Annotated in this window: 56 protein-coding genes and 1 other RNA gene (2 of these 57 cut by a window edge); 33 read left to right on the top strand and 24 right to left on the bottom strand. The window is 57.7% G+C overall.

Translation table 11 applies throughout. The features are described from left to right. Positions 1-425, bottom strand: the beginning of a protein-coding gene (locus RMR21_RS11900; RefSeq protein WP_498668212.1) for an alpha/beta fold hydrolase. Its footprint begins 517 nt before the window's first position; 425 of the gene's 942 nt are visible here — the first part of the coding sequence; its start codon is at positions 423-425; the stop codon falls past the left edge of the window. 390 nt (positions 426-815) lie between these two features. On the opposite strand from RMR21_RS11900, the gene RMR21_RS11895 reads away from it, so the two are divergent. Beyond that, on the top strand, positions 816-1298 hold the full coding sequence (locus tag RMR21_RS11895) for an Hsp20 family protein (protein ID WP_174153902.1): 483 nt from the start codon (positions 816-818) through the stop codon (positions 1296-1298). 31 nt (positions 1299-1329) lie between these two features. Here the strand turns inward: RMR21_RS11895 and RMR21_RS11890 are convergent, their stop codons facing one another. After that, complete coding sequence (locus tag RMR21_RS11890; RefSeq protein WP_498668211.1) at positions 1330-2358, bottom strand: bile acid:sodium symporter family protein; 1029 nt, start codon at positions 2356-2358, stop codon at positions 1330-1332. 105 nt (positions 2359-2463) lie between these two features. Between RMR21_RS11890 and RMR21_RS11885 the strand changes: the two genes are divergently transcribed. Then, the gene (locus RMR21_RS11885) at positions 2464-3324 is read left to right on the top strand and encodes a LysR substrate-binding domain-containing protein (RefSeq protein WP_498668210.1); all 861 of its coding nucleotides are present in this window, start codon (positions 2464-2466) and stop codon (positions 3322-3324) included. Positions 3325-3513: 189 nt separating this feature from the next. Here the strand turns inward: RMR21_RS11885 and RMR21_RS11880 are convergent, their stop codons facing one another. Next, positions 3514-4569 carry a threonine aldolase family protein gene (locus RMR21_RS11880; protein ID WP_498668209.1) on the bottom strand — a complete coding sequence of 352 codons (1056 nt, stop codon included), beginning with the start codon at positions 4567-4569 and terminating at the stop codon, positions 3514-3516. Positions 4570-4933: 364 nt separating this feature from the next. On the opposite strand from RMR21_RS11880, the gene gltB reads away from it, so the two are divergent. Genes gltB through RMR21_RS11865 form a run of 3 tightly spaced genes read left to right on the top strand, consistent with a single transcriptional unit; the run spans position 4934 to position 11312 of the window. Further along, a complete protein-coding gene (gene gltB / locus RMR21_RS11875) occupies positions 4934-9673 on the top strand; it encodes a glutamate synthase large subunit (protein WP_498668208.1) in 4740 nt (1579 codons plus the stop codon). Between the two features lie 8 nt (positions 9674-9681). Next, positions 9682-9807 (top strand): hypothetical protein, encoded by a 126-nt coding sequence (locus tag RMR21_RS11870; protein WP_498668207.1) that lies wholly within the window; start codon positions 9682-9684, stop codon positions 9805-9807. A 47-nt stretch (positions 9808-9854) separates the two neighbouring features. Then, entirely contained in the window at positions 9855-11312 is a 1458-nt protein-coding gene (locus RMR21_RS11865) for a glutamate synthase subunit beta (RefSeq protein WP_498668206.1), read from the top strand. Positions 11313-11381: 69 nt separating this feature from the next. Here RMR21_RS11865 and RMR21_RS11860 read toward each other — a convergent pair whose 3' ends face one another. Continuing rightward, entirely contained in the window at positions 11382-12335 is a 954-nt protein-coding gene (locus tag RMR21_RS11860) for a GlxA family transcriptional regulator (protein WP_498670153.1), read from the bottom strand. An 86-nt stretch (positions 12336-12421) separates the two neighbouring features. Between RMR21_RS11860 and RMR21_RS11855 the strand changes: the two genes are divergently transcribed. Then, the gene (locus tag RMR21_RS11855; protein WP_498668205.1) at positions 12422-13114 is read left to right on the top strand and encodes a DJ-1/PfpI family protein; all 693 of its coding nucleotides are present in this window, start codon (positions 12422-12424) and stop codon (positions 13112-13114) included. A gap of 29 nt (positions 13115-13143) precedes the next feature. On the opposite strand, the gene RMR21_RS11850 is transcribed toward RMR21_RS11855, so the two are convergent. Both RMR21_RS11850 and RMR21_RS11845 read right to left on the bottom strand, forming a co-directional pair. Next, positions 13144-14340: an SGNH/GDSL hydrolase family protein gene (locus RMR21_RS11850; RefSeq protein WP_498670152.1), complete on the bottom strand. Its 1197-nt coding sequence runs from the start codon at positions 14338-14340 to the stop codon at positions 13144-13146. Positions 14341-14434: 94 nt separating this feature from the next. After that, complete coding sequence (locus tag RMR21_RS11845; protein WP_498668204.1) at positions 14435-15670, bottom strand: lytic murein transglycosylase; 1236 nt, start codon at positions 15668-15670, stop codon at positions 14435-14437. 198 nt (positions 15671-15868) lie between these two features. Here RMR21_RS11845 and galU point away from each other — a divergent pair, with 198 nt between their 5' ends. Then, a complete protein-coding gene (gene galU, locus RMR21_RS11840) occupies positions 15869-16756 on the top strand; it encodes a UTP--glucose-1-phosphate uridylyltransferase GalU (RefSeq protein WP_174153895.1) in 888 nt (295 codons plus the stop codon). 55 nt (positions 16757-16811) lie between these two features. On the opposite strand, the gene RMR21_RS11835 is transcribed toward galU, so the two are convergent. Further along, the gene (locus tag RMR21_RS11835; RefSeq protein ID WP_498668203.1) at positions 16812-18323 is read right to left on the bottom strand and encodes a surface lipoprotein assembly modifier; all 1512 of its coding nucleotides are present in this window, start codon (positions 18321-18323) and stop codon (positions 16812-16814) included. A gap of 263 nt (positions 18324-18586) precedes the next feature. Here RMR21_RS11835 and RMR21_RS11830 point away from each other — a divergent pair, with 263 nt between their 5' ends. Next, on the top strand, positions 18587-19582 hold the full coding sequence (locus tag RMR21_RS11830) for a KpsF/GutQ family sugar-phosphate isomerase (RefSeq protein WP_498668202.1): 996 nt from the start codon (positions 18587-18589) through the stop codon (positions 19580-19582). Between the two features lie 24 nt (positions 19583-19606). On the opposite strand, the gene RMR21_RS11825 is transcribed toward RMR21_RS11830, so the two are convergent. The 5 genes from RMR21_RS11825 to RMR21_RS11805 form a co-directional block, all read right to left on the bottom strand. Then, a complete protein-coding gene (locus RMR21_RS11825) occupies positions 19607-20242 on the bottom strand; it encodes a tetratricopeptide repeat protein (RefSeq protein ID WP_498668201.1) in 636 nt (211 codons plus the stop codon). Between the two features lie 101 nt (positions 20243-20343). Beyond that, on the bottom strand, positions 20344-20469 hold the full coding sequence (gene ykgO / locus RMR21_RS11820) for a type B 50S ribosomal protein L36 (RefSeq protein WP_007607121.1): 126 nt from the start codon (positions 20467-20469) through the stop codon (positions 20344-20346). A gap of 127 nt (positions 20470-20596) precedes the next feature. Next, complete coding sequence (locus RMR21_RS11815; RefSeq protein ID WP_498668200.1) at positions 20597-21706, bottom strand: 5-(carboxyamino)imidazole ribonucleotide synthase; 1110 nt, start codon at positions 21704-21706, stop codon at positions 20597-20599. Then, the gene (gene purE, locus RMR21_RS11810; RefSeq protein ID WP_498670151.1) at positions 21703-22170 is read right to left on the bottom strand and encodes a 5-(carboxyamino)imidazole ribonucleotide mutase; all 468 of its coding nucleotides are present in this window, start codon (positions 22168-22170) and stop codon (positions 21703-21705) included. The genes RMR21_RS11815 and purE overlap by 4 nt, the downstream gene beginning before the upstream one ends. 46 nt (positions 22171-22216) lie before the next feature. Then, positions 22217-22420 carry a YdcH family protein gene (locus RMR21_RS11805; RefSeq protein WP_498670150.1) on the bottom strand — a complete coding sequence of 68 codons (204 nt, stop codon included), beginning with the start codon at positions 22418-22420 and terminating at the stop codon, positions 22217-22219. Positions 22421-22656: 236 nt separating this feature from the next. Between RMR21_RS11805 and RMR21_RS11800 the strand changes: the two genes are divergently transcribed. After that, the gene (locus RMR21_RS11800) at positions 22657-22833 is read left to right on the top strand and encodes a YdcH family protein (protein WP_111837586.1); all 177 of its coding nucleotides are present in this window, start codon (positions 22657-22659) and stop codon (positions 22831-22833) included. Between the two features lie 111 nt (positions 22834-22944). On the opposite strand, the gene RMR21_RS11795 is transcribed toward RMR21_RS11800, so the two are convergent. Then, positions 22945-23712: a sulfite exporter TauE/SafE family protein gene (locus tag RMR21_RS11795; protein ID WP_498668199.1), complete on the bottom strand. Its 768-nt coding sequence runs from the start codon at positions 23710-23712 to the stop codon at positions 22945-22947. A gap of 106 nt (positions 23713-23818) precedes the next feature. On the opposite strand from RMR21_RS11795, the gene RMR21_RS11790 reads away from it, so the two are divergent. The 6 genes from RMR21_RS11790 to RMR21_RS11765 all read left to right on the top strand — a co-directional run bounded on the left by RMR21_RS11790 (position 23819) and on the right by RMR21_RS11765 (position 30845). Then, positions 23819-24472: a thiamine phosphate synthase gene (locus tag RMR21_RS11790; RefSeq protein WP_498668198.1), complete on the top strand. Its 654-nt coding sequence runs from the start codon at positions 23819-23821 to the stop codon at positions 24470-24472. A gap of 8 nt (positions 24473-24480) precedes the next feature. After that, a complete protein-coding gene (locus tag RMR21_RS11785; protein ID WP_498668197.1) occupies positions 24481-25683 on the top strand; it encodes a tetratricopeptide repeat protein in 1203 nt (400 codons plus the stop codon). 142 nt (positions 25684-25825) lie between these two features. Beyond that, a complete protein-coding gene (locus RMR21_RS11780) occupies positions 25826-26626 on the top strand; it encodes an inositol monophosphatase family protein (RefSeq protein ID WP_498668196.1) in 801 nt (266 codons plus the stop codon). A 308-nt stretch (positions 26627-26934) separates the two neighbouring features. Beyond that, positions 26935-27954 (top strand): flagellar motor protein MotA, encoded by a 1020-nt coding sequence (locus RMR21_RS11775; protein WP_498668195.1) that lies wholly within the window; start codon positions 26935-26937, stop codon positions 27952-27954. Positions 27955-27956: 2 nt separating this feature from the next. Continuing rightward, positions 27957-28988 (top strand): peptidoglycan -binding protein, encoded by a 1032-nt coding sequence (locus tag RMR21_RS11770; protein ID WP_498668194.1) that lies wholly within the window; start codon positions 27957-27959, stop codon positions 28986-28988. Between the two features lie 210 nt (positions 28989-29198). Continuing rightward, entirely contained in the window at positions 29199-30845 is a 1647-nt protein-coding gene (locus tag RMR21_RS11765; protein ID WP_498668193.1) for an FAD-binding dehydrogenase, read from the top strand. Here the strand turns inward: RMR21_RS11765 and RMR21_RS11760 are convergent. Further along, positions 30842-32653 carry an ABC transporter transmembrane domain-containing protein gene (locus tag RMR21_RS11760; protein WP_498668192.1) on the bottom strand — a complete coding sequence of 604 codons (1812 nt, stop codon included), beginning with the start codon at positions 32651-32653 and terminating at the stop codon, positions 30842-30844. The two genes, RMR21_RS11765 and RMR21_RS11760, sit on opposite strands and share 4 nt — an antisense overlap. A gap of 252 nt (positions 32654-32905) precedes the next feature. Between RMR21_RS11760 and rpmE the strand changes: the two genes are divergently transcribed. Then, positions 32906-33127 carry a 50S ribosomal protein L31 gene (rpmE, locus tag RMR21_RS11755; RefSeq protein WP_045228450.1) on the top strand — a complete coding sequence of 74 codons (222 nt, stop codon included), beginning with the start codon at positions 32906-32908 and terminating at the stop codon, positions 33125-33127. Positions 33128-33351: 224 nt separating this feature from the next. Here rpmE and rcdA read toward each other — a convergent pair whose 3' ends face one another. The 3 genes from rcdA to RMR21_RS11740 form a co-directional block, all read right to left on the bottom strand. Then, positions 33352-33867, bottom strand: coding sequence for a protease adaptor protein RcdA (rcdA, locus tag RMR21_RS11750; RefSeq protein WP_174153882.1), 516 nt, complete (start codon positions 33865-33867; stop codon positions 33352-33354). A 354-nt stretch (positions 33868-34221) separates the two neighbouring features. After that, positions 34222-34416 carry a DUF1192 domain-containing protein gene (locus tag RMR21_RS11745; protein ID WP_498668191.1) on the bottom strand — a complete coding sequence of 65 codons (195 nt, stop codon included), beginning with the start codon at positions 34414-34416 and terminating at the stop codon, positions 34222-34224. After that, positions 34413-35687, bottom strand: coding sequence for an MFS transporter (locus tag RMR21_RS11740; RefSeq protein WP_498668190.1), 1275 nt, complete (start codon positions 35685-35687; stop codon positions 34413-34415). The genes RMR21_RS11745 and RMR21_RS11740 overlap by 4 nt, the downstream gene beginning before the upstream one ends. Before the next feature lie 132 nt (positions 35688-35819). On the opposite strand from RMR21_RS11740, the gene RMR21_RS11735 reads away from it, so the two are divergent. Next, positions 35820-35975, top strand: coding sequence for a hypothetical protein (locus tag RMR21_RS11735; protein ID WP_498668189.1), 156 nt, complete (start codon positions 35820-35822; stop codon positions 35973-35975). A gap of 101 nt (positions 35976-36076) precedes the next feature. On the opposite strand, the gene RMR21_RS11730 is transcribed toward RMR21_RS11735, so the two are convergent. The 3 genes from RMR21_RS11730 to RMR21_RS11720 form a co-directional block, all read right to left on the bottom strand. After that, a complete protein-coding gene (locus RMR21_RS11730; RefSeq protein ID WP_498668188.1) occupies positions 36077-37102 on the bottom strand; it encodes a class I fructose-bisphosphate aldolase in 1026 nt (341 codons plus the stop codon). Positions 37103-37319: 217 nt separating this feature from the next. Beyond that, positions 37320-38522, bottom strand: a complete 1203-nt coding sequence (locus RMR21_RS11725; RefSeq protein ID WP_498668187.1) for a phosphoglycerate kinase — start codon at positions 38520-38522, stop codon at positions 37320-37322. A gap of 75 nt (positions 38523-38597) precedes the next feature. Next, positions 38598-40472 (bottom strand): potassium/proton antiporter, encoded by a 1875-nt coding sequence (locus RMR21_RS11720; protein WP_498668186.1) that lies wholly within the window; start codon positions 40470-40472, stop codon positions 38598-38600. A 324-nt stretch (positions 40473-40796) separates the two neighbouring features. Here RMR21_RS11720 and RMR21_RS11715 point away from each other — a divergent pair, with 324 nt between their 5' ends. Both RMR21_RS11715 and RMR21_RS11710 read left to right on the top strand, forming a co-directional pair. Further along, positions 40797-41078, top strand: coding sequence for a ribbon-helix-helix domain-containing protein (locus RMR21_RS11715; RefSeq protein ID WP_498668185.1), 282 nt, complete (start codon positions 40797-40799; stop codon positions 41076-41078). Beyond that, entirely contained in the window at positions 41075-41383 is a 309-nt protein-coding gene (locus tag RMR21_RS11710) for a type II toxin-antitoxin system RelE/ParE family toxin (protein ID WP_498668184.1), read from the top strand. The genes RMR21_RS11715 and RMR21_RS11710 overlap by 4 nt, the downstream gene beginning before the upstream one ends. A 74-nt stretch (positions 41384-41457) precedes the next feature. Here the strand turns inward: RMR21_RS11710 and gap are convergent, their stop codons facing one another. Together gap and tkt are read right to left on the bottom strand one after the other, a co-directional pair. Beyond that, on the bottom strand, positions 41458-42468 hold the full coding sequence (gap, locus tag RMR21_RS11705; RefSeq protein WP_498668183.1) for a type I glyceraldehyde-3-phosphate dehydrogenase: 1011 nt from the start codon (positions 42466-42468) through the stop codon (positions 41458-41460). A 93-nt stretch (positions 42469-42561) separates the two neighbouring features. Then, positions 42562-44544, bottom strand: coding sequence for a transketolase (gene tkt / locus RMR21_RS11700; RefSeq protein WP_498668182.1), 1983 nt, complete (start codon positions 44542-44544; stop codon positions 42562-42564). 324 nt (positions 44545-44868) lie between these two features. Here tkt and RMR21_RS11695 point away from each other — a divergent pair, with 324 nt between their 5' ends. The 7 genes from RMR21_RS11695 (at position 44869) to RMR21_RS11665 (ending at position 49764) form a co-directional block, all read left to right on the top strand. Next, on the top strand, positions 44869-45141 hold the full coding sequence (locus tag RMR21_RS11695) for a DUF4164 domain-containing protein (protein WP_498668181.1): 273 nt from the start codon (positions 44869-44871) through the stop codon (positions 45139-45141). A 14-nt stretch (positions 45142-45155) separates the two neighbouring features. Beyond that, positions 45156-45533 carry a cell division protein ZapA gene (locus tag RMR21_RS11690; protein ID WP_498668180.1) on the top strand — a complete coding sequence of 126 codons (378 nt, stop codon included), beginning with the start codon at positions 45156-45158 and terminating at the stop codon, positions 45531-45533. A gap of 112 nt (positions 45534-45645) precedes the next feature. Next, positions 45646-45804, top strand: a non-coding RNA gene (gene ssrS / locus RMR21_RS11685) — 6S RNA. A gap of 268 nt (positions 45805-46072) precedes the next feature. Continuing rightward, positions 46073-47335 carry a hemolysin family protein gene (locus RMR21_RS11680; protein WP_498670149.1) on the top strand — a complete coding sequence of 421 codons (1263 nt, stop codon included), beginning with the start codon at positions 46073-46075 and terminating at the stop codon, positions 47333-47335. Then, positions 47335-47928, top strand: coding sequence for a 5-formyltetrahydrofolate cyclo-ligase (locus RMR21_RS11675; RefSeq protein ID WP_498668179.1), 594 nt, complete (start codon positions 47335-47337; stop codon positions 47926-47928). Before RMR21_RS11680 ends, RMR21_RS11675 begins: the two co-directional genes overlap by 1 nt. Next, a complete protein-coding gene (locus RMR21_RS11670; protein ID WP_498668178.1) occupies positions 47925-48749 on the top strand; it encodes a TIGR00282 family metallophosphoesterase in 825 nt (274 codons plus the stop codon). Before RMR21_RS11675 ends, RMR21_RS11670 begins: the two co-directional genes overlap by 4 nt. A 163-nt stretch (positions 48750-48912) precedes the next feature. Then, positions 48913-49764, top strand: a complete 852-nt coding sequence (locus RMR21_RS11665) for an MBL fold metallo-hydrolase (protein WP_498668177.1) — start codon at positions 48913-48915, stop codon at positions 49762-49764. A 22-nt stretch (positions 49765-49786) separates the two neighbouring features. Here RMR21_RS11665 and RMR21_RS11660 read toward each other — a convergent pair whose 3' ends face one another. Then, positions 49787-50290 (bottom strand): pyridoxamine 5'-phosphate oxidase family protein, encoded by a 504-nt coding sequence (locus tag RMR21_RS11660; protein ID WP_498668176.1) that lies wholly within the window; start codon positions 50288-50290, stop codon positions 49787-49789. A 245-nt stretch (positions 50291-50535) separates the two neighbouring features. Between RMR21_RS11660 and RMR21_RS11655 the strand changes: the two genes are divergently transcribed. Continuing rightward, entirely contained in the window at positions 50536-51282 is a 747-nt protein-coding gene (locus RMR21_RS11655; RefSeq protein WP_498668175.1) for a YebC/PmpR family DNA-binding transcriptional regulator, read from the top strand. A 155-nt stretch (positions 51283-51437) separates the two neighbouring features. Continuing rightward, on the top strand, positions 51438-52133 hold the full coding sequence (locus RMR21_RS11650; protein WP_498668174.1) for a DUF3592 domain-containing protein: 696 nt from the start codon (positions 51438-51440) through the stop codon (positions 52131-52133). A 27-nt stretch (positions 52134-52160) separates the two neighbouring features. Here RMR21_RS11650 and RMR21_RS11645 read toward each other — a convergent pair whose 3' ends face one another. After that, positions 52161-53162 (bottom strand): LLM class flavin-dependent oxidoreductase, encoded by a 1002-nt coding sequence (locus tag RMR21_RS11645; RefSeq protein ID WP_498668173.1) that lies wholly within the window; start codon positions 53160-53162, stop codon positions 52161-52163. 233 nt (positions 53163-53395) lie between these two features. Here RMR21_RS11645 and ruvC point away from each other — a divergent pair, with 233 nt between their 5' ends. From ruvC to ruvB, 5 genes are all read left to right on the top strand, one after another. Continuing rightward, entirely contained in the window at positions 53396-53908 is a 513-nt protein-coding gene (ruvC, locus tag RMR21_RS11640; RefSeq protein ID WP_498668172.1) for a crossover junction endodeoxyribonuclease RuvC, read from the top strand. 24 nt (positions 53909-53932) lie between these two features. Next, positions 53933-54550: a Holliday junction branch migration protein RuvA gene (ruvA, locus tag RMR21_RS11635; protein WP_498668171.1), complete on the top strand. Its 618-nt coding sequence runs from the start codon at positions 53933-53935 to the stop codon at positions 54548-54550. Between the two features lie 108 nt (positions 54551-54658). Beyond that, a complete protein-coding gene (locus tag RMR21_RS11630; protein ID WP_498668170.1) occupies positions 54659-54904 on the top strand; it encodes an AbrB/MazE/SpoVT family DNA-binding domain-containing protein in 246 nt (81 codons plus the stop codon). Continuing rightward, complete coding sequence (locus tag RMR21_RS11625; protein ID WP_498668169.1) at positions 54901-55305, top strand: type II toxin-antitoxin system VapC family toxin; 405 nt, start codon at positions 54901-54903, stop codon at positions 55303-55305. Before RMR21_RS11630 ends, RMR21_RS11625 begins: the two co-directional genes overlap by 4 nt. Next, on the top strand, positions 55302-55334 hold the 5' portion of the coding sequence (gene ruvB, locus RMR21_RS11620; RefSeq protein ID WP_498668168.1) for a Holliday junction branch migration DNA helicase RuvB. The gene runs 1008 nt beyond the window's last position; 33 of the gene's 1041 nt are visible here — the first part of the coding sequence; the start codon lies at positions 55302-55304; its stop codon lies beyond the right edge, outside the window. The genes RMR21_RS11625 and ruvB overlap by 4 nt, the downstream gene beginning before the upstream one ends.

Genomic DNA, 55334 nt, shown 5'->3' with positions numbered 1-55334 from the left:
AGCGATGGCGCGATGGACAGGGCTGCAAGTCCGCCGGTGGAATGCGCCAGCATGAAGAAGGGCAGGCGTGTATCGGGCAGGACGACATGCTCCAGAAACAGCGCGATATCCTTGCCGTAATCTGAAAAGCGCCGGACATATCCGGCATGGACCTTCTTCAGCATTCGATCCGAGCCACCCTGTCCGCGGGTGTCGAAGGTTGCGACCCAAAAGCCTTTTGCGGTCAGGTCGTTGATCGTCTCGAAATATTTCTCGATACACTCATTGCGACCATGCACAAGCACGATGGTGCCGCGCGCCACGGACTGGCTGGAGCGAAAGATCGCATAGCGCAGCTTCTTGTTTTTATGACCGGTAAAATAGCCTGCGATGTGGTTTTCGGGCACAGGGTTGCCCGTGGTCGCGTGCAATATGGCTTCGGTCATGATGGTGGTTCCGACTTGGCACTGAGGTGTTTCAGAACGGGATAAGAGGCGCGCTCTTGCGCGTCAAAGGAAAAGGTGCGCGTCAAACGAAAAATGCCGGAACCGTCGGTCTTAGCAGTCGCGGTTCCGGCTGAGATGACAGAAGAAGAAGGGACGTTATCCTTCTGCCGCCGGAGATTGCCTCCGATATGTCCATTAGTAGCGCCGTAAAAATGAATGATTTCGGAACTGGTCGTTCAGTTGTCGTTCAGGCGCATAAAACTCTTGAACTCGAGCAAACCCCTTCCCATCTCTTTGTCACGGTCGCCAGAACGGGGCCGTATCCGGTTCCTCATCGCCCAATCGGGGTGGGGGCCATAACCGCAAACAGTCGCTTCCTAGGAGGACACCATGCGTCACGTTGATTTTTCCCCTCTCTACCGCTCAACAGTCGGCTTCGACCGCCTTTTCTCCATGCTCGATGGCCTTGGACAGCCGGAACAGGCGCAAGCCTACCCGCCCTACAACATAGAGCGCACCGGCGAGAACACATACCGCATCACCATGGCGGTTGCCGGGTTCGATGAAAACGAACTCAGCATCGAATCGCGTGCCAATGTGCTGACCGTCAAGGCTGAAAAGGCTGATGAGACCAAGGACAGCGAAGGCGAATTCCTCTATCGCGGCATCGCCAAACGCGCCTTCGAGCGTCGCTTCCAGCTCGCCGATCACGTTGAGGTCCAGAACGCTTCCATGAAGAACGGTTTGTTGCATATCGATCTGTTCCGCAACATTCCCGAGGCCATGAAACCACGTCGCATCGCGATTGTTTCAGACGTTACGGACGAGCCAAGGCAGATCGAAGCGCAGGTCACGCCTGCCCAGGTCAACTAAGCCTGTTGCACAAACCTTGATGAAACGGCCCTCATTGCAGGGCCGTTTTTGTTTTTTCGGGCGCTAGCATCACCTCGGCGGTTTTTTGCTGTTCGATTTGTTGCGCCTTGCGGGCATAGCGTTGAGCGATCACCGAGCAGGCCATCAACTGGATCTGGTGAAACAGCATCAAGGGCAAAACGATTGCACCGATGCTCTGGCCTGCGAAGATGGCCCCTGCCATGGGCACGCCGCTCGCCAGGCTCTTCTTGGAGCCGCAGAAGGTAATGGTGATCTCGTCTTCCTTCTTGAAGCCGAGCAGGCGACTGCCGAACATGGTGATGCAGAGGACGAGGGCCAGCAAAGCCATGTCGATGCCGATGACGACGCCGATGTCGCGCAGGGTGAACTGGTGCCAGATGCCTTCGATGACGGCTTCGCTGAAGGCGAGATACACGACCATCAGGATCGACCCACGATCGACAGGTGCCAGCAGAGTCTTGCGGGCTCTGATCCAGCCGCCGATCCAAGGCTGGAGGATTTGGCCCAAAATAAAGGGTGCCAGCAATTGCAGGAAAATCTGGCCGAAAGCCTCGAGCGAAAAGCCGCCGCCATGGCCGCCCACCGTAAACAGAAAGCCGACGAGCAGCGGCGTCAGGAACATGCCGAATATATTCGATGCGGACGCGGCACAGATCGCTGCGGGAACGTTTCCGCCCGCCATGGAGGTGAAGGCGATGGACGACTGCACGGTTGACGGCAGCACGCACAGAAACAGGACGCCCATATATAGCGGAGCGGGCAGAATACTCTGCGGAATGTAGCCCAAGCCGACGCCGATCAATGGAAACAGGCCGAAGGTCACGAGCAAAATTACAATGTGCAGACGCCAGTGCAGGACACCGGCAATCACCACATCGCGCGACAATCTCGCGCCGTGAAGAAAGAAGAGCAGAGCGATTGCGCATTTGGTGGCGATGCCGAAATACTCTGCGGCTTGCCCGCTGACGGGAAGTAAGGAAGCGATGATGACCGTGGCCACCAGCATCATGGTGAAGCGGTCGGGCAGGAAGCGGCTCATGATAGCGTGCTCTCGTGTTTCCGGTTTTTCGTTGAATTGATCAGTACTATCGCTCATCATGAAAGTAGATGCAAAAACTAACAGTTATCGTGATATGAGATAACAATGCTCAATCTTCAGCACCTCGCCAGCTTCGTGACGCTGGAACAGACCATGAGTTTCACCCATGCCGCCGAACGGTTAGGCATCGGTCAATCGACGCTCAGTCAGCATATTCAGCGGTTGGAAGCATTTCTCGGCCAACGTCTGATCGCGCGCGACACCCACCGCGTCCGTCTGACGCCGGAGGGCGAGGCGCTACTCGGTTACGCACGCAACATGCTGGATATCAACAACAAGGTCGCTGCGCTTTTTGGGGAAAGCAGGCTGCGCGGCCGCTTGCGCCTCGGCGTATCAGAAGATTTTGTCGCCAGCCGTCTAACGGTTATTCTGGAGGAGTTCACGCGGCTTTATCCGCTGGTCGATCTGGAATTGACGGTGGCGTTGAGCGGCGCTCTCTACGAAATGCAGGATAATGGCGAGCTGGATGTGGTGCTCGCCAAGCGGCGGCTGGGTGATCAGCTCGGCCACTTTCTGTACCGGGAACCTCTGGTGTGGTTGGCAAAAGACCCCGATGCCCTGTTGTCGCGGGAAAATGCCCTGCCGCTCATTGCGTTTCCGCCGCCCAGCATTACCCGAAAGGCAGCCCAGGAAGCGCTCGACCGCGCTGGTGTCGCCTGGCGTATCGTCTGCACCTGCGCCAGCCTCAGCGGCCTGACGGCGGCAGCGCGCGCCGGAATGGGTGTTCTCGTCCAGCCCCGCAGCATGGCCCCATCAGGGTTGCGGGAACTGCCAAAGGGCGCGCTGCCCGCACTGGAAGACGTGGAATTCGTGCTTCAGCCGCGAAAAGGAGCAGATGTTGAACTGGTAGAGGCCTTATCCAAGCTGGTGATGGCGAAAGGCATGGTGCCGGGGAGTTTTGTTTAAGTTTCCCTTCCGTCATTCCGGCCTTGTTTGCTGAAATGACGAACGTTGCCAAGCCCAACGACGTCATCCTCGGGCCTGTCCCGAGGATCCAATCACGTTGTCAAAACCGAGAGGTGGATAGATCCTCGGCTCAAGCCCGAGGATGACGCCTTGGGCTTGGGTTTCCGCACATCGGCGACCAAATCGGCCTCAAGCCGCGCCGCAAATTCGCAGGAAATCGTCCACGTCGTTTTCCAGCGTTGCAAAGCTGGTAACGAGGCGGATGAGTTTTTCGTTGTCGCCAACTGGTTCCGGCATGTCGTGCGGGACGGGCCAGTCGTAGAAGCTGGCCCCAGCCTCTTTGGCGGCCTTTGCCTTATCCTTGTTCAGCACCACGAACAGCTCGTTGGACTGCGTCGGCCAAGCCAATCTCGCGCTGTTGGAGGCAGAGAGGCCATCGCGCAGGCGGGTGGCCATGGCGTTGGCGTGGGCGGCGAGTTCCAGCCACAGATCGTCCTTGAAATAGGCATCGAATTGCGCCGCCATGAAGCGGGTCTTCGAGAAAAGCTGGGCTGAGCGCTTGCGGATGAAGGGCAGGTCTTCTGCCGTTTTCGGGTCCATGTAGACGATGGCTTCCGCGCACCAGCAACCATTTTTTGTGGCACCGAAGGACAGGATATCCACGCCGCGCTTCCAGGTCATTTCGGCAGGCGTCGTGTCCAGCGCGATCAGCGCGTTGCCGAACCGGGCTCCGTCCATATGAAGCGGAACGCCGGCATTTTTGGCGATCTTTGAAATGGCGTCGATTTCATCGAGTTCGTAGACCGTGCCCTGTTCCGTTGCCTGCGTGACCGTCACCAGCATGGGCTGGCCCTGGTGGATGGAGCCGGGCGGAAAGCGGCCAATGGCAGCTTCGAGGTTCTTCGGCAGCATCTTGCCATTGGGGCCAGCGACCGGCATCAGGCGCGAGGCGTTGGAAAAGTAGACCGGCGCGCCGCACTCGTCCTCAATGACGTGTGCTTCGGAATGGCAAAAGGCGATGCCGCCGGGGCGGGCGACACTGGCCATGGCCAGCGAGTTGGCGGCAGTCCCGGTGCCGACGAAGAACACGGCGACTTCGCGCTCGAAAATCTCGTTGAAGCGCTTCTCGATGGCGCGGTCCAGCTCGCTGGTGCCATAGGCGGCGGCGAAACGGGTGGATTCCTTCATCAGCCGCTCATTGATGGCGGGGTGGGCGCCTGCCCAATTGTCGGAAGCAAAAAACATGGGGTCTGCACTTTCGATGAGTTGATGATGGCGGGAGTGGCTGGTCTGCCAAACGATTGTCGTTTTATGGCCTTATCCTTGGGAACGCAAATCGGGCAATGAAAGCAACGATTTCGCTTGGTTGTCGGAAGAAAATTGCGCGAGGAATCCCAAGCGAGACATTTACCGTCATTCTGTGTGCCTATAAAATGTTGGCATGGACTTGCAGAGTGCGAGTGTTTCTGTCAAAATCCGTTGAGAATTGAGACAGCATTGCTGTCCTAAATTGACAAGCGGACGCAAAGCCACCATCGGAAACGGTGAGGTGGTTGAGCATCCGCCTCTCTGCGTGAAGCCATGCAACCTGTTGCAGGAGGGACGAAAAATGACGATCAAGCTGGAAGGCGAAAACGCCACTGCTACCTTGACCAATGACTGTCCGACGAGCGCGCAGCCGAAGGCTGGCGCGCGCGCGACGATTGGTGGTCTGCCTCCCAAGCAGGGTCTTTACGATCCGCGCAACGAGCATGATGCCTGCGGCGTCGGCTTCGTGGCGCATATGAAGGGCCAGAAGTCGCACCAGATCGTCAAGGATGGCCTGTTCATTCTCGAAAATCTGACCCACCGTGGTGCCGTCGGTGCCGATCCGTTGATGGGTGATGGTGCGGGCATCCTGGTACAGATCCCTGACAAGTTTTTCCGCGAGGAAATGGCGCTTCAGGGCGTGACGTTGCCGAAGGCGGGCGAATACGCCGTTGGCCACATCTTCATGTCGCGCGACGCGGATCAGATCGAGCACTACAAGAAGGTCATCATCGATGTCGTCGCCGATGCGGGACAGCAGTTCCTCGGCTTCCGCGATGTGCCGGTCGATAACTCATCGCTGTCGGAAGCGCCCGAGATTGCCGCCACCGAGCCGCATCATGTGCAGGTGTTCATCGGTGCTGGCCGCGATGCGGCTACCAATGCGGATTTCGAGCGTCAGCTGTTTTTGATCCGCAAAGTCATTTCCAACACCATCTACGACGCTGGTGGCGGCAAGGAGGCGCAGGATTTCTACCCGGTTTCGCTGTCCTCCTCGACCATCGTCTACAAGGGCATGTTCCTCGCCTATCAGGTCGGTGCCTATTACAAGGATCTGGCCGATCCGCGGTTCGAAAGCGCGGTGGCACTGGTCCACCAGCGTTTCTCCACCAACACCTTCCCATCTTGGAAGCTGGCCCACCCTTATCGTATGGTTGCCCATAACGGTGAAATCAACACGCTGCGCGGTAACGTCAACTGGATGGCGGCGCGTCAGGCCTCCGTTGCCTCGCCGCTGTTTGGCGACGACATTTCCAAGCTCTGGCCGATTTCCTATGAGGGACAGTCCGATACGGCCTGCTTCGACAACGCGCTCGAATTCCTCGTGCGTGGTGGCTATTCCATGGCGCATGCCGTGATGATGCTGATCCCCGAAGCGTGGGCTGGCAACCAGTCCATGTCGCCGGAACGCAAGGCATTCTACGAATACCATGCAGCGCTGATGGAGCCATGGGATGGTCCTGCTGCCGTTGCCTTTACCGATGGCAAGCAGATTGGTGCGACGCTCGACCGCAACGGTCTGCGTCCCGCCCGCTATCTCGTGACCGATGACGATCGCATCATCATGGCATCCGAAGCCGGCACATTGCCGGTGCCGGAAGAGCGCATTATTAAGAAGTGGCGCTTGCAGCCCGGCAAGATGCTTCTGATCGACATGGAAAAGGGCGCGATCATCTCCGATGAGGATGTGAAGCGCGAACTTGCGACCAAGCACCCTTACCGCACATGGCTGGATCGCACCCAGCTGATCCTCGAAGACCTGAAGCCCGTGGAGCCGCGCGCTTTGCGTCGCGACGTGTCGCTTCTGGATCGTCAGCAGGCATTTGGTTACACCAGCGAAGACACCAAGTTGCTGATGTCGCCCATGGCGACGACCGGTCAGGAAGCCATCGGCTCGATGGGCACGGATACGCCGATTTCGGCCATGTCGTCCAAGTCGAAGTCGCTTTACACCTATTTCAAGCAGAACTTTGCGCAGGTCACCAACCCGCCGATCGACCCGATCCGCGAAGAGCTGGTGATGAGCCTCGTCTCCTTCATCGGTCCGCGCCCGAACATTCTCGACCACGAGGGTGCAGCCCGCGCCAAGCGTCTGGAAGTCCGCCAGCCTATCCTGACCAATGGCGATCTGGAAAAGATCCGCTCCATCGGCCACACGGAAGACCGTTTCGACACAAAGACGCTGGACTTCACTTATGCAGTGGAACGTGGTGCAGAAGGCATGCCCGAGATGCTCGACCGCTTGTGCGAGCGTGCGGAATCCGCTGTTCGCGGCGGGTACAACATCATTGTTCTCTCGGACCGTCAGCTCGGACCGGATCGCATCGCCATTCCTGCGTTGCTGGCAACGGCTGCTGTCCATCACCACCTGATCCGCAAGGGTCTGCGCACCTCTGTCGGTCTCGTTGTCGAAACCGGCGAGCCGCGCGAAGTGCACCATTTCTGCCTGCTGGCCGGTTACGGTGCAGAAGCCATCAACCCTTATCTCGCCTTCGATACGCTGCTGGATATGCACAAGCACAATGCATTTCCGAAGGAAGTGTCTGATGATGAAGTGGTGTACCGCTACATCAAGGCTGTCGGTAAGGGCATCCTGAAGGTCATGTCCAAGATGGGCATCTCCACCTATCAGTCCTATTGCGGCGCGCAAATTTTCGACGCCATTGGCCTGTCATCAGAGTTCATCGAGCAGTATTTCTCCGGCACCGCCACGCAAATTGAAGGCGTTGGCTTGACGGAGATCGCCCAGGAAACCGTCTCGCGTCACACCGACGCCTTCGGCAAGGACCCGATCCTCGCCAGCACGCTCGATATCGGTGGCGAATATGCCTACCGCATGCGCGGCGAAAGCCATGCCTGGAGCCCGGATGCGGTTGCCACGTTGCAGCACGCCGTGCGTGGCAACAGCCAGGAACGTTACCGCGAATTCGCCGAGATGGTGAACGACACCAACCTGCGCATGAACACCATTCGCGGTCTGTTCAAGGTCAAGTCTGCCGAAGCGCTGGGCCGCAAGCCGATCTCCATCGATGAGGTCGAGCCAGCGGTGGATATCGTCAAGCGTTTCTCGACCGGCGCCATGTCGTTCGGTTCCATCAGCCGCGAAGCGCACACCACGCTGGCCATCGCCATGAACCGTATTGGCGGCAAGTCCAACACGGGTGAGGGCGGCGAAGAGTCCGACCGCTACCTGCCATTGCTCAATGGCAATCCGAACCCCGAACGCTCCGCCATCAAGCAGATCGCATCCGGCCGCTTCGGTGTGACGACGGAATATCTTGTCAACGCCGATATGCTTCAGATCAAGGTCGCGCAGGGTGCCAAGCCCGGCGAAGGCGGTCAGTTGCCCGGCCACAAGGTTGATGCGACCGTTGCCAAAACCCGCCACTCCACGCCGGGTGTCGGCCTTATTTCGCCGCCGCCGCACCATGACATCTATTCCATCGAAGATCTGGCGCAGCTGATCTACGATCTGAAGAACGTCAACCCGGAAGCCGATGTTTCCGTCAAGCTCGTGTCCGAAGTCGGTGTCGGTACGGTCGCCGCCGGTGTTGCCAAGGCGCGCGCCGACCACATCACCGTCTCCGGTTTTGATGGCGGGACGGGTGCCTCGCCGCTCACATCGCTCAAGCATGCCGGTTCCCCATGGGAAATCGGCCTCGCTGAAACACAGCAGACGCTGGTTATGAATGGCCTTCGTTCGCGCATCGCCCTTCAGGTCGATGGTGGCTTGAAGACGGGTCGTGACGTCATCATCGGTGCTCTCTTGGGTGCAGATGAATTCGGCTTTGCGACAGCGCCGCTGATTGCTGCCGGTTGCATCATGATGCGCAAGTGCCATCTGAACACCTGCCCCGTCGGCGTTGCCACGCAGGACCCTGTTTTGCGCAAGCGTTTCAAGGGTGCGCCGGAACACGTCATCAACTACTTCTTCTTCGTCGCAGAAGAAGTGCGCGAAATACTGGCATCGCTGGGTGTTTCCCGGCTGGATGAGATCATCGGCGCTTCGGAACTGCTCGAAAAGGATGAGATGCTGGCCCACTGGAAGGCCAAAGGGCTCGATTTCAGCCGTATCTTCCATAAGGTCGAAGCACCCAAGGAAGCGACCTACTGGACGCAGCGCCAGAAGCACCCGATCGACGATATTCTCGACCGCAAGCTGATCGAGAAGTCGATGCCGTCGCTCGAAAACCGCGAGCCGGTTGTCTTTGAAGTGCCGATCAAGAACGTGGACCGCTCTGCCGGTGCGATGCTTTCCGGTGCGCTGGCCAAGCGTTGGGGCCATAAGGGCCTGAAGGACGACACCATTCATGTCACTCTGCGCGGCACGGCGGGTCAATCGTTTGGTGCGTTCCTTGCTCGTGGCATTACGTTCGATCTGGTGGGTGACGGTAACGACTATGTCGGCAAGGGTCTCTCGGGGGGACGCATCATCGTGCGTCCGCCGGAAAATTCCCGCATCGCTGCAGAAAACTCCATCATCGTTGGCAACACCGTTCTCTACGGCGCCATCACGGGCGAGTGCTATTTCCGTGGTGTGGCGGGTGAACGCTTCGCCGTACGCAACTCCGGTGCCATCGCGGTTGTCGAAGGCGTGGGTGACCATGGCTGCGAATATATGACGGGCGGCATCGTGGTCGTTCTGGGTGAGACCGGACGCAACTTCGCGGCTGGCATGTCCGGCGGCGTGGCTTACGTTCTGGACGAGCAGGGTGACTTCGCCAAGCGCTGCAACATGGCCATGGTCGAGCTGGAACCGGTTCCAGAAGAAGACGATATGCTCGAAAAGCTGCACCACCATGGTGGCGATCTCATGCACAAGGGACGTGTGGACGTTTCCGAAGACATGACACGCCACGATGAGGAGCGCCTCTACCAGATGATCTCCAACCACTTCCATTATACCAACTCCAACCGCGCCAAGGATATTCTGGACCGCTGGAGCGAGTTCCGCCCGAAATTCCGCAAGGTCATGCCGGTCGAATACCGCCGTGCGCTTGAGGATATGGAACGGATGAAGCTGGGCGTGGCTGCGGAGTAATCCGACACGTGAAGACACACCACCGACTGGTCTCGCTCATGATCACGATCGCCGTTCCCACGGCGACCTCTTGGACGGGCGGCGAGATCAGACTTGAGTTCATCGTACTGGGAGCAGCCGTGGGCGGCGCTTGACTGTACTGGGGCCCGACGGGTGCCCTGCTTTGATGTGAGGATATACCATGGGCAAGGTTACAGGTTTTCTGGAGATCGACCGTCAGGTTGGCAAGTATCAGCCGGCGTCGGATCGTATTCGCCATTTTCGGGAATTCACCATTCCCATGTCGGACCCGGAAGTGCAGAAGCAGGCCGCGCGTTGCATGGACTGTGGCATTCCCTATTGCCACGGCCCGACCGGCTGCCCTGTTCACAACCAGATCCCAGACTGGAATGATCTGGTCTATAACAACAACTGGGAGGAGGCGATCCGCAACCTCCATTCCACCAACAACTTCCCGGAATTCACAGGCCGTGTCTGTCCTGCGCCGTGCGAGGAAGCCTGCACGCTGAACCTCGAAGATGCACCGGTTGCCATCAAGACTGTCGAGCAGGCGATTGCCGACAAGGCCTATGAGCTTGGCTTCATCGTGCCAAAGCCTGCCACCGTTCACACCGGCAAGAAGGTCGCGATCATCGGTTCCGGTCCTTCAGGTCTCGCTGCTGCTCAGCAGCTTGGTCGCGCTGGTCATGACGTGCATGTCTACGAGCGTGAATCAAAGGCGGGCGGCTTGCTGCGTTACGGTATTCCAGACTTCAAGATGGAGAAGAACTTCATCGACCGCCGCGTTGAGCAGATCAGTGGTGAGGGCGTGACTTTCCATTACGGCGTCAATGTCGGTGTGGATGTGACCGTTGAAACGCTGACGGCGGATCATGATGCCGTGCTGTATTGTGGTGGCTCGGAGACCCCGCGTCCAGCCGGTATCGGTGGCACCGAATTTCACGGCGTTCACGATGCCATGCCGTATCTCGTGCAGCAGAACCGCCGCGTTGGCCGCGAAAACATCGACAGCATCGGCTGGCCTTCCGACCCGATCCTCGCCGGTGGCAAGCATGTCGTGGTTGTCGGTGGTGGTGATACGGCATCGGACTGCGTCGGCACGGCGTTCCGTCAGGGTGCTGTGAAGGTCACCCAGCTCGACATTCGCCCGATGCCGCCTGAAAAGGAAGACAAGCTTGCTGTCTGGCCCTATTGGGCAACCAAGATGCGCACATCGTCTTCACAGGCCGAAGGTGCGGCGCGCGAATTCCAGGTCGCGACGCTTGAATTCGTCGGTGACGAAGATGGCGTGCTGACGGGCGTGAAGTGCTGCCAGGTGGATGATGCCCGCAAGCCGATCGCCGGTACGGAATTCATCATCAAGGCCGATCTCGCCTTCATCGCCATTGGCTTCTCCGGTCCGTTTACCGACAGCGTTCTGAAGGAACTAGACGGAAAACTCACGCTCAACACCGACCGGCGTGGTTCCACCAACGTCGTTGCCAACGACCGCGACTATAAGACCTCGGTTGACAAGCTCTGGGTTGCCGGTGACGTGCGTCGCGGCCAGTCACTGGTCGTCTGGGCGATCCGCGAAGGCCGTCAGGCGGCGCGTGCGATTGACGAGGCTTTGATGGGTGAGACGCTTCTGCCGCGTTGACGTACAGCGATTAAAAGAAAAAAAGCCTCCGATCGTCCTTGGCCGTCGGAGGTTTTTGGGGTTGGAGACTTACGCCAAAAAGCGCTCACGGTAGGCCCGTGGGTTGACGGCGAAACGGCGCTGGAAAGCGCGGCGCATGGTCTCCTCCGTGCCAAAGCCGCAGCGCCTCGCCGTGATGGCCACCTGTGCGCCCTGTTCGAGCAGGCGTCGCGCTGTTTCGAGGCGCAATTCTTCGACAGCTTGGGCGGGTGTCGAGCCTGTGGATAGTCGATAATGTCGCGAAAAACTTCGAACACTCATAGCACACCGGTCTGCCAGATCGGCAAGGGTCAGGGGACTGTTCAGGTTTTCGATGATCCAGGTATGCAGCTGTTCGAAGCGTCCTGTGCGGTCCTGCAGGGTGAGAGCCGCGCTGAATTGCGATTGGCCGCCCGGGCGCTTTAGGAAGACCACCAGCTGGCGGGCAACGGCGAGTGCGGTTTCGTAGCCAAGATCGGCTTCCACGAATGCCAGAGCGAGGTCGATTCCGGCTGTCACGCCTGCCGATGTCCAGATATCGCCATCGCGAATAAAAATGGGATCCGGGTCCAGCTGCACCGAGGGAAATCTCTCCTTGAACTCCCCGCATCGCTGCCAGTGAGTAACAGCCCGCTTCCCATCCAGTAGACCCGCCGTGGCCAGCAGAAATGCACCGCTGCACACTGAGGCCGTGCGCCTCGTTGTTGCTGCACGCTTGTTGATCCACGCCAGCAATCCGTCGTCGTTGCACGCCTCGCTTACGCCCCAACCGCCCGGAACAATCAGGGTGTCGACTGAGGACGGTGAGTCTGTGAATGGCTGCACTTTGATGCTCAGTCCCGATGAGGTCGTGACATCGCCAGCCATGCCCACGACCACGGGATCGTAGGCCGGTGTCGCACCAATGGCCTGAAGCTGATCATTGGCTGAGGCAAACACCTGCAAAGGTCCGGCAACATCAAGAAGTTGAACATGTGGGTAACTCAGGATTTCGATACGACGCAGCATTTTGGCTGAAACCGAGGGTTTGTTGGCAGTAAGGCCAAATGATGATCCGTTATGCTCTGCACAGTCAAGCAGGAGGCTTTACAATGACGGTGCGTTTCGGATTTCTGATCTTTCCAAATGTTCAGCAACTGGACCTGACGGGGCCCTACGAGGTTTTTGCATCAGCCAAAAATACGCAGGTCGATCTTGTCTGGAAAAGTCGCGATCCAGTGATGTCCGTGACCGGTCTCGGATTTACGCCTACAATGACCTTCGACGAAAGTCCGCAATATGATGTGCTATGTGTTCCGGGCGGCGGCGGAGTCAATGCGCTGTTGGAAGATCCGGTCGTGCTGGACTTCATTCGCAATCAGGCCAAAGGCGCGCGTTATGTGACCTCGGTCTGCACCGGATCACTCGTTCTGGGCGCTGCCGGAATTCTGAAAGGCAAGCGAGCCGCTACGCACTGGAATGCGATGGATTTTCTGCCAAGCTTTGGTGCAATACCGGTACATGAGCGGGTGGTCCGGGATGGACATATCATCACGGCGGGTGGCGTGACATCTGGTATCGATTTTGGATTTAGCGTGCTTGCTGAATTGTTTGGTCAGCACGAAGCGGAGGTGGTTCAACTATGTCTCGAATATGCTCCAGCCCCACCCTTTACTGCGGGAACACCGCAGCAAGCATTACCTGGCATCGTGACCGAGGCACGCAGCCGAATCGAGCGGTCTCGCGTGGAACGTGAGAATTTACTGGCGCAGTATGATATTGCGTCCATTGATACCAAGCCATGATTTGAGGACTGCTAACCCGTGAGCACCCCCTACTTCGCAGCCGTTTCTCCAGGCGCTGGCAGGCGATAATCATCCACCCGTCCAAGCGGTGCGTCGCCCATCAAGCCTTGTTTCGTCAGCCGTTCTCTTGGGGAAGGCACCACTGAGAATTTGTTGGCGGGTTTGTCGCCCAGCAGTACGTCACCGCCATCAAGGTCGGGGTCGGTCAGGCTGATGGGCTGGGTGCGGACCTGTTGGGCGTCGATGCCGAGGGCTGGCAGAGAGGTGAGGGCTGGCAGGTTGCTGCCGTCGAGTGTCGTGAGGTCTGGACTTGCGCCATCCAGATGGCGCCGCACGAATTTTTCGACGTAGAAGGCAAGTTTCTGCTTGCCGGCCTGCGTCATGCCGATGCCATCGGCTTCGCGCAGACGCGCCTGCTGGCCGTTGACGTCATAGCCGGTGGTGACGAATTTTCCGCCTTCGTCCACGAAGCCATCCCAGACGTCCACGAACTCTCCACCTGCCTTTTCGATGTGGCTGCGATAAAGGCGGTTGAAGCCGACGAAATCTGCGGTGAGCGACGGGGACTGGAAGGCGGGCAGGCCGACCCAGAGAACCGGGACCTGCTGGCGTTTGGCAAGGGTGATCAGCGCATCGATGCGACGCTCATATTCCTTGAACCAAAGATCGGTGCCGTATTTCTCTTTCGTGCCGTTGATATCCATCTGCTGGCGGTCATTGGAGCCCATCATGATGACGATGGTGGCGGGCTTCGTCTCCGTCAAGAATTGCGGCAGGTTGCCAAACCAGTCGTAATAATCCGTGCGCACGAGGCCGGATGAGCCGTTTGAGCGCACATCAATCGTAATCGCGGGCGAACTCTGGAAGGTGGATACCAGCGCTTCACCCATGTTACCCGCCAGAAAGTCGCCGATGACGAGAACACGTTGGGCATTTTCAAGCTTGGCCACGGGTGCGGGCTTTTCGGTACGCATCTGTACAACGGATGGCGTCTTGCGCGGGGCAGAGGGGCGGGTGACTGCGCGGTTGTCGCGCGGTGGCGCGCGTCGCATCCGTTGCTGGTTGGGGTCGGGCGCATACATGCGGTCGTTGCGCCTGTTGGGGGAACCGAACATCATTTCAAACAGAGTGCGGCGTTCACGCATTTCCTGCGCGTCGGCCTCATGCGATGTGACGGGCAGAGAGATGACAAGCGCGATCAACGCGGCGACACTCCGCCGCGTCATGCCTGCAAAATGGCCCGCTCTCTTTTTCACCACAGATGAACCTCCCGGACGGGTCCTATTGTTTTTCTTATTCTGGTTCCGCCGCAGGCGGGTGTCAATTGCGTAGCGCGCGCAGCAACAGGCGGGACGGTTCGCCGTCGTTTTCCATGCCCATGCGTTTCTGGATCGCGCTGATGGCAGCCTTCGAGCCGGAGCCGAAATTGCCGTCGACCTCGCCATCATAATAGCCGAGTTCTTTCATGCGCGACTGCAATTCGAACTTTTCCTTGACGTCGAGCGTGTTGTCCGGACGCGGCCAGCGCTGCTGCATGCCGCCCGTGCCGGCAATTTCGTCTGCCAGAAGGCCAACGGCGAGTGCGTAGCTGTCGGAGGCATTGTATCTCTTGATGGTGAAGAAGTTTTTCGTCATCAGGAAGCCGGGACCGTTGTCGCCACCTTGCATTTTCAGCATGGCGCGGTCTGCGCCGCGCGGAAAGCCCTTGCCGTTGGGGCGGGCGAAGCCGAGCTTTTGCCATTCCGCCATGCTTTTTGTCTGGCCTTCATAGCGTCCGCCGCCGTTCGGCACGGCCGCCTCATAGCCCCAGGTCCGGCCCGGTTCCCAGCCGTTCTTGGCCAGAAGGTTCGCAGCCGTTGCCAGCGCGTCGGGAATGGAGTGCCAGATATCACGCTTGCCGTTGCCGTCGGCATCGACGGCATACAGCAGATAGCTCGTGGGGATGAACTGCGTATGGCCCATGGCACCGGCCCAGGAGCCGGTCAGTTGCTTTGGCGTCACGTCGCCGTTCTGCAAGATTTTCAGTGCCGCAATCAACTGGTTGCGGGCAAACTTGCCCCGCTTGGGGTCGGAGTAGGCGAGCGTCGCCAAGGCCTGTGTGATGTTGTGTAGCCGTTCGGGCTTTTCCAGAACCGCGCCATAATTGGATTCCATCGACCAGATGGCGAGGATGATGTGCTTGTCCACCTTGAAATTGCGCTCGATCCAGTTGAGCGTCGTAGCATGCTTCATCTTCATTTCGCGGCCGATGCGCACCGTGTAGGGGTTGACGCGGCTATCGACGTAATCCCAGATCTTGGTGGTGAATTCCGGCTGGAAGGTGGCCTTCCGCAGAGCGTCCGGGTCCGGCTCGGTCACGCCCGCGAACGCCTTCTGGTAGGTTGATTTGGTGATGCCTTCCTTGGCAGCTGTAGCATAGAACTGGTTGATCCACTGGCGGAACCCCGCGTCGGCATTGGCGGTTGCAGGCGCAAGCGCTATTGCTATACCGGCAAATGCGATGCAGCCAAGTTTGCGGACATGCGCGCGGATGGGGGAAAGGATCAGCTTTTTCATCGGCAGTCTTTCGTTTCTCTCGAATTTCATATCGATTGCGAGATACGCATCGGGCTTAACGATGTAATACCAACTCAAGGTCAACAAATTCTTTACCATTAACCAAAGGTAACGTCACCTTTACAAAAGTTTGCCACTTTCTTGATAACAAAGTCGTGCGTGCTTAATGACATTGATGAAATCTCTTAGGAGGGATGTGTGGTAGAACAGAAAAAAATTCGGAAAGCAGTTTTTCCCGTGGCCGGTCTTGGAACGCGTTTCCTGCCTGCAACAAAGGCTGTTCCGAAGGAAATGCTGACCGTGGTCGATAAGCCGGTCATCCAGTATGTGGTGGATGAAGCTGCCGAAGCGGGAATCGAGCACTTCGTGTTCGTGACCGGCCGCGGCAAGGGCGTTATCGAGGACTACTTCGACATCCAGTTCGAACTGGAGCAGATGCTCCGCGAACGCAACAAGAATGCCGAGCTGACACTTCTGGCTGACATTCTGCCCAAGGCAGGCACAGCCAGCTTCACCCGTCAGCAGGTGCCGCTGGGTCTGGGCCATGCGGTCTGGTGCGCACGCGATATCGTCGGCGACGAGCCCTTTGCGGTTCTTTTGCCCGACATGATCATGCATTCGCAGAAAAGCTGCCTCAAGGGGATGGTCGATCTGTACGACCAGACCGGCGGCAACGTGATTGCGGTTCAGGAATGCGAACCTGATCAGGCGCACAAATACGGCATCGTCGGCGTTGGCGAAACCGTCGGCGAAGGCTTCAAGATCACCGAAATGGTCGAAAAGCCTGCCAAGGGAACCGCACCGTCGAACTACTACATCAACGGTCGCTACATCCTGCAGCCCGAGATTTTCAATATTCTCGAGAATCAGGAACGCGGTGCTGGCAATGAGATCCAGTTGACGGACGGCATGCTGGCCCTTGCCAAGAGTCAGGAATTTGCCGGTTACCGTTTCAACGGCGAAACCTTCGACTGCGGTGCCAAGGATGGCTTCATTCTCGCGAACCTTGCTTTCGCACTGGAACGCGCCGATATTCGCGCATCCATCGAAGAACCATTGAAGGCAATGGTCAGCAAGCTGAAGTAAGCTCTCTGGCTTGAAGTGAAGAAATCCCGGCCTTCGTGCCGGGATTTTTTATGCCTCAACGCTTCAACGTCAGGCCTGCACCGATGCGCCATGTGCTGTTATCGGTCACCGGCGTCGTCTCGTAGCTGATGTCGGTGGTGAAATCGAGATAGCGATTGATGCTCCAGGTCAGCCCGGCACCGATGAGATATTCGGTCTCGTCTCGCAGAGCCGATGTCAGATAGTTTCGGCGTTCCAAACCTGCGGACAACCTCGCCACGAGATCCCGACGCAATTGCTGTGTCAGTCCGGCGATGAGTTCGCGCGAAACCCAACCGCCTTGTGCGCCGCCTGCAAAGTCCTCGATTGTCGTGCGTAGACCAAGACTGACATCGGTGCCGCGTTGTGGCGACCACACGAGGTTGCCATCCAGTGACATGGCGTTGACCGCCGATAGTCGGCTGTCGTCATATTCCTTGCGCAGATAGCCGATGGCGGCTTCACCGCGTAGCTTTTCACCCAGATCGATCTGCGTGCCGACCTTTGCTCCATAGCTTTGCGAGGAGCGCTCATAGCCTGTGTTGTCGCGGGTCTGGTCGTAATTGGTCAAGCCTGCCGTCGCTTCCAGAAACGGAACCAGTGCAGGTGACAGTTCATAACCCACACGGGCGCGAAGGCCTGCGCCGTAGCGGTCACGGTCGCTCAAGCTGATGGCTTGGCCGTTGACGCCCTTGGCGTCTGTGTAGAGGGTGCGAGAGAGGTCGAGAGCCGCCAGCGCTTTCAAGATTCCGACATTGCGCTCCACCGATGCGCCAGCGGTAAACACGTGCTCGCCGCCCTGCACGGAGGCGCCGGAAACGGCGTTGGGATCATTGGTATCTTCACGGCTGAAGGCATAACCGGCCTTCAGATTGGCCTGCGTGCCGTCGCCCAGATCGAGGCGCAGATCTGCGCCAAGGTTCGCACTCGGCTCTTCTCCCGCACTGCCGCCACCCAGATTGCGCTGATAGGCGCCGTCGCCGGTAATCGTCAATGCGTGACGCGACCAGTCACTGGCCAGCGTGCCGCGAATGCCCGTCGTCAGATAATTGCGGCTGCTCGATCCGCCGGGAAACGTCTTGTTCTCATGGTTTATGGACTGGCTGATGGAAGGGCGCAGCGTCATCGTGCCGATGCGGATGCCCGGTGCCTGGCCGTCGTCGGCCTGGATGTTTTCGCCGCCATCGACCGTCGGCTCATATGGGTTTTGCGGCTCTTCATACACCACCGTTGCTTCATCCGGTGGTTCGGATATAGCTTCACCTGCGGTGGAGCTCGGGCGAAGACTGCCTGTTGTGACATTGTCGGCGGCGGCCTCCGTTCGCGCAGCGTCGCGGGCTGCACTTTCCGGGTCGACAACAGAAAGATCGTTCTGGCCAATGTTGGGATCGGAACTCGTCAAGGTTCGCAGCGATGTTGCGGCCGCAGGCTGAGACGATGAGGACTGAGCAAAAGCCGGATATACCGGGCACAATATGGCGCACGCCAGCAGCGTTGCAGCTGCTTTCCGCCACGTCACCAGACGTTTTGCGGTGTTATCGTGAACCATACGTGCTCTTACCCATCCAGTTCGAATTTTCAACCAATCGCAGACGCTGCATTTTCATTTCGCACGCTCTGCCGAAGAACGGGATAAGCCCATGGTTTTCCTGGCAGAATACACGTTCGGTAACGCTTCGTTGGACTGCCATGGTGCCCGCGCCGGGTTATTTTATGGTTAACAGTCCGTGAAAAGCGATGACGCGATAAAACGGCGTGGTCATCGATATTGGCCGATAGACATGATTTCTCGAAAGGAGTATCAGTCGCGCCATGATTACGAGAGCTGTCACACTGGTGGAAAATCACGCCGTCGAATCGGCTTTGAGGACCATTTCGATTGAAAAGGGTGGTCTGTCTGCGCTGGAAGACGCGTTGCAAGGGGCCTTGGGCGACGAGTTCTGCCGCGCCATCGACGCCATTGGCAAATCGGGCGGTCGCCTCATCATTACGGGCGTTGGCAAGAGTGGCCACATCGGCTCAAAGCTTGCGGCCACTTTTGCGTCCACCGGAACGCCCGCTTTTTTTGTTCATGCGGCTGAAGCCAACCATGGCGATCTGGGCATGATCGGTGGCAACGATGTGGTGCTAGCCATATCCAAGGGTGGTGAGAGTGCCGAACTTCGCAGCATCATTAATTATACAAGACGTTTTTCCATTCCGCTGATCGCGTTGACCTGCGCAAAGCAGGGCTCGCTCGCCAAAGCGTCGGATATCGTGCTTCTCATTCCCGATGAGCAGGAGGCCTGCCCGCACGGGTTGGCGCCGACGACGTCTACGATGATGCAACTGGCGCTGGGCGATGCGCTCGCCGTCGCGCTTCTGGAAGCGCGCAGCTTTACCGCTGGCGACTTCCGGGTTTTCCATCCCGGTGGAAAACTGGGAGCATCACTGACGCTGGTGGGCGATATCATGCACACCGGCGAACGTCTGCCGCTGGTTTCCAAGGGCACATCCATGCCCGAAGCCGTCAGCATTCTGGCGCGCAAACATTTTGGTTGCGTCGCTGTTCTCGATCAAGATGGTCGCTTGTGCGGGATTGTGACCGAAGGCGACATGGCGCGTAATCTCACGCGCAATCTGTCAGAACTCAGCGTTGACGACATCATGACGACGGCACCCAAGGTGGTGACGAAAAACGTGTTGGCGACGGCGGCTCTCGCCACGCTTGAAAAGCATCATATCGGCGCGCTCATCGTTGTTGATGACGACAACCGCCCCGTTGGCCTCGTGCATTTCCACGACCTGCTGCGCATCGGTGTGGCGTAAGATATATCCTATCGGGCACGCTGATTAACTGCGTGTTCCCGCCAGTTTTTCCGTCAGGTCGCTGGCTTCCTTCTGGGCGTCCTTATCTGCCGGGTAGAGCGCCAGATATTGCTCCCAAACCTTCAGCGCCAGCTCATTGCGCTCGTTGCTCTCAAGAATATTGGCAAGACTGGCGAGTGCTGGGAAATAGCGAGGCTCTTTTTCCAGGGTGCTGTTCAGGTCGGACATGGCCTTGCGGGTATCGCCATCGGAATAATGGACGAGGGCGCGGCGGTACCAGGCCTGTGCAAAATCAGGATCGAGATAGATCGCCTGATCAAGAAAATCGTAAGCTGCCGCCTTGCGCTTTTTTTCCGCGGCTTCTTCGGACCATGTCATCATCAGGTTGATGGTGGCACTGCCAGAATCAGTCCATTCGCTGACAATCTCGTTGGCGATGACGCGAGCTTTCTGGGCGTCGCGCTCTTTCTTCAAACTTGAGAATAAATTGTCGATGGAGGTTTTGGGCGCTGCTTCTGGTGCAACCGCCGTCTGTTCCGTGGGCGCGCTACTTGCCGGCTCGGCAGCCAGCGCTGCGGTAACATGGCCGGAGGGCAGGGGGCTGAAGGTCAAAAACCCGAGGGCGACTGCAAGGCAGGTCTGAAAACGAAATTGGCGCATGCGGTTAACGTAATCCGCCTGCGCCAATTATGGAATTAAATTCTGCAGTCTATCAACAATGTGATCCGTCTCGACCGGACGGGCACGCGTGCAATCGGTAATCAGCCCTGACGGGCCTTGAAACGTGGGTTCATCTTGTTGATGATGTAGACGCGGCCCTTGCGGCGAACCAGACGGTTATCGCGGTGACGGGCCTTAAGCGCTTTAAGCGAGTTCTTGATTTTCATTTTTCTGGTCCGCAGTTTGGCGTGACGCTTCTTGCCACGCATGTATAAACAATCAAAAACGCGCTACGAGGGCGCGCTTTTTTCGGTTGGCAGGCAAATACCTCGTCAGTCCCAGCCTGTCAACACGCTAAGGCGTATTTTGCCAGGAAAGACTTGGTTTTCCGGGGTTCATCAGCTGTGTGACATGGCCCATCTTGCGGCCTGCACGTGCTTCGGTCTTGCCGTAAAGGTGAACGAGACAATCGTTTTTCGCCAGCCATTGCGGCACCGCGCTGATGTCATCGCCGATCAGATTTGTCATCACGCAGTCTGAATGGCGCTGCGTAGAGCCGGGAGAAAGACCTGCCACGGCACGAATGTGCTGCTCGAATTGGGAGACCACACAGGCTGCTTCGGTCCAGTGGCCGGTATTGTGTACGCGCGGTGCCATCTCGTTTGCCACCAGCGAACCATCCGGCAATACGAAGAATTCGATACCGACCACGCCGATGTAGTCGAGAGCGGCCAGCAGCTTTTCCGCCGATTCCACTGCAACGGTTCTCGCGGCGTCGGAAAGCTGCGCCGGGACTGTCGACGTGTGGAGAATGCCGCTTAGGTGCACGTTTTCTGCCGGATCGTAACAGGTCACCGTGCCATCCTGAAAACGCGCCGCGATGATCGAGATTTCGCGCTCGAAAGGCACGAAGCTTTCCAGAATGAGAGCCACACCACCCAATGCGTCGAAAGCACCGGTCAGGTCTTCGCCGCCCTTGAACACGCGCTGGCCCTTGCCGTCATAGCCCATGCGGCGGGTCTTCAGCACACCCTTGCCACCGAAATCGATCAGCGCGGCTTCAAGGCTTGCCTGATCGTCCACTTGAGCGAAGTCGGCTGTGGGAATGCCGCAATCATTGAGGAAGCGTTTTTCGGTCAACCGGTCCTGCGAGGCGCTGAGTGCTTGCGCTGGTGGATAGACGGGAACGGAGGCAGCCAACGTCTGAGCCGCAACAACAGGGACGTTTTCGAACTCGTAAGTTACGACGTCACACACGTTTGCCAGTTCAGCCAGCGCTTTTTCGTCATCATAGGCAGCGACGATCTGGCGGTTACAGACTTGTGCTGCCGGACAGTCTGCCTGTGGCTCCAGCACGATGGTGCGGAAGTTGAGGCGGGCTGCTGCCATGGCCAGCATTCGCGCCAGCTGACCGCCACCGATAATGCCGATGGTTGCCGATTTTCCGATTACTGCCAAGGTCATTGCGGGGTGTCCATGGGGTATTCCGCAATCGCAGCCGTCTGGCGGGCGCGATATTCATCCAACCGGTCGGCAAGGTCTTCATCGGACAGCGCCAAAACGGCTGCAGCGAGAAGGGCTGCGTTGATGGCACCGGCGCGGCCTATCGCGAGCGTGCCGACGGGAATGCCTGCGGGCATCTGGACGATGGAATAGAGGCTATCCTGGCCCGACATCGTCTTCGATTGCACGGGGACGCCGAACACAGGAAGCGGGGTGAGGGCTGCTGTCATTCCTGGCAGGTGGGCTGCACCACCTGCACCGGCGATGATGACCTTGAAACCCTCCTCGCGCGCGCCGCTGGCGAAGCTGAACATGCGCTCGGGCGTGCGGTGAGCGGAAATGATGCGGGCTTCATATTCCACATCCAGCGCATCCAGCGTATCGGCTGCGTTTTTCATGGTTTCCCAGTCGGACTGGCTTCCCATGATGATGGCGACGGGCGGTGTCTCTGTGCTCAACGGTCTCTCCGTATCAGGCGATGATGTCGGGGATAATATGGTCTTCGATCTGGGTCATCTTGTCCTTGATGACCAGTTTCTTCTTTTTCATTCGCTGAATGCGCAATGCCTCGCAGTTGGTCTGGATCATGGCATTGATCGCGACATCATAGTCTTCATGCTCCTGGCGAAGTCGCGCAAGCACCAGCCGAACGTCGGCCTGATCCTGATCGGGCATCTCTTGTCGTCCCCATTTGATACAGCCGGACCGCCATCCGGCCATTTTGTTTTCGGTCTTCGTGCCTGTACCATCAAATGACGGTAACGGGAAGTTTCCCGTGTCAGCATTTTGCCCCGATATTGCCTTGATTTCTCCTTCGACAACGGCTGTCTTCCATGTCACATTGGTGTCGTAAACCTGAAACTCCAGCGATGGAGCGCTGGAGGTAGGTTCAACAAGGAAGGACGGGCCGCATGACCATTCAGGCTCATATAGCATCGCTGGAAAAGAAACACGGTGCTCTTGAGGAGGAGCTCGAAACTGTTCTCGCTTCCCCCTCTTCGGATGATAAGCAGATTGTGGATCTAAAACGCAAGAAACTGCGCCTGAAGGATGAAATGCAGAGGCTGCAAGCCTCGACCAAGCATTGATCGAATCATATCTTTGTTGCCTGACGTCAGTATAGTTTACGTCGCAGCCTGAAAGCCCGGCTCTGATTGCTCTCGCGATCAGGGCCTTTTGTTTCTGTAATTGTCTCAGTTCTAAAAAGGCAACCCGTCCCACAGAAGCTTCAACGCTGCCAAAAGCGCCATCGTATACATCAGCGGATAAAAAATCGCGGGCTTCATGTATTTCACAATTTTTGCCCCCGCGAAGGTTGCGGCCATGGCAACGGGCAACAGCATGGCTGAGGTGGTGAGGTTGGTGGCATCCAGTGCACCAAGGGCAAAATAGGGTATGAGCTTGATTGCGTTCATGATTGCAAAGAAGCGAACGCTCATGCCGGTATAGACTTTCGGGTCCAGTTTCAGCGGGAGCACGTAGATCTGGAAGGGCGGGCCACCGGCATGTGCCACGAAACTGGCGTAACCTGAAAGGGTAGACCAGATCGTGGCCTTTACCGGGTTCTGGCCTTTTGGCTGGATTTCGCGCCCGCCGCGTGCGGTTGCATAGGCTTCGAAGAAATAGCGTGCGACGAATATAATCGTGACGCTCGCCACCATAAGGCGCATGGTATCGGGAGAAATCATGCTCGACATTGCCCAGCCAAGGGTGATGCCCGCGATCGCCCCCGGAAGCATGATCAAGAGTGTCTGGCGGTGATTGTAGTGACGCCAGACCATCAGCGCGACCATATCCATCACGATCAGAATCGGCAGAAAGATTGCAGCCGCCTGCACAGGCGGGACGGCCAGCGCCATCAAAGGTACACCCATCAATGCCAAAGCGCCCCCGAGCCCGCCCTTGGAAAGGCCGACGAGGATGACTGCCGGTATGGCGACGAGGAAAAAATGGAAATCGGTCAGCATGGATGGACGGTTGATCCTTTCGTCAGTCCGGTTTATCGGAAGTATCACATGAAAACGAGTGCAGATAACGCAGGAAGCGTCCGGTCTGCGGAAAATGGAAAAACCGATGACTGCACCCAAAGACCGCTGCCGACTCGTCCTGATCGTTCCTGCGCACGACGACGCCGATCATCAGGCCAAAACCTTGGAGGATGCATTGCGCGGCGGCGACGTGGCCTCCGTCATCATTCCGCAATACGGTCTCGATGATGCGACATTCCAGAAGCTGGCCGAAACTTTGGTGCCGATCGTTCAGGAAGCGGGTGCCGCAGCGCTTGTGGCGGGCGATAGCCGGACGGCCAGTCGCGTCAAGGCCGATGGTTTGCACGTGAATGGCGGTGCAGAAGCCCTGTCCGAAGCCGTCGAGAGTTTTTCGCCAAAACTCATCGTCGGTGGTGGCAATGCCGATGATCGTCACAAGGCGCTTGAGCAGGGTGAAAGCAACCCGGATTACATGTTCTTCGGAAAGCTGGAAGGCGATATCAAGCCGGAAGCGCATCCCAAGAATGTGGCGCTTGGCGAATGGTGGGCCTCGATGATCGAAATCCCGGCCGTCGTCATGGGCGGTTCGGATGTTGCTTCGGTGGTTGCCGTTGCAGAAAGCGGCGTCGAATTCGTGGCCCTGCGCGAGGCGGTTTTTGGTCACGCTGGCGGCGTGGCACAGGCAGTTGCCGAAGCGAATGCGTTGCTTGACGAAAAAGCGCCACGGTTTGGCGGTTGATACAGGCGATGATCGCTCGTTTCCTTCGTTTCCACCCGTCTGTTTTGGCTCTTGCGCTGGCTTGCGCCTTGATCCCGCACGTCGTTTTTGCGCAAGATGCGACCCTGGCCCAGCCACAGGCCGATTTATTGCCGGGTGTCGGAGCGAACGCACCGCAGCCTGACGTGACGCCGACGGATGGGGATACGGATTTTGGCCCGGCCAAGCCCGATGCGCCTGAGGTTCTGTCGCGTCCCTCCGATCCGAATGCCGATCCGATCCGCAAGGGCCGCGTGGGTGCGGGCGACCAGAAGGATCTGCAGCCGTCCGAAGGTGTGAACGTCTACCAGCGTATGGGCGCCGATCTTCCTGCGCTTCCGCGGGAAAAGAAATTTTTAGGCAAGGTCGATGAAGCCTTCGGTCACTATCAGCGCGGCGAATATGTTCAGGCGTTGTCGAAAGCGCTGACCCGCGCACAGGCTGGCGACGCAGCGGCGCAGACGCTGGTTGCTGAAATGATGTCGCGTGGGTTCGGTATTGCGCGCGACGACAAGACCGCAGCCTTCTGGTACGAGCAGGCTGCCAAGGGTGGCGATGCCGTCGCCATGTTCAAATATGCCCTGCTGCTGATGGAAGGCAAGATCGTCAAGCATGACAAGACACTGGCTGACGATTACATGCGCCGCGCTGCACAAGCGGGAAATGGCGAGGCCGAATTCAACTGGGCGCAAATCCTCGTATCGCAGACGCCCGGACCCAACGGCTTGCAGGCCGCCCTTCCATTTTACGAACGATCCGCTGAAAAGGGCATAGCCGACGCGCAATATGCTGTTTCGCAAATCTATTGGAACCTCAAGGACATCCCGGCCGACAAAAAGGCAAAAGCCCGTGATTGGCTGACGCGCGCGGCAAAAGCCGGTTTTGATACGGCACAGGTTGATCTCGGCGTCTGGTTGATCAACGGCGTGGGCGGCGAGCGGAACTTGGAAGACGGCTTCCGCTGGCTCTATGGCGCTGCCCAGCGCGGCAATGTGGTTGCCCAGAACAAGGTCGCCCATCTTTACATTCAGGCGCTTGGTACCAAGCCCAATCCCGTCGAAGCTGCGAAATGGTACGTGCTGTCACGCCGCGCGGGCCTCAAGGACGCAAGCCTAGAGGATTTCTATCTTGGCATCGAAGAGGATCAGCAGAGACAAGCGATCGACGCCGCGAACCGTTTCCGCCCAACTTGAGTTCAGATCGTCTTTCGGCTTTTTACCTTGAATTCCAGCGCGTTTTGTGGTCTTGAACCGCAAACTTTCAATCAGAAACCGCATTTGCGTGCCTGCCGGAAATCTCGGCTAGCAGGTTCAGCCACCTTTCAGGAACATCGTCATGGCCCGTTCAGCCCTTCTCAACGTCATGGTTCAGGCCGCTCTCAAGGCTGGAAAATCTTTGTCGCGTGACTTCGGTGAAGTGCAGAACCTGCAGGTCTCGGTCAAAGGCCCTGGCGATTTCGTCTCGCAGGCCGATCTGAAGGCTGAGAAGATTGTCCATGACGAGCTGATGAAGGCCCGCCCGACCTACGACTTCCTTGGCGAAGAAGGCGGCGAGGAAAAGGGTTCCGACGGCGCCCATCGCTGGATCGTCGATCCCCTGGACGGAACCACCAACTTTCTGCACGGCATCCCACAGTTTGCCGTCTCCATCGCGCTGGAGCGCAACGGCGAAGTTGTTGCCGGCGTGATCTTCAACCCCGCGACAGACGAGCTTTACACCGCCGAGCGTGGCAGCGGCGCGTTCCTCAATGATCGCCGCATTCGTGTCGCCGCGCGCAAGCAGATTACCGATTGCGTCGTCAGTTGCGGCGTTCCGCATCTGGGTCGCGGCAATCACGGCAAGTTTCTCGTCGAGCTTCGTCACGCCATGGGCGAAGTCGCTGGCATCCGCCGCTTCGGTGCGGCGTCGTTGGATCTCGCTTATGTTGCGGCTGGCCGTCTTGACGGTTTTTGGGAAGCAGAGCTGGCGCCTTGGGACATGGCCGCTGGTCTCGTTCTGATCCGTGAAGCTGGCGGCTTCGTCAGCGACATGAAGGGCGGACAGGACATTCTCGGGACAGGGAGCGTCGTTGCCGGAAACGAATATATCCACAAAGCGCTGAGCGAAGTCATCAACCGCCCGATACCGGGGCGTTGATTGCTGTCATGCCGTCATCCTGGCCTTGAGCCGGAATTCAGCAGTGTTGCGTCTACTGTGCAAAGTAATGTTGTGCGATCAAGGGGTTGATCGTACCGGTCCCGCATAAGATGCGGGATGACGCAAACGGTCCTCTCGACGGCCCTGTTATCAACACACCTTGCATAAACACTTTGGCCTCCGGCTTTTCACTTCAATTCGTCGTAATTTTCCACTAGCGTCCCGTCGTAACAGCGATGACGCGATGCCGAACCGCTTTCAGACGCGTTCACGCGGACGTTGCGGCAGGTCCAGAGGGAATGAGCATTATGGCGGATACGGAACGGCTCGATGTTGGCGTCGAGAGGTCGGTAACGAAAGAATATCATCACAAGCTGTCGAGCCCCACGCCGTTTTTGTGGACTATGGTCCTCTTCCTGATCATCGTCGCCTTCCTCGCTGCCATCCTCTTTCGGCAGGCGCAAACGGCGTTCATGACCAATCCGGGCCTGAACGGCTTCATTCTCGGCGTTCTGGTTATCGGCATCATTCTGGTGTTCACCCAGATTCTTTTGCTTCGCCCCGAGGTGAGCTGGTTCAACCGGTTTCAGGCGGCGGGCACCGTGGACAAGGCCGGACGAGCGCCCAAGCTGCTGGCACCCATGCGCTCGGTTCTCGACAGACGCGCCGAGGTTCGCCTGTCCACCGTCACGCAACGTTCGCTGCTGGATTCGATCGCCACGCGTTTGGACGAGTCGCGCGACACATCTCGCTATCTCATCGGTCTCCTGGTTTTCCTGGGCCTGCTCGGCACCTTCTGGGGCTTGATCGGCACCATCGCTGCCATTAGCGACGTCATTCAGGGGCTTGACCCCACAGCGGGTGATACCAACGACATTCTCTCCTCTTTGAAATCGGGTCTGACCGCGCCCCTTTCTGGCATGGGTACGGCGTTCTCGTCCTCGCTGTTGGGCCTATCCGGCTCGCTCATCCTCGGTTTTCTCGATCTCCAGGCCGGGCGCGCCCAGAACCGGTTTTATACCGAGTTGGAAAACTGGTTGTCGTCCGTGACCGATCCCGGCAATGACGTCGTCAGTGAGGGCCGCTCGTCCAGTCACGGTGCCGTCGGCACAGAACGTTCGCTCGCTGCCATGACCAGCCTTGCTGAGGGTATTCAGGGTCTTGTCAAGAATATGCGCGGTGAACAGCAGATGCTGCGTGACTGGATCGAAGCGCAGCAGGAGGAATCGAAATCCCTGCGCCGTACGCTGGACAGGCTGTCGGCCCGCATGGACGCCGAGCAGAAAAACACCGGCCGCTCCGCTCGCCACGACAACGGGAGCGATTGATCATGGCGCTTGGGCGCAATCGCCGTCGCGATCGTAGTGTCGATTATTGGCCGGGCTTCGTCGACGCCCTGTCGACGCTGCTCATGGCCGTCATGTTCCTGCTCACGGTCTTCGTGCTGGCTCAGTTCATTCTCTCGCGGGAAATTTCCGGCAAGGATGAGGTGCTGAACCGGCTGAACAATCAGATTTCCGAACTGACAGAATTGCTGGCACTGGAAAAGGGCAGCAAGCAGGACATCGAAGATACGCTGGCCAATCTGCAATCCACACTTGCCGTATCGGAAAGCGAACGCTCGCGGCTGCAGTCCCTGCTGGATTCCGGCGCAGGCAACAGTTCCGCCGCCAATGCCCGCGTTGGACAACTGTCTGGTGAACTCGAGGACGCAAGACAGTCCGGCGCACGCGCCTCGGCCCAAATCGATCTTCTCAACCAGCAGATCGCAGCCCTTCGTGCCCAGATCGCCTCGGTCGAATCTGCCTTGCAGGCGTCCGAAGCAAAAGATACCTCCTCGCAGGTCAAGATTGCCGATCTCGGTCGCCGCCTCAATGTGGCGCTTGCCCAGCGCGTGCAGGAACTCAACCGTTATCGCTCCGATTTCTTCGGACGTCTGCGGGAAATCCTCTCGGATCGGGAAAACATCCGTATCGTCGGTGACCGCTTCGTCTTCCAGTCGGAAGTGCTGTTTCCGTCCGGTGGTAACGATCTGAACCCGGATGGTCAGACCGAGATGGCCAAGCTCGCGACTGCCATCGTTGATCTCGCCAAGGAAATTCCGCCCGAAATCAATTGGGTGCTGCGTGTGGATGGCCATACCGACAACGTCCAGCTTTCAGGCAATGGCCGTTTCCGTGACAATTGGGAACTCTCGTCAGCACGCGCGACCTCGGTGGTAAAGTACCTCGTTTCCAAAGGCGTTCCGGCCAATCGCCTCGTCGCTGCCGGTTTTGGCGAATACCAGCCGTTGGCAGAGGGCGACACGCCGGAGGCCCGTTCTCAGAACCGTAGGATCGAGCTGAAACTGACGGAGCGGTGAGGGGAGAGGTGCCGCCGCTGGACTGGCTACCGTCTCTGCATAAGTTTGATGGATCGCGTCGCTTTGCCCAGCAGCAAAGGGAGATCGCCCGCCTCTCGTTGGCTCAGTAACGATCACTTCGATGCCACAACCACATGTCGTCCCACTCTCACCCGTTGCATCCTTTTGACGTTTGCGTAAAAGTAAATCGATTCTATCCGGGAGGGGTTGATGGAGCGATTTGACGTTGTTGTCGTGGGCGCGGGACTTGCCGGTCTGGTGGCTGCGACCGAGGCAGCGGAACGTGGGCTGCGGGTTTGCCTGGTGGATCAGGAAGGCGAGCAGAACCTGGGTGGGCAGGCGTTCTGGTCACTTGGCGGGTTGTTCTTCGTTGACAGCCCGGAGCAGCGTTTCATGCGTATCAGAGACAGCCTCGATCTCGCGCGTCAGGACTGGCTGGGTTCGGCGGCGTTCGACCGGCCAGAAGACCATTGGCCGCGCCTGTGGGCCGAAGCCTATCTGAATTTTGCCGCTGGTGAAAAGCGGGCATGGCTGCATCAGCTTGGCATGCGCTGGTTTCCGGTCGTCGGTTGGGCAGAGCGTGGCGGGTCGCATGCCCACGGGCACGGCAACTCCGTGCCGCGCTTTCACGTGACCTGGGGCACCGGTCCAGGGGTTCTGGAGCCCTTCGTGACGAAAGCAAAAGCTTTGGAGGCCGACGGCAAAATCGTCTTCAGGTTCCGCCATCAGGTGGATGCGCTTGAAAATACCAATGGCGTGGTCACCGGGGTGTCCGGGACTGTTCTGGACAACGATCCAGTCCAGCGCGGCGAAACCAGCAACCGCGACAGTATCGGCACCTTCCGTTTTGATGCCTCGGCTGTGGTGGTCACATCGGGTGGCATCGGCGGTAATCATGATCTGGTACGGCAGAACTGGCCGGTTGAGCGGCTGGGCCAACCGCCAGCGGAGATGGTTTGCGGTGTGCCAGCGCATGTGGACGGGCGCATGATCGGCATCACCGAGGCGGCAGGCGGCAACGTCATCAACCGTGACCGCATGTGGCATTATACCGAGGGTGTGAAGAACCACGACCCTATCTGGCCCAATCACGGCATTCGCATTTTGCCCGGCCCGTCGTCCTTCTGGTGCGATGCACGCGGTGATCGCCTGCCAGCACCCGCCATGCCGGGTTTCGATACGCTTGGAACGCTCAAAATCCTGCGCGAACGGAACAGCGATTACAGCTGGTTCATTCTGACAAAGGCGATCATCAAGAAGGAATTCGCACTATCGGGTTCCGAGCAAAACCCTGACCTGACGGACAAGAACATCCGCTTGTTGCTGAAACGTCTGGGCAAGGAGCCGCCGGCCCCGGTCAAGGCGTTCATGGAGCGTGGCGAAGATTTCGCCGTTCGCGAAACGCTGGAGGATCTGGTGGACGCGATGAACGCGATTACCGGCGAGCGAGCGTTGGATGCCGGTCATATCCGCACTCAGATAGAAGCGCGGGACCGCGAGCTCACCAATGGTTTCAGCAAGGATGCGCAGATCACAGCGATACGCGGTGCGCGCAATTATCTCGGCGACAAGCTGATGCGCACCGCAAAGCCGCATCGTCTTCTGGACCCGGCTGCCGGGCCGCTGATTGCGGTGCGGCTGCACATCCTCACCCGCAAAACGCTGGGCGGTCTGCATACCGATCTTCATGGCCGCGTGCTGGATGGGGCAGGTGCGCCCGTGCCTGGACTTTACGCAGCGGGTGAAGTTGCCGGGTTCGGCGGCGGCGGCATGCACGGCTATAACGCGCTGGAAGGCACATTTTTGGGAGGCTGCCTGTTTTCAGGTAGGGTCGCGGGTAGGCGCCTGGGCAGCTAACTCGTTTTTACCAGTGGCACGACCGCCTCGCTTCCGGGTGTTTCGAACTGAAGGCGGGCAAGTTTTGCATAGAGGCCACCCTGTCTGGTGAGGCTCTGGTGGGTGCCTTCCTCGATGATCCGGCCCTCGTCCATGACCAGAATGCGGTCGGCCTTCAGCACGGTGGCGAGGCGGTGAGCGATGACGATGGTGGTGCGCTTCGCAATCAACTGATCCAGTGCCTTTTGCACCAGCGTCTCGCTTTCGGCATCCAGTGCAGAGGTTGCCTCGTCGAGCAGCAGAATGGGTGCATCGCGAAGGATGGCACGGGCAATGGCGATACGCTGACGCTGCCCGCCGGAGAGCGTTACGCCGCGCTCCCCAACGATGGTGTCATAGCCTTCGTCGAGATTGGTGATGAAGCCATCGGCCTGTGCGGCCAAGGCCGCCGCCCGGACATCCTCTCTGCTGGCACTGGGTTTGCCAAAGGCGATGTTGTTGTGGATGGAAGAGGCAAAGATCGCGACATCCTGCGGTACGATCGCCAGCCGGGAGCGTAGCGCTTCCAGCGTGACCGAGCGAACATCGGTGCCATCGACCGTGATGCGTCCACTTTGCGGGTCGTAAAACCGCATCAGCAGCGAAAAGATCGTGCTTTTGCCCGCGCCGGACGGGCCAACGATGGCAACCGTTTCGCCCGCCGCAACCTTGAAGGACAGATCGGCCAAAACAGGTCTGCCCGCGCCTTGCGGGTAATGGAAGCTGACATTTTCGAAGTTCGCTTCGCCGCGAGCCGGGGCAGGCAGGGGAACGGGCGTTGCTGGATCCGTGACGGCGGATTTTTCCTGAAGCAGTTCAGACAGACGTTCGGCCGCACCGCCTGCCTGTGAAAGCTCGCCCCAGACTTCGGAAAGCTGGCCAAGCGAGCTCGCAGCGATGACTGAATAGAGGACGAACTGGCTGAGTGTACCGGCAGAAATCGTGCCGATGAGTACGCCATGCGCGCCATACCACAGGATGGCGACGACGCTGCCGAAGACGAAGCTGATGGCGACAGCCGTCAGGACCGCGCGAGCGCTGATGGCAGAACGGGCGCCAAGGTAGGCTTTCTCGACGGCGTCATTGTAGCGTGCGTTTGCCAGGCTTTCGGCATTGAAGGACTGGATGGTGCGGCTGGCGGATATGGTTTCGGCTGCAAAGGCAGAGGAGGTCGCCAGCGTATCCTGCGTCGTTCTGGACCGCGAACGCACCGAACGACCGAAGGCGATCAGCGGGAAGACGATGAGGGGGATAGCCAGCAGTGCCAGACCAGAGAGGCTAGGGCTGGTATAGACCATCATCACCACTCCGCCGAGACAGAGCAGGATGTTGCGCAGTGCCTGCGACGCAGACGAGCCGAAGGCCGAGCGGATCTGCACCGTGTCTGCGGTCAGGCGAGAGGCCAGTTCACCGGAGTGGTTGACGTCGAAAAAAGCCTGGGAGAGCGATGTGAGATGCGTAAACACATCACGGCGCAGATCGGCCACGATTCTCTCACCGATCGACATGACGTAATAATAGCGCATGGCACTGGCCAGCGCGAGCACGACGGCAATGGCCAGGAGGACGGCGAAATAGCTGTTGATCATCGCCCCATCTGCTCCTTCGAAGCCATGGTCGATGATGCGACGAACGGCGAGCGGCAGGGCAAGCGTGGTGGCCGACGACAGGACGAGCGCAAAGACGGCAGCAGCCACCAGCCCGCGATATCGCTTCAGATAAGGCAGCAGGCTGGCCAGCGGTTTCGGCGTCTTGCGCGCGGACGGTTTCTGGTCCTGAATGTCTGCCACGATCTACTCCTGCATCTGCCGGCTGGACGAATGGCTTTTGCCAGCCCGCCGCAAAGCTCAGCATCTTTTTGTATGTCGCCAAGTGTGAAGCCAAGCATCGGCAGGCACTTGTTATCTCGGCGACCTTCATGTATAGGCTCCGCATCGAATTGGGAAGCCCTGGCCAAATGGTCTGGAGCTTCATTATTGAATTGGCTCAGTTGACGCAATTGCGGCAAATGGTCCGCACGTCACCAAAGCAGGAAGATTGTCATGAAGGCTGAAATTCATCCCGACTATCACATGATCAAAGTGGTCATGACCGATGGCACAGAATACGAAACACGCTCCACATGGGGTTCCGAGGGTCAGGTCATGAACCTCGAAATCGATCCGACGTCGCACCCAGCATGGACCGGCGGCAACCAGCAGTTGATGGACCGTGGCGGTCGCGTTTCCAAGTTCAACAAGCGCTTTGGCGGCCTCGGCCTCTAATCCTCTTGAATATCGAGACTGCAAAAAACCCCGGAGTGATCCGGGGTTTTTTATTGTTGGATGTTGGGATTGGTTGCGTTTCTGCTCTTGAGACAGAAGTCTGCAAATCGGCCCCAGATTGAAACGATGCCGCGGATTTCAAGAGGAGAGGCTACGATGTGGATATTGCGGAAACAAAAAAAGCAGGCCGAAGCCTGCTTTTCTCATTTTCAGTATCCAACGGCTTAGTTGCCGGAAAACGCAGTCCGCAGCAGGTTGAGCTGGGCCTGTACGCTGTTTTCGTTGTCTGGAACCTTGTTGGCTTCAGATGGACGGTAGATTTCGCGATCCAGCAGAGCGACGCGGTTCTGAAGACGAAGCGAACGCTCGACCAGATCTCGGAAGGATTCAGGCAGGTCGCCCCAGCCCGGTGCGCTACGATCAACGTTGAAGTTGTCGAGACGAACCTTGTTCTTTTCGCTCAGAACCTGATCCCGGCTCATTTCGCCGTTGTTCACAGCGCGCTGGAGAAGAAGCCAAGACGCCATCTGCATGAGGCGCGTGGTCAGACGCATCGACTCTGCCGCGTAGAGAACCGAGGCCATCCTCGGCAATACTTTGGAAGCAGCACGTCCGGAACCGTCAAGGTAAGTCGCCGTTTCTTCCACCAAAGTCATTCCCTCGGAATAGAGAGATTTAAACTGGTTGGATGCCGCAGCACGGCCTGCAAAACTTATGGTATTCAAAACCTGTTCTGACATTTTTTCGGATCCTGCTTACGCACCATACTAAGGCAACGGGACAGAGGCTTAATAGTTCCGGCCTCTTTGTGTTTTCAGGATGATATCAATAACGCAAATGCGCAAGCTGATTATTAAAGAAAGGTTAATACCCACAGCTTTGGTAATATTAGGGCGAGACAAAAAAAGAGCCGCAAAAGCGGCTCTCAAGGTAAAACAGGGAGAAAAATCAGACCAAATCGCCGATAGGAGAAACTGCCTGAGGTTCAGCAGGACTGAACATGTATAATATTCACTTAAAAAGCTTAATTTTTCGTTAATGGTAAACGGAAATCTGATCCTTCGTGTAACCTTAATAAAACGTTGCTAAGGATATCAGGATCGAAACAGGCTTTCTGCTGCCTTTCTCCCCGCTGACTTCTTGTCCCGCTCGACCTCCAGACGTTTTATCTCGTCTTGCAAAACATTGATGCGGGCGGTCAGGTCATCGACGGATAAAAGTGCAAGGTCGCCACCGATCACGTGAGTCGTGGCCTGCTGTTTCAACGGTTCATCATCGAAGACGCTCATATTCCAGCTCCTTTTTCCAACTCTGCCTCATCCTCGGGGTATTGCGGTGCACGCGGATCGAGCGAGACGCTTTCAGGTGTAATCTGCGCCATGGCCGTGGTCGAGAAATTGTCTTTCTCTTCCGTTGGCAGCGCCGCACGCTGTCTGGATCGGAACATGGCGTAGGCCGTGATGAGGAGATGCGAGATGGCCGTGACCCAGAACAGGGCATAGGGGCCAAAGGATGTCATGATCGGGCCGCCCAGCGTTGGGCCAATGATGGTGCCAATGCCGTAGAGCAGCAACAACCCGCCCGATACTTTGACGAAATCTTCCGATGACGCGTAGTCGTTGGCATGGGCTACGGCGATGGGGTACAGCGCGTTTGCAGTCGCGCCATAGACCGCGATCATGCCGATCAGCACATAGACATGGCCGGGCTGGATCAGTGTGACCGCAAGGCCTGCAAGTGCCGCCACACCGGAAAGACCCGCCAGCACATATCGCCGATCTATCCTATCTGACAGCTTACCTGCGGGAAACTGCGCCAGGGCGCCGATAAAGATGGTCACACTGACCATGATTGCGATGGTGGTCGGATCAAGTCCCGCACGCGCGCCGAACACCGCGCCTAGCGTTCCGTATGCGCCATTGGCGATGCCGATGAGCAGAATGCCGATAAATGAGACCGGTGAGTTTCGGTAAAGCGCTCGGAGGTCCAGCTTCACCTTCTTCAGGGGTTTTGGACTTTCGGCTTTTGACAGCATGGCCGGCATAATGGCCACGCAATAGATGATGGCGCAGACCATGAAGAGCGATGTGGTGCTCACATTGCCAAAGGGCACGATCAACTGACCCGCCACGACCCCGAACAAGGTAATGGCGATGTAGAGCGAAAAGATCGCCCCACGGCTTTCATTGGTGGCGCGTTCGTTCAGCCAGCTCTCGATGATCATCGATGTGCCTGCGGTGCAGAAACCCGTCAACGCGCGCAGGGCGACCCATGACACGTCGTCGATGAAGAGCCCGGTCAGCAATATGGTCAGGCAGATCAGTGCGACGAAACTGCCGAATGCCCTGATATGACCGGCACGCCGGACGATGGCGGGCGCCACGAAACAACCGACAACGAAGCCTGCGGCCCACGAGGTACCGAGAAAACCCAGCACTTCATTAGAGTACCCTTCTGCCGATCCTCTGACCGGTAGAAGCAGGCCCTGAAGGCCGTTGCCCAGAAACAGAAACAAGGTGCTGGATAAAAGAGCGAATACGGGTAGAAGGTTTCTGCTCATAAGCCACTCTCATGCTAAGCGATTCAAGATGTCAATCTGTGTCGACGACGCGCGAATAGGTTGCCGGTCCTTGGTGAACATTAAACATGTCCAGCCTGTGACGCTGTTTCAATAAAGCCAAAAGGTTTCGGGATGACGAAGGCAATCGGGCTTTTTCTGCTTTTGGCGATGTGCATCCAAATCATCCGCCCGCTCGGCCTGCCAGGTTTGCGTAAGCGTGGCGATTGCTGGAAGATCGCCGTCTCTGCTTTTGTCATCTGGACCCTGGTGCTGTTGCTGCGTCCTTGAGGGTCTATGAAAGGTGCTTGGTTTCACCTGCCTGCACAAACAAAACCGCCCGCAACAGGGTTGCGAGCGGTGTGGTTGGTCAGTTTGGTGAAGAGGTTGGCTCAAGCGGCCTTTTCGACGTCCTGTGTCCAATTACCGAGCGCCGCCAGCGAGTTCATTTCAGCGCGGTGCTGGAAGGCCCGTTGGCCAGCGGCGACGTTTTCAGCCTTGCCGCCCCAAGCCTTGAGCGCCGTATCCTGCAGTGCACGACCGTAGGAGAAGGTCAGCGCCCATGGCAGGTCGTAACCTGCGTTCATGGCCGAGAGATGCGCGGTTGCTTCTTCCGCGGACTGGCCGCCGGACAGGAAGGCGACGCCCGGAACGGCGGATGGCACGGTGGCTTTCAAAACCTTGACCGTCTTTTCCGCCACTTCATCGACAGATGCCTTGCGGGCGTTCTTGCCGTCGATGACCATATTCGGCTTGAGGATCATGCCTTCGAGGTTTACGCGGGCGTCGTAGAGATCGGTGAACACGGTGCGCAGGACCCATTCGGTGACTTCGGCGCAACGGTCGATGCTATGGGTGCCGGGTTCACCGTCCATCAGCACTTCAGGCTCAACGATGGGAACGATGCCAGCCTGTTGGCAAAGCGCTGCGTAACGGGCGAGCGCCTGTGAATCAGCCTTGATGGAGCCCCATGTTGGCAGTCCATCACCAATGTTGATGACGCCGCGCCATTTGGCAAAGCGCGCACCGGCCTCGTAATATGTCTTCAGGCGATCAGCGAGGCCATCGAGGCCTTCGGTGACTGTCTCACCGGGAAAATACGCCTGCGGCTTCGCGCCAGTGTCGACCTTGATACCCGGAATGCTGCCCGCGGCCTTGATGATGTCAACGAAAGGCGTTCCGTCGGCAGCCTTCTGGAAAAGCGTTTCTTCATAAAGGATGACGCCGGAGATGCACTCCTTCATCGCTTCGTCTGTGCGAAACAGCATTTCGCGGTAATCGCGGCGGCTGGTTTCCGTGGATTCGAGGCCGATGCCGTCAAACCGCTTCTTGATGGTGCCGGTCGATTCGTCCGCAGCCAGCAGACCCTTGCCATTAGCAACCATTTTCACTGCGATATCTTCAAGACGCTCAGTCATTTTCAATCTCCCTTGGCACAATGAATTCGGGTTAACAGAACTTCCGAGGCAGGAAAATGGCAGGCTAAATCATTGAAACGATTGAAATGATTTCAATCGTTTGAAACTTTAGGAAATCTTTAAAATTTTTTAAATGTGGGGTTGGCAGATTTTTTCCGCCGTCATCCTCGGGTCAAGCCAGAGGATGACGGTGAGTGTGGTGGATAAGACGATATTCTTACTTCTGTTCGTTCAAAATAGCGACGCCTGGCAGAACCTTGCCTTCCATCCATTCCAGGAACGCACCGCCTGCGGTGGAGATATAGGTAAAGTCGTCTGCGACGCCTGCGTGGTTCAGCGCTGCTACCGTATCGCCACCACCGGCGACGGAAACGAGTTTACCGTTTCTCGTGCATTCTGCAGCGTGCTGGGCCGCGGCAACGGTCGCCGTGTCGAAGGGGGCGATTTCGAAGGCACCGAGCGGGCCGTTCCAGACCAGTGTTTCAGCGCGGGAAATCCAACCCTTGATGGCCTCGACGGATTTCGGGCCGACATCGAGGACCATCGCGTCTTCAGGGATGTCGTTGATATCAACGACTTCGTTTTCGGCATTAACCTTGAATTCGCGGGCCACAACGCCGTCTTCCGGCAGCACGATGGCGCAGCCTGCGGTCGCGGCCTCGATCATGATCTGCTTTGCGGTTTCGGCCAGATCATGCTCGCACAGCGACTTGCCGACATGGGTGCCACGCGCCGCAAGAAAGGTGTTGGCCATGCCGCCACCGATGACGAGAGCATCGACCTTTTTCACAAGGTTCATCAATAGATCGATCTTGCTCGATACCTTTGCGCCGCCGACGATGGCAACGACAGGACGGGCAGGCGCGCCAAGGCCTTTTTCCAGAGCTTCAAGTTCAGCCTGCATCGTGCGGCCAGCGTAGGCAGGCAGGTGGCGGGCGAGGCCTTCGGTGGAGGCGTGGGCGCGGTGAGCAGCGGAGAACGCGTCATTGACGTAAATGTCGCCGTTCTTGGCAAGCTCTGCCACGAAGGCGGCATCGTTCTTTTCCTCGCCCTTGTGGAAGCGGGTGTTTTCTAGAAGCAGTATATCGCCGTTGTTCATCTTGGCGACGGCGTCTGCGGCCTGTGAGCCGATGGCTTCGGAAGCAAAGTGAACGGTGTGACCCAGGACGGCTTCGACTGATGAAACGACGAGGGAAAGCGACATATCGGCAACGGGCTCACCCTTCGGGCGACCGAAATGGGCAAGCAGAATGACCTTCGCACCCTTTTTCGACAGTTCGAGGATCGTCGGCGCAACGCGTTCGATGCGGGTCTTGTCCGTTACCTTGCCGTCAGCAACGGGAACGTTGAGATCGACGCGGACGAGGACGCGCTTTCCAGAGATGTCGGTGAGGTGATCGAGGGTCTTGAAGGCGGGCATATATCGATCCTGATATCGTTGAACGGAATGGCTTTGCGCGCGACCATACTATGCCTGACCGGTGGTGCAAGTCGCTCAGTCATCATTTTCTGCCTGGCCCGTACTGGGTGTCTGCACCGGTATCTTGTTACCGGAGGCCATCATCGTGCGGGTTCGTTTTCGTTTCGCCAGACGGGCGCGGCTGCGCTGGACGATTTCCTTCAGATTGATGAAGACGGGGAGTTCCGTGGCCGGCTCCACGGGCTCCAGCGAGATGCCGACGCTGGAGATGGCATGGTTTTCATCGAGATCGCGGACAATCAGAATGAGGGAACCCAGCCGCACCCGGTCTGCATATTCCGCTTTCCCACCAAAGCGGTTCTGGATGAGTTCGCCAACGGTCAGCGATAGTTCCTGAGGAGAGAGCAGGCCGGGACCGTATGATGCATCCAGTTCTTTTGCCGGACGTTGCGGCGAGATGGCAAAGGTACCGAAAATATCCTCGTCGTCCTTTGTCACCGGCTTGGCGCTGGCAAATAACCGGTCGAGAAGGCGCGTGTAGCTGGGCATGACGAAGAGATAGACCAGATCTTTTTCCCGCAGTCGGCCCGCATATTGATAACGGATGGATTTGCCGTCCCGCACCACCAGTGAAGGCATGGCCCAACGTGGAATCCGCTCGCCCTGCAGCACGGCACTGCCTTTGGCGACCCTGTAGGAGATGAGTTCGTGGTTGGCAGTGCCGGGCAAGTCCACCTCCAGCTTGTCCACATCGCCCATGCGTGGCGGGACGATGAGACCCAGCCGTGTGGCGACTGGCTTGATGGTCCAGCCCTGTATCAGAAGCGAGACAAGCACGATGATGAAGGCGGCGTTGAAATAGGTCTCCGCGCCGTCCAGCCCGCCCAAGGCTGGAAGGATGGCGAGTAGAATGGACACCGCGCCACGCAGGCCGACCCAGGCAACGAAAGTCGTCTCCTGCTGGGTATAGTTGAACGGCAGCAGGCTAAGCCAGACCGCAAGTGGCCTTGCGATGAAGATCAGAAACAGTGCTAGCAGGACCGCAGGCACGATAATGGCCGGAAATTGCGAGGGTGTGGCGAGAAGGCCGAGCATCAGGAACATGATGATCTGCGCCAGCCACGTCATGCCCTCGTGAAATCTGCGGATGGCGCCTTTGGCAAAGACGGTGCGGTTGCCAGCAACGATGCCCGCCACATAGACCGCCAGAAAGCCGCTGCCATGTAGCGCGCCGGTGAAGGAAAAGACGAGCAGCGCCAACGCCAGTACGAGGATCGGCACCAAGCCTCGGTCCACCTGGAAGCGGTTGACGACGTTGGCGATCATCAGTCCGCCGAGCACACCGAAGATGACGCCAAGCCCCATTTCCTGCACGAACAACAGAAGAAAGCTGGTGTCGAAACCTGCGAGGCCCTGACCCTTGGCCACGACCTCCACCAGCGCGACTGTCAGAAAGATGGCCATCGGATCGTTGGTGCCGGATTCGACTTCAAGTGTCGAACGCACCTGATCGCGGATGTGGATGCCGCCGATGCGCAGGAGGAAGAACACCGCGGCTGCATCTGTGGAGGCCACGATGGACCCGAGCAACAAGCCTTCCAGCCAGGAAAAGCCAAGCAGAAGCGCTGCAGCGCCCGCGAAAAAGACCGAGGTCAGCACCACGCCAACGGTGGCCAACGCGATAGATGGACCTGCCGCCAGCCTGAAGGACTGGAGGGAGGTGCCAAAACCGGAATCGAACAGGATAACGGCCAAGACCAGCGATCCCAGCATATAGGCCAGCGGGTTGTTGCTGAAATGAATGCCCAGCCCATCCGTACCTGCGGCGAGACCAATCATCAGGAAAAGAAGCAAAAGAGGCGCGCCGAAGCGGTAGGCGATCAGGCTTGAAAATGCGGCAACGAGAACAAGGACGGTGGCGACCAGCAGCAATATGTAAAACGATTCCAAGCATACGTCCTTTTGCCAAGGTCGTTACAAAGCATGCTCTGCACGTCAGCAGTCAATCCGGCCCGGGTGTTGGACGGCCTTGGCGCACGGATGTGCGCAGGGCAGGGCAAGGCGGGTGTATCGATTGATACGGCAGGGCACGATGCGCATTGCACGCGACCGAATCCCTAGCCTCGATTTTTCCGGGGGAAAGTGGACCAGAGCAAGGCGGTGGCGGAAAAAATGAGGGATAGGAAGCGAAGGATAGTTTCTGACGGCGAGGCGATGTGTAGGATTTAATCGTGTCGTATGGTAGGATGCGTTTAAACACGGAAAGGCAACACGATGCGGACGACGAGATCACTGAGTGTCACTTTGCCCCTCGATATGGCGGAGATGGTAAAATCGAAGGTCGCGTCTGGTGAATACGCGACGGAAAGCGAAGTTGTTCGTGATGGACTGCGCACGCTAGCCGCGCGTGACTTGGCCGTGGAGCGATGGCTGAAGGAAGACGTTGCGGCTGCCTATGATGCGCATAAGACCGGACCCCAACGTGCATCTTTGTTGAAGGACAGCATTTCAAATCTGCGCCGTCATTTTGATGACATCGATAACGGCGAGAAATGAAGCGTTACGTTGTCCGTTTGTCGCCGGAGGCAGAGGCCGACCTCGTTGAGATTTATCGTTATGTAAGCGCCACTTCTATGTCGACTCCTGTCGTGCGACAGTATGTCGGTCGTCTCACATCCTATCTGGAATCGTTTGATGTTTTCCCTGAGCGTGGAAGCCTGCGCAGCGATGTGAGAGAAGGCCTACGGATCGTGGGGTTTGAGCGCAGCATCAGTGTGGCGTTCGTTGTCGAGCATGACAGTGTTATCATCCTACGACTTGCACAGCACGGTCAACAATTCGATTTATCTGAAATAATATAAACAAAACGCAATAAAACACAAAACCCGGCAGGATCGCTCCCGCCGGGTTTTGCTTACTCGTACTCTGCGAAAAATCAGATGGTTTTCGCCAGTGCCACTGCCGTGTCGGACATGCGGTTGGAGAAGCCCCATTCGTTGTCGTACCACGTCAGAATACGCACGAAGTTGCCTTCCATGACCTTTGTCTGGTCCGTTGCAAAGATGGAAGAGTGGCTGTCGTGGTTGAAGTCACGGCTGACCAGCGGCTCGTCGGTGTAACCAAGGATGCCCTTGAGCTTGCCGTTGGAAGCAGCCTTGATGGCTTCGTTGATTTCTTCGATCGTCGTTGCCTTCTTGGCCACGAACTTGAAGTCGACGACCGAGACGTTGGGTGTTGGAACTCGGATCGAGGTGCCGTCGAGCTTGCCCTTGAGGTGCGGAAGAACGAGGCCGACAGCCTTAGCGGCGCCAGTCGAGGTCGGGATCATGGACAGGGCTGCGGCGCGGGCGCGGTACAGGTCCTTGTGCATGGTGTCCAGTGTTGGCTGGTCGCCCGTGTAGGAGTGGATCGTGGTCATGAAGCCATGATCGATGCCGACGACGTCATCGAGAACCTTGACGACCGGCACGAGGCAGTTCGTGGTGCAGGATGCGTTGGAGATGACGAGGTGGTCCTTCGTCAGCTGGTCGTGGTTGACACCGAAGACGACCGTCAGGTCTGCACCTTCGGCAGGTGCCGAGATGATGACGCGCTTGGCACCTGCGGTGAGGTGGGCGGCGGCCTTGTCACGGGCAACGAAAATGCCTGTGCACTCCAGTGCGATATCGACGCCAAGTCCCTTGTGCGGCAGCTGTGCCGGATCGCGCACGGCTGTGACCTTGATCGGTTTGCCACCGGCGACGATGATGGTATCGCCTTCGACCTTCACGTCAGCCGGGAATTTACCGTGGATGCTGTCATAGCGCAGCAGGTGGGCATTGGTTTCGACCGGTCCGAGGTCGTTGATGGCGACCACTTCGATATCCGTGCGACCGGATTCCACGATGGCGCGAAGGACGTTACGGCCGATGCGGCCAAAGCCGTTAATGGCAACTTTTACAGTCATTGAGCTACTCCCTGTCAATATCGTCGAATTCTGTTTGATATGCTTGGAGCGGCGACAAGACACGTCGCGCCGCTCCCGGTTCTCTTCAGGCGGTCAGCCGAGCTTTTCTTCTGCAGCAGCAACTACGGCTTCGGCCGTGATGCCAAACTGCTTGTAGAGATCCTTGGCCGGTGCGGATGCACCGAAGGAATTCATGCCAATGAAGGCACCATCGTTGCCGATGAAGTAATCCCAGCCCTGACGGATGGCCGCTTCGACACCGATTTTAACCGGCGAATTGCCGATGATCGCCTTGCGGTAGGTCTCCGGCTGCTCCTTGAAGAGTTCAAAGCACGGAACAGAAACGACGCGGGTCGAGATACCCTTGACCTTGAGGTCTGCGGCAGCCTTCAGCGCAATCTCGACTTCCGAACCCGAAGCAAAGATCGAGACTTTGGCGTCGCTTGCCGAAACCAGCTCGTAAGCGCCGTAGGCAACGAGGTTCTTTTCCTCATAATCCTTGCGGGCCGGCGCAAGGTTCTGGCGGGTCAACGCCAGGGCAGACGGGCGGTTCTTCTGATGAAGGGCAAACTGCCAGGCTTCAGCCGTTTCTGTTTCATCCGCAGGGCGGAAGACCAGAAGGTTTGGAATGGCGCGCAGGGCTGCGATCTGCTCGACCGGCTGGTGGGTCGGACCGTCTTCGCCAACGCCGATGGAGTCGTGCGTCAGAACATGAACGACGCGAATGCCCATGAGAGCGGCGAGGCGGATGGACGGACGGCAGTAGTCCGAGAAGATCATGAAACCGCCAGCATAGGGAATAAGACCGCCATGCAGCGCGATGCCGTTCATGGCTGCTGCCATGCCGTGTTCGCGAATGCCGTAGTGGAGATAACGGCCCGAGAAGTCGGTCGGTGTAATCGACTTCATCTGGCTCGTTTTGGTGTTGTTGGATGGCGTCAGATCGGCGGAACCGCCAATCGTTTCATTGAGAATACCGTTGATGACTTCGAGCGTGTCTTCGGATGCCTTGCGGGTCGCAACGGTCGGGTTGTTCGCAGCCACTTTTTTCTTGAAAGCGTCGATGGAGCTGTCGAAGTTGCCGGTCAGATCGCCCGCAAAGCGGCGCTTGAACTCAGCCTTCTTGTCGGTCTCTGTCGCTTCGAGGCGGGCTTCCCATTCCTGGCGCGTCTTGGTGGAACGCAGGCCAGCCAGACGCCAGGCGTCGAGGACGTCTTCTGGAATGACGAAGGGTTCGGCTTCCCAGTTCAGGCTCTTGCGGGCCGCGGCAATTTCTTCGGCCCCCAGCGGATTGCCGTGCACCTTGTGTGTGCCCTGCTTGTTCGGCGCGCCAAAACCGATGATGGTCTTGCAGGCGATGAAGGTCGGACGGTCGGACTGGTGAGCAGCCTCGATGGCGTTGGCGATTGCTTCGGGATCGTGACCGTCGATATCGATGGTGTTCCAGTGAACGGCCTTGAAGCGCGCGATTTGGTCGGTGCTGTCGGAAAGGCCGACTTCGCCATCGATGGTGATGTTGTTGTTATCCCAGAAGAGCACGAGCTTGTTGAGCTTCAAATGGCCAGCCAACGCAATCGCTTCGTGGCTGATGCCTTCCATCAGGCAACCGTCACCACACAGCGCATAGGTAAAGTGGCTCTGAAGATCGGAGCCGAACTCTTCTTCCAGCTTTCGCTCGGCAATGGCCATGCCGACGGCGTTGGCAATGCCCTGACCCAGCGGACCAGTGGTGGTTTCGATGCCGGTCGCGTGGTGATATTCCGGGTGACCTGCGGTCTTGGAGCCCAACTGACGGAAGCGCTTGATCTCGTCGATCGTCATGTCCTCATACCCCGTGAGGTAAAGGAGCGAGTAGAGCAGCATCGAGCCGTGACCGGCGGACAGCACGAAACGGTCGCGGTCTGGCCATTGCCATGCCTTGGGATCGAATTTCAGGTAGCGTGTGAAGAGGACCGTGGCCACATCTGCAGCGCCCAATGGCAGGCCTGGGTGGCCGGAATTGGCCTTCTCCACAGCGTCCATGGCAAGAAATCGGATTGCATTGGCCATCCGGTCGTGTTTGTCGCGAGAAATCATGGCTTTTCCGTCTGTTCCGGGTGAAAGGAGATAGCCATTATGACTATCCAAAAAGCGGGTTGATGCATAGCAGGTAGGGCGGTGCTGTCAATAAAACGAGGGGTGCTTGCGGTTCTATAGCCAACAAAAATCGTTCCCTATTCTGGCAATATTCGGGCCGCCGCCCACATTCGGCCCTTGCCGTGCTGCATTCATCCACAGCGCAAAGTGCTTGAATGTATTGGTTTGATTGACGTGGGCGTTAATCAGGTCATATCGTGCAAGCGCCCTGATTGACACCAAGAGACAACGATTCGGCTTGGCTCTGGCGGTTTGGAAGAAACGATGACGGCGGAAAAAACCATACAGATCGCGTTGACGGAGCTCAGCTCCGCCATGAATAGCCTTGAAAACGCGATCGACATGCGGATCGAGCGTCAGCGCGAAAGCGGTGAGGTCGAAAACGAGGTAAAGCGCGTGCATGTGGACCGCGCGCGGCTGGCGCAGGAGCTTGACCAGTCGCAATTTCGCGCCAACCGTTTGGAGGAAGTCAACCGTGAGGTTTCCCGCCGTTTGGTGACCGCAATGGAGACCATCCGCGCAGTGCTGGATCGATAAGGATTTAGGATATCATGGCTCAAGTCACAGTGATGATCGACGGCAAGGCATACCGCATGGCATGCGAGGCCGGGCAGGAAGCGCATCTGACCGATCTCGCCAGCCAGTTCGACCAGTATGTCGGTCATTTGAAAAGCCAGTTCGGCGAAATCGGTGATCTCAGGCTGACTGTCATGGCGGGTATCATGATTACAGACGAGATGTCGGACCTTTCGCGCAAGATCGAGGCGCTGGAGGCCAAGGTCGCGACCTTGCAGCAAAACCGCGATGGAATGGCGGAAAGCAAGGCCAAGACAGAAGAGATGCTGGTGGACGCTATCTCCGAATTGTCCACCCGCTTGAACGGCATTACCGAAAAGCTGGTGGCGCGTCCGAAGCCGGTCGTGAATTAGAGCGCTTCAAGGGTTTACTGCAAAGCCTGTTTTTTGAAGCGGCAAGCTATTTTCGGCGATATTGCAGTAGGTTGCCCCTTCCGCATTTCATCAAACCGCCCTATATAGAAGTTGCGTTCTGCGCTTCTCGACAGGAAACTCAATCCCTGGGGCCATACTCGATCCAAAGGGAGCTGTCCCTGGCCAGGCCCGTGGGCTTGGACATATGGCGCCCACCTACGTTTGTAGGCACCCAGGATCGTAAAACTCCATCGGTCGCCGCGGATCGCACTCTTTTGATTGATTGACCGAGCTTTGCTGCTCGTCCCTCCGCCGAGGAAATAGGCGTGCTGCGCACCTTAAACGTGTGGTTGCGTCGGCTGATGCACGGTCTAGCGACTGTATAATTTGTTTTTCATCTTCCGGTCATTGCATTGGCGGAACAATTCTTTATGCTCCGTGTTGGTATGTCCGCTCCCGCTTTCAACTCTAGCGATTGTGGTTGCAGCCGCGACACGCCGTTCAACAGCCCAAAAGAGCGAAACTTGTTTATTGAAATTATGACCGTGGTCCTGCTCACCGTACTGAACGGTGTGCTTGCCATGTCCGAGCTTGCCGTTGTCTCCTCAAGACCGGCGAGGCTTAAAGTGCTTGCCGCTCAAGGCAGCAGAGGCGCCGCAATGGCGCTTACTCTTTCCGAAGACCCAGGACGTTTTCTGTCCACCGTGCAGATCGGCATTACGCTTGTCGGCGTTCTCTCAGGTGCGTTTTCCGGTGCGACACTGGGTGCCCGCTTTACCGGGTGGCTTTTGGAACAGGGTGTGCCCGACCGCGCCGCCGACGCCATCGGTGTCGGTTCTGTGGTGCTTGCGATTACGTACCTCTCGTTGATCGTCGGCGAATTGGTGCCCAAGCAGATTGCCTTGCGTGACCCTGAGAAGGTTGCCGTGCGGGTATCGCCCGCCATGGTGATGCTGTCGAAGATCGGTGCGCCGGTTGTCTGGCTGCTGGATCGCTCCGGCAAACTGTTGCTCGCGATCCTCGGCCATAGCGGCGAGTCCAACGCGTCCGTTACCGACGATGAAATTCGCACCGTTTTGGCCGAGGCACACAGCGCCGGCGTGATCGAGACCGAAGAATCCGCCATGATCACCAGCGTCATGCGGCTTGCAGATCGCAATGCCCGTGGTCTTATGACGCCACGCCGCGACGTGGAAGTCGTGGATATCGAGGATTCGGCAGCGGAAATCCGTGAGCAATTGCGTGCCACGCAGCGCTCGCGTCTGCCCGTGCGCAATGGCGCCTCCGATGAAATTCTCGGCGTTCTCTTCGTCAAGGATGCGTTCGATGCGTTTGCTTTCGGCAAGGAACTCAATATTCGCGAATTGTTGCGCGAAGTCCCCGTCGTGTCGGACCTGACGAGTGCGGTCGATGTCATCCAATCGCTGCGCCGCTCGACGGTTCACATGGTTCTCGTTTACGACGAATACGGTCATTTCGAAGGCATCATCAGTTCCGGCGACGTTTTGGAGGCCATTACAGGTGCCTTCCAGGAAGACGACGGTGAAGAGCCAGCCATGGTGGAGCGCGAAGATGGCAGCTTCCTTGTGGCCGGCTGGATGCCCGCCGACGAGTTTGCCGATCGCATGGGTTTCCAGATTTCCGATGATGCCGAATTCGAAACGGTGGCCGGTCTGGTGCTGGACGAGTTCCGTCGTTTGCCGGAGCTGGGCGAACACATCACCCGCAACGGCTGGCGTTTCGAAGTCATCGACCTGGACGGTCACCGCATCGACAAGGTGCTGGTCAGCCGGGCAGCCTGATGACGTCGGGTCACCTCGATAAAGCACAGATCAGAATTGAGCGTCTCGCCCTGCGGGACGCTCTTTCCGTTGAGGACCGCCTCGACAAAAGTCTCAGCATCGCCGCCCATGGTGCAGCGGATCTGAAATTCGAGGCGGGGGCGACAATTTCCGGCTTTCTACCCATTCGCTCAGAGGCAGATTTGCGACCCTTGATGGATGGTTTGCGCGTGCGCGGCGCACGCCTCTGCCTGCCGGTCATTCTGGACCGCGAGACGATCGCGTTTCGAGAGTTTTCAAACGACACTCCGCTGGTCAGGACCGGCTTCGGCACGACCGGGCCGGACGAACGTTCGGAGGTGCTGGACCCCGATATTCTCCTGGTTCCTCTCGCCGCTTTCGATGCGGCGGGTCACAGAATCGGCTATGGCGCCGGACATTACGACCGCGCAATCGCAAAACTCCATGCAAAAGGACTTGCACCAACCCTTGTCGGCATTGCATTCGACTTCCAGGAAGTGCCATCAGTGCCCGCGCAAGCGCATGACGTGGCGCTGCATGCCGTTCTGACCGAGAGCGGCTTACGATATTTCAACGGCAGGACGACGGAATGAGATTACTGTTTCTCGGGGATATGGTTGGCAAGGCGGGCCGCACGGCGGTGTGGGAGCGTCTTCCGGGACTGATCTCCGATCTCAATCTGGATTTCGTCATCGTCAATGGCGAGAACGCCGCTGGTGGTTTCGGCATTACCGAGGAAATCTACCTTGAGACGATCAATGCCGGTGCCGATGTCGTGACGACCGGCAACCATGTCTGGGATCAGAAAGAGGCCGTCACGTTTTGCGAGCGGCACGACCAGTTCTTGCGGCCTGCCAATTATCCGAAGGGAACGCCGGGCAAGGGTTCGGGTCTGTTCTACGGCCGCAACGGCGCCCGCATTCTCGTCGCCAACATCATGGGTCGCGTCTTCATGCACCCGGAATTGGACGATCCATTTTCCTCGGCAGAAAGCATTCTGGGCGCCTGCCCGCTGGGTGAGCAGGCGGATGCCATCATCTTTGATTTCCACGCCGAGGCGACCAGCGAAAAGCAGTGCTTTGGCCATTTTGTCGACGGTCGCGCAAGCTTTGTCGTGGGCACCCATACCCACGTGCCAACGGCTGATGCGCAGATCTTGAACGGTGGCACGGCCTATATGTCGGATGCCGGCATGTGCGGCGATTACGATTCTTCCCTTGGTATGGAAAAGGAAGAACCGATCAACCGCTTCATCTCGAAAATGCCGAAAGGCCGGTTTGAAGCTGCCAGCGGACCTGCAACGATCTGCGGCGTGGGCGTCGAGATTTCCGACCGAACAGGTCTTGCCGAAAAGATAGCGCCTCTGCGGATCGGGCCGAGGCTTGCAGAGACGGTCCCGCCATTCTGGGTTTGATTGCGTTTGTGCGTAGAGGCGTTTGAAGTCTTGCAAAGAGCTCGGCCTTACTCGTCTTACCTCAAATGACGTGAATGTGAGCGTCCGGACCTGATCGACTCTTTACGATGCCGGCACCTTGCCGCATCGTGCTGACCATTCACCTTGTGAAGGGAGTGGCGTAATGCTTCGCATGCTGATGCTCGCATTGACCGGATTTCTGTTGGGTGCAGCCTCGACGCAGGCCCAGCAACAGCCAAGTCGCCCCTCCATCAATCGCCCGCCAATCAGTCAATGCCAAGCTATCGCGCAGTCAATGCCCGGGGCCACTTTTGCGCGCTTCAAACCTTCCGATGTGCAGCGCATCCAAGCCACCAAGGAAGAGGTGAAAATCCAGTATATTGGTCACTCGACCTTTCTGATCACCTCACCGGATGGTGTGACGATCGCGACGGATTATAACGGTGTCTATCTGCCACCTGTAACGCCCGATGTCGTGACGATGAACAACGCTCATTCAACGCACTATACGTTATATCCCGACCCCTCGATCAAAAACGTGCTGCATGGCTGGAGCGATGTGCCTGGCGAGAAGGCCGTCCATAAACTGCAGGTAGGGGATGTCTATATTCGCAATGTCACGTCCGATATTCGCAATCGCTGGGGTGGTGGCGGCTTGCTGCAAAAGGACGGGAATTCGATCTTTATCTTCGAGGTGGCGGGCCTTTGCATCGGCCATCTCGGTCATCTTCATTACGAGTTGACGGAGACCCAATATGCCGAGATCGGACGTCTCGATATCTTGATGGTGCCCGTTGACGGAGGGCTGACGATGGGAGCGGATAGCATGAGCCGTATCGTCAAACGGCTGCGATCTGCGCTGATCCTGCCCATGCACCAGCCGAGCGGTCTCGAGCAATTCCTGGTGACGTTCGGTCCCCAATTCAAGATCGCTTACGCCAGCGATCCTGTCATCAGCGTCTCCATGCGAAGTCTTCCCCGCCAGCCGCAAATTCTGGTGCCACAAGGCATGTGAATGAGCGGTGGCGGGGATAGTGTTATGCGAAGGTCAGATGCTGACGCACGCCGATATCCGGCATCTTGTCGTCGGACAGGTTCGCCTTGGCGATTTCCCAGCCGAATTTCAGCGTGCTGTCGGTGGATGCCCAGATTTCAGCATCGTCTACGTGCAAAGCAAGCATCGTCAGATCAGGGTCACTCTTGCCGTGTTCATACCATGCGGCGGTGACGGAATTCCAGTATTCGTCGAGCTTCGTCTTGTCCTCGCGCACTTCCAGCATGCCAGACAGGCACGCATGGTAATCGTGGTCCTTACCGATGACGCAGAAATGGGCGCGGGCACCGGATTTCAGCGTCTGGACGAGATCTGCGCTTTTCTTGGTGAAAAACCAGATGGTGTTGGTCTTGGGATCAGCGTGGGGCGCCATTGGCTGCATGTGGTTGTGAAAGCCTTCAAGGCCCAGCATCCCGGCATGCACGGAATTGATTTCGTCCCAAAGCTGACGGGCAGGGGCTTCGCGTGCTTCACTCAGACTGACCATTGATGTGTCTCCTTCACGTTTCTCATTATCGGTCACGATAGCTAAGCAAGGCTGCCCGCTTCGTCCTGGTAACCAAACGAAGAGAGTACATTTCAGTTCCCTTAGATGTGGCCCCTCAGCCCTGACAACCGCTTGCGGCTCCACGTCTCATGTGTTGCGAGAAGAGTGGGCATCTGGGCTTGAACAGCCGGGCCATCGCACTTATAAGCACCGCAATCCAAACAAACGATCCGATCAGGGGTGCCATGGCCGGCCATTCACAGTTCAAGAACATCATGCATCGCAAGGGAAAACAGGATTCGATCCGTTCGAAGATGTTCTCCAAACTTGCGCGTGAAATCACCGTTGCTGCGAAGTCCGGTCTGCCGGATGTCAGCATGAATGCGGCTTTGCGTCTGGCTGTCCAGAACGCCAAGGCGCAGTCCATGCCCAAGGACAATATCGACCGCGCTATCAAGAAGGCATCCGGTGCGGATGCAGAAAACTACGATTATGTGCGTTACGAAGGTTATGGTCCAGGCGGCACGGCGGTCATCGTCGAAGCGCTGACGGACAATCGCAACCGCACGGCGTCAAACGTCCGCTCGATCTTCACCAAGGCTGGTGGTGCGCTGGGTGAAACCGGTTCGGTGTCCTTCTCCTTCGACCGCGTTGGCGAAATCACCTACAAGGCCTCTGTCGGCGATGCCGATACCGTCATGGAAGCGGCGATCGAAGCTGGTGCCGACGACGTCGAAAGCAGCGAAGACGGCCACACGATCATCTGCGGTTTCGAAGCGATGAACGAGGTGTCCAAGGCTCTCGAAGCGGTTCTCGGGGAAGCTGACAGCGTCAAATCCATCTGGAAGCCACAGAACACGGTACCCGTGGATGAGGAAAAAGCGCAGTCGCTGATGAAGCTGATCGACAACCTGGAAGACGACGACGACGTTCAGAGCGTCTATTCGAACTTCGAAGTATCGGAAGAGATCATGGCCAGGCTTTCGGCCTGATGTGTCTCACTCCTATTGTTTTGAAGCCCCTCGGCAGCAATGCCGGGGGGCATTTCTTTATGGTGCCCTCGTCATACGATAAATATAATTTCCACCCTTGGTTTAATTTTTCTTTTGTCTTACCCTTCAAACGCATGCGGAAAGGGAGGCGGAGCGTGAACAAGATTATCAAGCTGTTTGGATGGAGCTTTCTCGTTTTTGGGCTCGTCTTTGCCGCAATCGGCGTCGGCATGTTGCATGAGGACAGACAGTTTGCGGCAAGGGCCTTGCGGGCCGAAGGCGTCGTCTCAGACCTCGTTCGCAAGAGAGACGAAACCGGCTACACCGCCATCGTTCGCTTTACCGATGCCAAAGGCCAGCCGCAGGAAATGGCAGACCGCGTGATATCTTCTCCGCCGCGTTTCTCGCGGGGGGAAGCGGTCACTATTCTCTACGACCCGCTATCGCCATCCGGCGCCATCATCAACGATATGATGGGCCGCTACTTTCTGCCCGGCATGTTTGGCGGTTTTGGGCTCCTGTTCTCCCTCATTGGCGGCGGCACGCTTTTTGTGATTCTGCTGAAGAAACGTCGCACTGCCTGGCTGCTGCGCTTCGGCCAGCCGGTGGAGGCGGAGTTCCTGCATGTTTTCCGTGATGAAAGGGTGGTCGTTAACGGTGCCAATCCGTTCCGGGTCGTCACGCAGGGAACCGACCCGAAGACCGGTCGTACGAGGCGTTATGAAAGTGGAGCTATCTGGGTAGACCCCACCGCTGAGTTGGAGGGACGAAAACTCCGTGTCTTGACCGATCCAAAAAATTCCGAGCGATACATCGTCGATTTGAGCGATGTCGTGGGCGACCCCTTATGAAAGAAGGATCGCCCTGACGACTGGCGATCAGGCAGCTTGTCTCAACTCGCTGCGGACGTCGGCGAACACCTCGACGGAGCGAAGCCGTTTCTGAATATCGTGAACGGGCATGGAGACGATCAGTTCGTCTGCACCAGTGGCGGACAGGAACTCACCGAGTTTGTGTTCGACCGTCGCATGGGAGCCGACAACCGCGTATCTCAGCGTATGATCGACCGTGATGCGCTCCATGTCGCTCCAATAGTCATCCATGCTTTCGACCGGCCGTGGAAACTGGCTTCGGATATTCTTTCGCAGGTTGACGAATTGCTGTTGCGCTGAAGTGAACAGGTGCTCTGCTTCAGCGTCCGTGTCAGCGCCCACGCCCATCACGCCAACCATTACATAGGGTTTTTTCAGCGTTGCCGACGGCTGGAAGCGCTCACGGTAAATGGCGATGGCGTCCATCAGCATATCGGGCGCAAAATGCGACGCGAAGGAATAGGGCAGACCGAGCATCGCTGCCAGATGCGCGCTGTAGGTACTGGAACCCAACAGCCAGATCGGCACATTGGAGTTCATTCCGGGTACAGACAGGATCATCTGGTCTGGCTGCGGTGCACCCAGATATTGTTGCAGTTCGATAATATCATGCGGGAAGTTTTCAGCACCGGCATCGAGATTGCGTCTCAACGCGCGCGCCGTGCGCATGTCTGTGCCGGGTGCGCGACCGAGACCGAGATCGACGCGGCCTGGCAGCAAGGCATCCAGCGTGCCGAATTGTTCAGCGATAACGAGCGGCGAATGGTTGGGAAGCATGACGCCGCCGGAGCCGACTCGGATGCGCGATGTCGCGGCGCCGACATGGGCGATGACGATGGCAGTGGCGGCGCTGGCGATGCCAGGCATGCCGTGGTGTTCGGCCAGCCAGATGCGCTCGTAACCTTGTTCTTCGGCCTTAATGGCCATGCGGCGCGAATTCTCAAGCGCCTTGCTCGCGTTCTCGCCTTCACCGATGGGCGACAGATCGAGAATGGAAAAGGGAATCATAGGACGCTCCTGATGCGTTTCGTGTTGTGAAAGATGTAAGTTTTGTGGCCAAATTTGCCAGTGCAATCGCGCCGAATTGAACGATGGATCAAAAAAAACTGGTGCAGATATGCGGCGGTGGATAGAGCCCGTCTTGATCAGTCTACCCGAGAGCGTTCGCATGACCTTTTGCAATGTTGTCGTTTTGTTCACTTATCGCTGGCAGGTTTTGCGCCTGAACGGTAGGGTGCCACATGACAAATGCGATTCGAATTATCGGGATTGACCCAGGGCTTCGGCGAATGGGCTGGGGCATCATAGAAACGCTGGGCAACAGCCTGCGTTTTGTGGCCTCCGGGACAGTCACGTCCGATGGCGATATGGACTTGGCGTCGCGCCTGTGCCAGTTGCATGATGGCCTGTCCGAAATCGTCCATTCCCACCAACCGCACGAGGCGGCGGTGGAACAGACCTTCGTCAACAAGGATGCTGTGGCAACGCTGAAGCTTGGTCAGGCACGCGGTATCGCGATGCTGGTTCCGGCACGCGCGGGTCTTCCGGTAGCGGAATATGCACCGAATGCCGTCAAGAAAGCCGTGATCGGTGTCGGGCATGGTGAAAAGCAGCAGATTCACATGATGTTGAAAATTTTGATGCCGAAGGCGGAGTTCAAGGGTAATGACGCGGCTGATGCGCTTGCCATCGCCATTTGCCACGCACACAACAGAGCAGGCGAGCGCATGCGCCGCGTGCTGGCCGCAAGCTGATTTCCTCTTTTCACAGGCATTCCCATGATTGGAAAACTCAAAGGCACGATCGATGAAATCGGCGATGACCATGTGGTCGTCGATGTTCACGGTGTCTGTTACGTGGCCTACTGTTCGGCGCGCACCCTGTCGCGCCTGGGTTCCGCAGGCGAGGCCGTGGTCCTCTTCATCGAGACCTATGTGCGCGAAGACCAGTTGCGGCTGTTCGGGTTCCTGACCGCGCTGGAGCGGGAGTGGTTCAACCTGTTGCAGAGCGTTCAGGGTGTCGGTGCCAAGGTCGCGTTAGCCGTCCTGTCGACGCTCACGCCATCCGAGCTTGCCAACGCGATTGCCCTTCAAGACAAGGTCGTCGTGTCGCGTGCGCCCGGCGTCGGGCCGAAAGTTGCCGTGCGTATCGTTACAGAGCTTCGCAACAAGGCTCCTGCCTTTGCCGGGGAGGCATCGTCCTCCATCGGCTTCAAGCAGGAACTGGGCGAAGGGGTCGCATCCGCGCCGGTGGCGGATGCCGTCTCCGCACTTACCAATCTCGGCTATTCCCGCGATCAGGCCGCCAACGCGGTTGCTGCGGCGCTGAAGAACGGTGGGGAGGGTGGAGATAGTGCGAAACTCATCCGGTTGGGATTGAGGGAGCTTTCGCGGTAATGTCAGATTGATGTTCTGTTGGAGAAATGATAAAATTTCCTACAATTGCGATTTTCTCGGAGGATTTTTGATTTGGGGTGGGAATTAACGCTTTCGTCCAAAGGGCAAGTGACTCTTCCGAAAGAGATGCGTGAGGCTTTGAACCTTCGCCCCGGAGACCAGATCGTCTACTCGATCATCGATGGCGAAGTGGTGCTGACACCCAAAAATGTCGATTTCAACGATCTGGCAGGTGTGCTGGGTACGCCTCCAAGGGGACGCGCCACATTGGAAGAGATCGATGAGGTCGTGCTGAAAACCGCTGGCGGTAATGTTGTCGACACCGACGACGAGAGCGCGGAAGCTGCCGCATGAATATGTTTGGTCTTGATACGAATGTTGTGCTGAGACTTTTCGTAAAGGATGACCCGAGGCAACATCAGGCAGCATTGCGTTTTGGTGCTGAAATCGGGAAAAGCCACACTGTTTTCGTCACGCTCATTACGCTGATAGAGCTCGATTGGGCGCTGCGATCCCAATATGGATACGATCGAAAGCAGGTCACGGTCGCCTTACAAAAGCTGTTGCACACCCGGGGGCTTTTTGTCGAAGGTCACGACCTTGTGGTCAAGGCATTGCGCTTGGTCGAAAAGAACAATGCGGACTTTACCGACGCGTTGATTGCGTGTCGGTCCGCGAGCGAAGAGTGCAGGGTGACATATACGTTCGACCAGAAAGCGGCGCGTAAAATACCCGGAATGGAACTTTTGGCATGAGCGATGCGGCACGGCTGATTTCTTCGGAA

Source organism: Agrobacterium sp. rho-8.1 (genome assembly GCF_033957725.1).
Lineage (GTDB): Bacteria > Pseudomonadota > Alphaproteobacteria > Rhizobiales > Rhizobiaceae > Agrobacterium.
The sequence above is the reverse complement of the archived record's forward strand: the minus strand, read 5'-3'. Positions and strand labels throughout refer to the sequence as shown.

What these genes read in the sequence shown, in the direction of transcription:
- RMR21_RS11730 (WP_498668188.1), bottom strand. Translation starts at nt 37,102, where the DNA reads ATGACTGAGCGTCTTGAAGATATCGCAGTGAAAATGGTTGCTAATGGC.
- RMR21_RS11765 (WP_498668193.1), top strand. Translation starts at nt 29,199, where the DNA reads ATGGAGCGATTTGACGTTGTTGTCGTGGGCGCGGGACTTGCCGGTCTG.
- RMR21_RS11645 (WP_498668173.1), bottom strand. Translation starts at nt 53,162, where the DNA reads ATGATTCCCTTTTCCATTCTCGATCTGTCGCCCATCGGTGAAGGCGAG.
- RMR21_RS11795 (WP_498668199.1), bottom strand. Translation starts at nt 23,712, where the DNA reads ATGCTGACCGATTTCCATTTTTTCCTCGTCGCCATACCGGCAGTCATC.
- RMR21_RS11835 (WP_498668203.1), bottom strand. Translation starts at nt 18,323, where the DNA reads ATGGTTCACGATAACACCGCAAAACGTCTGGTGACGTGGCGGAAAGCA.
- RMR21_RS11880 (WP_498668209.1), bottom strand. Translation starts at nt 4,569, where the DNA reads ATGTTTTTTGCTTCCGACAATTGGGCAGGCGCCCACCCCGCCATCAAT.
- RMR21_RS11890 (WP_498668211.1), bottom strand. Translation starts at nt 2,358, where the DNA reads ATGAGCCGCTTCCTGCCCGACCGCTTCACCATGATGCTGGTGGCCACG.
- RMR21_RS11850 (WP_498670152.1), bottom strand. Translation starts at nt 14,340, where the DNA reads ATGACGCGGCGGAGTGTCGCCGCGTTGATCGCGCTTGTCATCTCTCTG.
- gltB (WP_498668208.1), top strand. Translation starts at nt 4,934, where the DNA reads ATGACGATCAAGCTGGAAGGCGAAAACGCCACTGCTACCTTGACCAAT.
- RMR21_RS11800 (WP_111837586.1), top strand. Translation starts at nt 22,657, where the DNA reads ATGACCATTCAGGCTCATATAGCATCGCTGGAAAAGAAACACGGTGCT.
- RMR21_RS11825 (WP_498668201.1), bottom strand. Translation starts at nt 20,242, where the DNA reads ATGCGCCAATTTCGTTTTCAGACCTGCCTTGCAGTCGCCCTCGGGTTT.
- RMR21_RS11785 (WP_498668197.1), top strand. Translation starts at nt 24,481, where the DNA reads ATGATCGCTCGTTTCCTTCGTTTCCACCCGTCTGTTTTGGCTCTTGCG.
- RMR21_RS11735 (WP_498668189.1), top strand. Translation starts at nt 35,820, where the DNA reads ATGACGAAGGCAATCGGGCTTTTTCTGCTTTTGGCGATGTGCATCCAA.
- RMR21_RS11695 (WP_498668181.1), top strand. Translation starts at nt 44,869, where the DNA reads ATGACGGCGGAAAAAACCATACAGATCGCGTTGACGGAGCTCAGCTCC.
- RMR21_RS11680 (WP_498670149.1), top strand. Translation starts at nt 46,073, where the DNA reads ATGACCGTGGTCCTGCTCACCGTACTGAACGGTGTGCTTGCCATGTCC.
- RMR21_RS11770 (WP_498668194.1), top strand. Translation starts at nt 27,957, where the DNA reads ATGGCGCTTGGGCGCAATCGCCGTCGCGATCGTAGTGTCGATTATTGG.
- RMR21_RS11715 (WP_498668185.1), top strand. Translation starts at nt 40,797, where the DNA reads ATGCGGACGACGAGATCACTGAGTGTCACTTTGCCCCTCGATATGGCG.
- RMR21_RS11745 (WP_498668191.1), bottom strand. Translation starts at nt 34,416, where the DNA reads ATGAGCGTCTTCGATGATGAACCGTTGAAACAGCAGGCCACGACTCAC.
- RMR21_RS11790 (WP_498668198.1), top strand. Translation starts at nt 23,819, where the DNA reads ATGACTGCACCCAAAGACCGCTGCCGACTCGTCCTGATCGTTCCTGCG.
- tkt (WP_498668182.1), bottom strand. Translation starts at nt 44,544, where the DNA reads ATGATTTCTCGCGACAAACACGACCGGATGGCCAATGCAATCCGATTT.
- rcdA (WP_174153882.1), bottom strand. Translation starts at nt 33,867, where the DNA reads ATGTCAGAACAGGTTTTGAATACCATAAGTTTTGCAGGCCGTGCTGCG.
- RMR21_RS11865 (WP_498668206.1), top strand. Translation starts at nt 9,855, where the DNA reads ATGGGCAAGGTTACAGGTTTTCTGGAGATCGACCGTCAGGTTGGCAAG.
- RMR21_RS11690 (WP_498668180.1), top strand. Translation starts at nt 45,156, where the DNA reads ATGGCTCAAGTCACAGTGATGATCGACGGCAAGGCATACCGCATGGCA.
- RMR21_RS11710 (WP_498668184.1), top strand. Translation starts at nt 41,075, where the DNA reads ATGAAGCGTTACGTTGTCCGTTTGTCGCCGGAGGCAGAGGCCGACCTC.
- RMR21_RS11805 (WP_498670150.1), bottom strand. Translation starts at nt 22,420, where the DNA reads ATGCCCGATCAGGATCAGGCCGACGTTCGGCTGGTGCTTGCGCGACTT.
- RMR21_RS11675 (WP_498668179.1), top strand. Translation starts at nt 47,335, where the DNA reads ATGACGTCGGGTCACCTCGATAAAGCACAGATCAGAATTGAGCGTCTC.
- RMR21_RS11625 (WP_498668169.1), top strand. Translation starts at nt 54,901, where the DNA reads ATGAATATGTTTGGTCTTGATACGAATGTTGTGCTGAGACTTTTCGTA.
- rpmE (WP_045228450.1), top strand. Translation starts at nt 32,906, where the DNA reads ATGAAGGCTGAAATTCATCCCGACTATCACATGATCAAAGTGGTCATG.
- RMR21_RS11670 (WP_498668178.1), top strand. Translation starts at nt 47,925, where the DNA reads ATGAGATTACTGTTTCTCGGGGATATGGTTGGCAAGGCGGGCCGCACG.
- gap (WP_498668183.1), bottom strand. Translation starts at nt 42,468, where the DNA reads ATGACTGTAAAAGTTGCCATTAACGGCTTTGGCCGCATCGGCCGTAAC.
- RMR21_RS11665 (WP_498668177.1), top strand. Translation starts at nt 48,913, where the DNA reads ATGCTTCGCATGCTGATGCTCGCATTGACCGGATTTCTGTTGGGTGCA.
- RMR21_RS11725 (WP_498668187.1), bottom strand. Translation starts at nt 38,522, where the DNA reads ATGCCCGCCTTCAAGACCCTCGATCACCTCACCGACATCTCTGGAAAG.
- RMR21_RS11655 (WP_498668175.1), top strand. Translation starts at nt 50,536, where the DNA reads ATGGCCGGCCATTCACAGTTCAAGAACATCATGCATCGCAAGGGAAAA.
- purE (WP_498670151.1), bottom strand. Translation starts at nt 22,170, where the DNA reads ATGGGAAGCCAGTCCGACTGGGAAACCATGAAAAACGCAGCCGATACG.
- RMR21_RS11740 (WP_498668190.1), bottom strand. Translation starts at nt 35,687, where the DNA reads ATGAGCAGAAACCTTCTACCCGTATTCGCTCTTTTATCCAGCACCTTG.
- ruvA (WP_498668171.1), top strand. Translation starts at nt 53,933, where the DNA reads ATGATTGGAAAACTCAAAGGCACGATCGATGAAATCGGCGATGACCAT.
- RMR21_RS11830 (WP_498668202.1), top strand. Translation starts at nt 18,587, where the DNA reads ATGATTACGAGAGCTGTCACACTGGTGGAAAATCACGCCGTCGAATCG.
- RMR21_RS11660 (WP_498668176.1), bottom strand. Translation starts at nt 50,290, where the DNA reads ATGGTCAGTCTGAGTGAAGCACGCGAAGCCCCTGCCCGTCAGCTTTGG.
- ykgO (WP_007607121.1), bottom strand. Translation starts at nt 20,469, where the DNA reads ATGAAAATCAAGAACTCGCTTAAAGCGCTTAAGGCCCGTCACCGCGAT.
- RMR21_RS11855 (WP_498668205.1), top strand. Translation starts at nt 12,422, where the DNA reads ATGACGGTGCGTTTCGGATTTCTGATCTTTCCAAATGTTCAGCAACTG.
- RMR21_RS11780 (WP_498668196.1), top strand. Translation starts at nt 25,826, where the DNA reads ATGGCCCGTTCAGCCCTTCTCAACGTCATGGTTCAGGCCGCTCTCAAG.
- RMR21_RS11845 (WP_498668204.1), bottom strand. Translation starts at nt 15,670, where the DNA reads ATGAAAAAGCTGATCCTTTCCCCCATCCGCGCGCATGTCCGCAAACTT.
- RMR21_RS11885 (WP_498668210.1), top strand. Translation starts at nt 2,464, where the DNA reads ATGCTCAATCTTCAGCACCTCGCCAGCTTCGTGACGCTGGAACAGACC.
- RMR21_RS11815 (WP_498668200.1), bottom strand. Translation starts at nt 21,706, where the DNA reads ATGACCTTGGCAGTAATCGGAAAATCGGCAACCATCGGCATTATCGGT.
- RMR21_RS11775 (WP_498668195.1), top strand. Translation starts at nt 26,935, where the DNA reads ATGGCGGATACGGAACGGCTCGATGTTGGCGTCGAGAGGTCGGTAACG.
- ruvC (WP_498668172.1), top strand. Translation starts at nt 53,396, where the DNA reads ATGACAAATGCGATTCGAATTATCGGGATTGACCCAGGGCTTCGGCGA.
- RMR21_RS11895 (WP_174153902.1), top strand. Translation starts at nt 816, where the DNA reads ATGCGTCACGTTGATTTTTCCCCTCTCTACCGCTCAACAGTCGGCTTC.